Here is a 51925-nt window from a genome sequence, read left to right as displayed (position 1 = left end):
AAGGGTCCGGCCGTTCGCGGCCTTCACCGGGACTCGCGTCTCGCTGTCGCCGGGCGTCCAGGGGACGGGAAAATGTTTGACAGCCTCGAGCACGGACACCTCCGGAAGGGTTGGTGTCCACCCGGGGCCGGCCGGGCTATCGGAGGGGAGGGCGAAAGCCCTTGCGTGGGCGAACGAAGCCAACCCCGGGTGGAACGACCCAGAGGTTCACATCATGTGATCTTTCACGTCAAGCGATAAAGTTCACATGGCGTGGACTGTGTGGCCCAGGCGGTCGCGGCGTTGATTCGTGCGGAGATCTCTGGTGTGAACTTTTACGCTTTTCTCGTGCCGGTCATGGCTCGAGGGCGGGGCGTGGGGCTGGTGGGTAGAAAGCGCTCGGGATCGCCGCTGATCACGGTGGTGCCACTGACGATCGCTGCCGCGCTCTCTCTCAGGCGCCTGATCGCCATTGCCTCTGGTGGGGGCATCAGTAGCTCGTACGGCTGGACTTCCAGCCAGGCTGCAACCTGGTTGAGGATGTCTCGCCGATAAGGCTGCTTGCCGTGCCATATCCGATAGGCGGCGTTTTTCAGCCAGCCGAGCTCGGACGTTAGGTGGGCCTGCTTTTTGCCGCGTAGCCGCACCCAGTCCTGCAGATACCAATCCGGTTCGGGCTTTTCGCTCATGACCACATTATGTGGCCTGGGCTTAATCGTCGTCGTTCCCACTGATGTGGTCGAGGCGGCTTGATTCCGAGTCCACATCATGTGAACTCTCGCGGAATGGACCTCGCCGAATACAGGAAGGAATCGCGGCTGACGCAGGCCCAATTGGCCTGTGCGCTCGGACTCCGTTCGAAGGCCTCCATCAGCATGATCGAGGGCGGAGCGCGCCTTGCCCCACTCCAGCTTGCGCTCAAAATCGAGGAACATTCGAGCGGTCGCGTTCGTGCGCTCAGCCTCGTTGACGACGCTGACGCAAGCCTGCTCAAGAGCTTCGCACGTCGCTTCGCCTCTGCTGACCCCGCCAGGGCCTCTGCAGCGGGTGCCTCATGACGTCGCGCAAAAACATGGGCCGCATCCGTGGATAGCGCCCAGAAGTTTTCCGCCTCTGCCGCCAGTGTGGAAGCTGGCGCGCGGAGCCACCCGGCCGGCGCGTCGCCGTGCGCCGGCCGGGTGGACTCAGCCTTCGGGGGGCAGGCGGCCCAGAGCCTGTTCCATGATGCTGACCTTGTGGCGCAGCATCCGATCCTCGCCGCTGAACGTCGGCTGAGCCTGACCGGCCTCAAGCAGCTGCAGCCGGATCCGCGCTGCGTGCAGGCCTCGATCGAGGGCGCCTGGCGAGAGCCGCTCCATCGCCCTAATGAGATCCTGGACGATGGACCCGTACGACAACAACTCCAGGTCGGCGGGGGACAACTCGTCCTCGTAGACCGGTTCCCTACTCTCAGCACCCAACGCAGAACGCCCTTCAAAACTGAGACCAACGTTTCAGCGAAGCACATTCCTCGCGCGAGGGGCAAGTCGGCACAACTGAGGATTGGGCGATGCTCGCCCAACCGTTTCCGGCGCGAACCGAGCATCCGCGCCGGATCGCGCCTGGTCCGATTGACGCCCGCGGACCAGGCGCAACTCTCTCTTCGGAGGGCCCGATGAGCGGGTTCTCCCCCGAGCAGCTGCGCCAGATCCGACAGGTCGTCGCCGCGGCCATCGCCTTCGACCGCGCCGCCTATGAATCCAAGCTCCGGTGGATCATCCGCGAAGAGATCCTGCGCGAGCTCGCGAGCGGCGAAATGGCGGCCGAGCTGAAGCAAGCCCGGGCTCGCGAGATCCAAGACGGGATCGCCCGGGCCCGCTTCGAGGCCCAGCTCGGCGGCCAAGACCTGCGCGAAACGATTGGCGGTCTCACCGCAGATCAGATGACCGCCCAGCTGCGGCCTCGTGGGCGGAGGCGCTACGGTGGATAGCTCTCGCGCCCGACAATGGCCGGTGGCCAGGTCGTTACTGGTCTCCCTCAATGCGCTTCCGGGTGAAGCTGAGGGTGTCCTGAAGGCCGTCCTCGAACCGACGTCCCACAGGCGCGAAGGCCCCGCCGGCCAGGGCCGTATCGATTCGCTGCTGCACCTCATCCAGGACCTGATGTCCCATTGGGTGGTGCTTGAGCAGAGTGGCGAGCAGCTCCTTGATCGCGCCGATCTCGCCCATCCGGTAGGCCAGGGTGTCTTCCGGAGTTTTGCTCTCTCCCACTTGTGTCTCTCCGTGGTTGGTGTCGCGATCGCCACGGTCGAGCAGTCCGTCGGTCCGCGCAAGCGGGCCGGCGGATTTGCATCCGCGATGGGGGTCTCGTGACCCGGCGCCGCCGGTTCCGAAACCTCGTCGCCGCGCTGTCCGATCTTCCGCGAACTGAGCTGTTCCCGATTCGTGCCGCTTGCCGCGGCCCGACCCCGCGCCGCCCGTCCGACCGGCATGCGCGCCTCCGGCGACGCCTTCTTCGCCGGCTGGCCCTGGACCGCGAGCGCGTCAGGCCCGCCGAGGCTTCGCCTCACTGATCCCACATCCGCGACCAGGCGCACCGGCTCGGCCTCGCTGAGCCGCCTGGTCGCTGCACCCATCCATGTTCCGCCAACGGTCCTTCCGTTCACGCGCCTCTCCTGAAGTGGCGCGCGATAGGTCTTTTGTCGGTCGCATAGGCCCCCGCGTCTCTTCGCTGAGACAGCGGCCGTAGCCATTTGCGCCCTACGCCAGACCCGCCGCGCGAGTCAGGGTGGGAACATGCGCGCAGGGCGGGCGAATCGCAGGCGGACTCTTAAGCGGAGAGTCCGGTCATGCGCGCGTGCGCCATGTCCAACGCCCGCCACGCCGCCCTGGCCAAACAGCTGGTAAGGGCCTGCGACGGCGTGGACGATATCCTGAAGGCCAAGGCCTGCAGGGTGAGCCGTAGCCAGCTCTACGAGTACCAGGATCCGAAAGCCGGCTCGTTCATGCCGGCCGATGTCATCGCCGACCTCGAAGAGTTCTGCGGCGACCCGATCTATTCCCGGGCCCTGCAGGAGAACCGGCCGGCTGCCGCCGAGGCGGCCGACCTCCTGATCGAGACGATGGAAACGACCGAGTCCGCCGTCGCGCTCATGGCCTACGTCCGCGAGGCGGCGGCCGACGGGCGCATCAGCGAAAGCGAGCGCCAGCGGATCGAGCAGCTGCTCCAGAGCGTCGAGGCCCAGGTCCGCGAGACCCGCGCCGCGAACGAGCGGGGGCGGTCATGACGGACGCCGTCGTCGAGATCGATCTCACACCCTTCTCCGGCAAGCCCAAGAAGCGCGAGCCGCTCCACCGCCGCACCGGATCCGCCGTGCGCCGGCGCAGCCGCATCGCCGGCGAGGAGAAGGGCACACCCGTGACCTGGACCCAGCGGCGCCTGCGGCTGGACGCCTTCGATAAGATCGCCCGCGATCAGCGACAGCGCGGGCAGCGCTGGGGCGGCAAGGGCCTCTTCTCGCGGATCGACCGCGAGATCCTCTCCGAGCTGCTCACGATCGCCGCGCGGGCCCGCGGCCAGGTCTACCCGACCCTGGCCAGCATCGCCGACCTGGTTGGCTGCTCGATCAGGTCCGTCGTCGAGGGGCTGCGGCGCCTTAAGGCGGCGGGCTTCATCCGCTGGGATCGTCGCTACGTCGAGACGGGCGAGCAGGGGCTGCGCGGGCCCCAGGTCAAGCAGACCAGTAACTTCTATCACCTCGAGCTGCCGACGGCGGCCGCGGCGCTGATCGACCTCTGGCGGCGCAAGCGCGCGCCCAAGGAAGACGAGGCGGCCGAGGCCGAGCGCCAGGCCCGGGCCGACTTCGCCGAGCGCTGCAGGAAGGCTGACATCGAGGCGACCTGGCGGGCCCGGGGCGGCGACCCTCCCTCGGTCCAGAGGATCCTGGCCAAGACGGTCACGGCGAAGAGCTCGGGCCCCGACCGGTCAGGTCCCTCCTAACGTGATTTCCCTCAGGGACGTGAATCCCTGACTGACGTCTCTACAGAAGGAAGAGGAAAGGCGTCGACCTGCCGGTCGACCAGTTATCCAGGCCCGCCCGAGAACCCAGACCCCGAGCCAAGCACCGCCGGCGCACCACGCCACCGCCGCGGCCGCGCCCCCTTGCGCGACGCGGGGCGCCTACAGCGCGACCGCATCGCGCCGCGGCGGCCCGGCGAACCTCTCCTGACAGGCAGATGAGCCAGATCCGGACGCCGTGGCGGCGGCGGAGCGGCCGCAGAGGCTCTTCGGGGAAGAGCTTGGGTTCGGGCGTAGGCGCGAGGTCGGCAGCGCGGCGGGCGCTGGAAAGGCAGTAAAAAGGGCCGCCGTTCGTCACGGCGGCCCGATCAAATCCTTTTCCTGCGGTCCTAGGAGATGAGCTTCTTCACGAAGTCGAAGACGCCGCCGAGCCGGGAAACCGCGCGGATCACGAAGTGAGCCAGGGACTTGAGGATCTGAATCCAGAACCACCAGTGGGCGGCGGCCAGGCCGCGCTCCGCCGCGTACCTCGGAAAATCCTCCTCGAGGTCGCCGACGACGTAATCGAGGCTATCCTTCGGGCACGTGAGCGCAAGGATCCACCAGCCGACTCTTGGCGCTTTCGGCGGTGAGTTCCGCATGGCTGCCAAAAGAAATTCGATTCCCGTTAGATCGTCGGTGACCTGGACAGTGATCGTCATGGACTTGGCCGTGACAGCCAACCGAGTGAGGAAGTTCGGAGCGGCCTTGACGATCGGGTCGGCGAACCGGGATTCGCCGTTGTCTTCCATCTGCTTCAGGTCCTCGAGGGTAAGTGGACGCGACTCGAGGATGAACGGCTCGGAGCTGCTCGAGCGGCGTTCTTTCATCCATTTCCAATAAAGGCGGGTCAGGGATCTATCGTCCATGATCACGTTCCTTGAGGCGCGAGAGACTGGCTGAAGGCCGAGTACTGGGCTTCTGTTCGCCGAACGGCCGAGACGCCGGCGCCCGTGATGGCGAAGTACTTCTTCGCCCTTCCGCCGCGCTCCGGTGTGGACTCTCCCACCTGCGACCGGATGAACCCTTTTTCTTCGAGGCGTTCGAGCGTGGTGTAGAGGGCGCCAACCGAGGGTTCTCTCCCGGTCCGCTCCTTGATCCGCGCTCGAATAGTGACGCCGTAGGCGTCGCGCGGCTGAAGCTGCAGTGTGGCCAGCACCTGGTACTCGAAATGGCCAAGCGTATCGCGCATGACGAAATGTCCTTCCACTCTACAATGTAGAAGAAATAGCCTGACGTTCAAGGGCGCCGCGTCGGCGTCGTGAAAAAGGCCGCCGCGAAGGACGCGGCGGCCTGCAGTGGTCGTGGGGATATGCGCGGTCCGGCTCTGCACCGCGCAGCAAGACAGTTACCCTCCCGGCCGTCGGAAACTAGGGGGCCGCCCGCTGCGACATGTTCACGCGGCGTTCTTGTCCGACGTGCTGGTGTGGTCTAGGTTGTGGACCAGTGTCGGGGTTGCGTCATGGTTTCGGTGGCCGAGCGGAAACGCCGGAAGAGGGGAGCGCGCCAGGCGCAGGCGCCTATCGGGCGCGCGGCGGCTACGCCCCGGATCAGCGCCGTTGCTTCCAAGTCCTACATGCGCCGCAAGACCGGCCTGGAGTGCCTGGCCGCGCGCGGCAAGATCAACGGTAAGCAACGGGCGAGGGGCGAGGCCTATGGCCGCCTCTACCGCGTGGCGGCGATCGCGGACGGCGTGGCGATCCCGTCCGCTCTCGGAGATCTTGATCGCGTGCGCGGAACCGGCGGCGCCGGTCTCGTCGCCGACTACTCGGCCGAGATCATGGAGGCCCGCCAGCTGCTCACCGCCGCCAGGTCGGCGCTGGGCTTCCACGCCGGCTTGGTACTGGCCTGCGACTTGATCTGCGGGCGGACCGACACGCCCCAGGACATCACCAACGTGCGTCGCGAGGCGGAGGAGCTCGAGACCTCGCTGCGCATCGCGCTCGACCTTCTCGATGACCATTGGGGCAAGACCGAAGGCTGGTGGACTTGATCTCTGGACCAGAATGTGGTTCCAAATTGAACAGATGCCGAGCTGCGCCAGAGCGCGCTCCGCCCAAGTCGCCCCGCGCCGTCCGGCCGGGGCGTTTCTGTTTCCGGACATCGCCATGACGCCCAAGGTGCTGCAGAAGCTGCGCGAACGCGCGGTCGAGCATTCCACGCCCATTCCCGCCGGCGTTGCGCCGTCGCCCAGGCCGGCGCCTGTGGCCACGCCGTTGGTCGCCGGTCGCCTGAGCTAGGCGCTCGAGCTCGTGCTGCTCGCGTCGATCGGTGAGGACCTGGCCACGGAGCCGGGCGCCGTGGCCGTGACGATCTGGAAGACCAGGCCGCGACATCCGCTGGTTCGCGAGATCACCTACGAGTTCCCGACCGAGGCCGGCGGGCTCACCCTCGAGCGCATGGCCGACGTTCGGCGCGCACATCGCCTGGGCGGCTTTCCCGGGTTGACCTGGTGAGCGATGGCCCGGCCGCTGATGGCCTTCCCGAGCGGTCCGCTGCCGATGCGCCATGCGCGATCTGCGAGCTGGTCGGCTGCGCCGAGCTGTTGGATCGCTATGTCAGGGGCGGAGACGAGTTCGAACGTCTGCGGTGCGAAAGCACGGGCAGGACGTTCCGCCGGATCTGCATCGCCGGCTGACCGAGGTGACCCGCCCGGGACGCGCGCCCCTGGCTTGAGCGTGGCGTCGCGTCCGGACGCCCGGTCATAGCGCACAATCCGCACGCGGCCAGCGTCGGGGCCTTCGTCAAATAACCGCGCGGTGAGCGCAACAATAACTAGGCCGTCAAGAGCCCAAATCGTCAAATAACCCGTCCAGCGCCGTACATAATTGCTGTTATGTGGCGCTCGAAAAGACCTGGGAGGCGGAATGGAAACTGTTCCCGCTCAGGTGCTTAGCGTCGCCGTCAACCAGGATGACATGGTCATCCGCATGTGGCTGCACGGACGGCAACCGAACACCGTCGCCGCCTACGAGGCTGATGTACGCCGTTTCCTCGCGGCGTGCGGCAAATCCCTGAGCGAGGTCACGCTGCTCGATCTGCAGACCTGGGGCGGCGGTCCGGAGGACCTGGCCCGGGCGACGCGGGTCCGCCGCCTGGCGGCCGTGAAGTCCCTGCTGAGCTTCGCCACGAAGCTCGGCTACCTGGTGCTCAACGCCGGCGCGGCGCTCCGGACGGAGAAGCCCCAATCCACGGCGGCCGCGCGGATCCTGCGCGAGGAACAGGTCGCCCTTCTCATCCGCGTGGAGAACACGCCGCGTCTACGTGCGCTGCTGAGGCTCCTATACGTTTGCGGTCTCCGAGCGTCGGAGGCGGCCGCGCTGCGCTGGCGCGATTTGACTGGCAGCGAACGCAAGGGTGGCGAGGCGCGCATCCTCGGCAAAGGATCCAAGCTGCGGGCCGTTCGTGTGCCGGCGGACCTATGGCGAGAACTGGCCGCACTGACGACATCGGCGCATCCGGACGCGCCGGTCATACCTGGACGTGACGGCGGTCCGATCGATCGCGCGGCTGTGCACCGGGCCGTGAAGCGCGCCGCGCGCCGCGCCGCGCTGGGCGCCAAGGTGTCGCCGCACTGGCTTCGCCATGCCCATGCCAGCCATGCCTTGAAGAACGGCTGCGCGCCGCACGTGCTCCGCGAGAGCATGGGCCACGCATCCTTGGCCACCACGACCGGCTACCTCCATCTCGACGAAGGCGAGGGGTCTTCCTCGTTCATCAAGGGATGAGCCCGGGTCGCTCTGTCACGCCGAGGGATGAAGCTGACGAAGCCGACGCCCTGGCCGACCTGGCGAACAAGATGGCCATCCACCGGCTCGAGCCAGCCCGGTTTCACGAGATCCGCAACGAGCTTGCGGTCCGCCTGCGCGGCATGGCCAAGCGGCTACGGGCCGCCGATGGCGCCGTGAAGGCGTCGACGACCTGGAGAGCGCCGAATGTCCGAGGGTGAGGGATCGGTTCGCCCGGGCGCCGAGGTTGGCCCGGGCGGCCACGTCTACATGAAGGATCACCGCGGCGCGTTGATCCGGATCGAGACCATCAAGGAGCAGGATCTGCTCCGCGACCAGCTGGTGCGCGATCTTCACGAGAAGGCCGAGGCCCTATCGAAGGCGATCGCCGACTTCAAGGCCATGGCCTTCGGCGATGTCGGAGCCTTCAACGAGCTGCTGGCCAGCAAGTACGGCGCGGCCGCCGGCGGGGTGAAGGGCAACCTGACCCTGAACAGTTTCGACGGCCTGTTCCGCGTCCTCGTCCAGGTCCAGGACCGCGTCGTCTACGGGCCCGAACTGCAGCAGGCTAAGGCTCTGCTCGACGAGTATCTGACCGAGAAGGTCGCCGACAGCGACCCGATCCTTCAGGCCATGGTCATGGACGCATTCGCGGTCGACAAGGCCGGCCAGATCAATCGTGGCGCCCTGCTGCGCCTCCGGAAGTACAACGTCGAGGATCCACGCTGGGTCCGGGCGATGCAGGCCATCGTCGACGCCGAGCAGCCTGACGGCACGGCGGAGTACATCCGCTTCCATAAGCGCTCGGAACCGAAGGGGCGCTGGGAACAGGTCCCCTTGGATCTGGCGACGGCCTAATCCTTCGGCGGCTCGTAATTCCAGGCGTCCTCGAGTTTCTCTTGGACCTCGTCGACGTGTCCCAGGACCGTGACCTGTTTGTTGGTCAGGACGACGATCGTTTGGTCCACCCCATCCTCAAGGCCCGCAACCGGCTCCATGCCTACGACCTGAAGCGGGTTTAGGCGGACAGGCTGACCGTTCTTCTGAGCGAAACCGGCAAACCGGGGCATCTCAACTCCTCTTCGATAGCGCGTCTTTTGTGATCAGGGCCGTTTGCCTGGGATCGGCGATGACGCCGAGGATGGCGTGGCAGCTCGGACACTCGAAGGTGACGGGAGCCACGTTGAGGTCCGAGAAACTATGAGCCTTGTTGGTCTTCACGATCAGACTGATCGCCGTCTTCTCGCAATGCGGGCATTTCGCCGTGGTGACCATGATTTCCCCCGTAGCTAGGCTGACGGGGGCCAGGGCGCTGTAACGCCCTGAGCCGCGGGACTCGCACCCCGCACGTCAGGGGGTGCACACCCCTTATCGCCCCGCCACCGGTCCGACCGGCGGAGCTATCCGAAGTTGAGTCTTTCATGGAGTCGAGCCCCTTGCGACCGGTCCACCCGGTCCGCCCCGTCGCGCCCTACATCGGAGGCAAGCGCAACCTGGCCAAGCGCCTGGTGGCCTTGATCGAGACGTTCCCCCACCTGACCTACGCTGAGCCTTTCGTCGGCATGGGCGGGATCTTCCTTCGTCGGGGATTGAAGCCCCAGGCCGAGGTCATCAACGACTGGAGCCGTGACGTCTCCAACTTCTACCGGATCCTGCAGGTCCACTTCGTGGCCTTCCTGGACATGCTCCGGTTCCAGATCACCACCCGGGCCGAGTTCGAGCGCCTGGTTGCCGTCGACCCGGATACGCTGACCGACCTGCAGCGTGCAGCCCGGTTCCTTTACCTCCAGCGCACGGCTTTCGGCGGCAAGGTCGACGGCCGCAATTTCGGTGTCAGCCGCCACCGACCTGGTCGCATCGATGTCACCCGACTGCAGGGCGAGCTCGAGGCCCTCCACGAACGCATGGCGGCCGTCACGGTCGAGCGCTTGCCTTGGCGGGCGTTCGTCGAGCGCTACGACACGGCCCACACTCTCTTCTACCTCGATCCGCCGTACTACGGCTGCGAGGACGACTATGGTGCCGGGATGTTCGCGCGGTCGGAGTTCGAGGAGATGGCACAGGTCTTGGGCCGCCTGCAGGGCCGGTTCGTCCTATCCATCAACGACCGTCCCGAGGTGCGGGAGATATTCTCGGCCTTCAACTTCGACCAAGCCGACGTCACCTATTCGGTCAGTGGCGGCCCGACTAACGCCAAGGAGTTGATCATCACCGGGCGCTCTAGGTGAAGACGGACCACTCGAATCCGCGTTTTACTACGCGGGCGAGGGGGCAATCATGCGGCGCATTAAGATCGGCCAGCGAGTTCACGAGATCGAGGCCATTGACTACTTCGTCGGCAAGGTCATTCCGACGTTCTTCGAGTTCATGAAGCGGGTCGCGATCGTGGCTGTGCTGAAGGTCGGCTCGGAACATTCGGCCGTCATGACTTGGCTCTACTGGCTCGGTCTGGGTGCTCTCACCTTCCCCGTGTTCGCGTGGATGGAGAAGAGGTCGTTCACACTTCTGGTAGAGGGCGACATCGATCCAAGGGCTTCGAGGGCGATCGAGACTGCCTGGTTTATCGTCGTCTCAATCGCGAGCGTCGGTCTTGTGGTCTTAATCAACACCGTGCTCACGGCAGCGGTTAACCGGATGCCGCACTAGATCTGGCCATTGCCGCCGCACAGTGACGGCCGTGCGAGATGCACCGCTGGACCTCAGCGGCGGCCCAGGGCGCTCCAACGCCCTGAGCCGCGGGAATGGAGCCCGCACATTGGGGCGCTAGCAGCCCCTCAGTTCCCGCCACCGGTCCAACGCGGGAACTCTTCACGTTGAGTCCACCTATGGAGTCCAGGCGCTCAGCCAACCGGGGGTGAACCCCGGGGTGACCTGGGTTGACCCCAGGGAGTCTCGCGACCAGGCCCCCGACCCGGCAGGATGGTGCAGGCGCACGGGTCCTTCCCGGCCGGCCGTGAATACGGTCGGGCGGAGCCGTGTTGTTCCCCCAGCTATAGAGCCCGAAATCCGGTTGACGGTTGACGGAGGTTGCCGTGGCGCTCGTTTCGCCCGCCGAATACGCCGCTCAGCACGGGGTGTCCAAGCAAGCCGTCGCGAAGTGGAAAGCCAAGGGTTACTTGGCTTTGCGCGAAGATAAGGTCGACGTCGAGCGGTCCGATCGGGTGCTCGAGCATGCCGGTTTGGGCCGCTTCAAGACAGGCGCGGGGGTTGTCGATCGACAACCGCCGCCGGTTGTCGAGGTTGACGGCGACGACAACCAGGTTGTCGCGCCGCTGGCGGCGATCACGGTCGATGATGAAGCCGCGATCGTCGATTTCATCGGGAATCTGCTGCGCGGGAAGTTCGCGTCGATCGCCGTCGCCGCGACCGTGAAGGAGAACGCCCTCGCGGCGACGCGCCTCCTGGAGCTGCAGCGCAAGTCGGAGCAGCTGGTCGAGCTCGAGGTCGCTCAGAAGGTCTATTTCGAGCTCGCGCGGATCGCCCGGGACGCGTGGTTGGCGTTCCCGACCCGCATCGGACCGCTTTTGGCCGCTGACCTCGGAATCGAGCCCGATTTGCTCGTGGAGGCTCTCACGGCGCATGTCCACCAGCAGATCGCCAGCCTCGGCGAGCCCGAACCGGACTTCACCAAGCGCGAAGAATGACCGCCTAGCGTTCGCATGGCGTCGCGGCTGGACACCGCCGCCCCGGATCAGCATCCCTGAATGGGCTGACGAGTATCGTGTCCTGCCCAAACAGGCGGGGAACACGTCAGGCAGGTGGTCAACCGGCCGGGTAGAGATCGCGCGCGGCGTTCTTCTGGCTCCGACCGAGCCCGGCGTCCGCACGATGACGGTGCAGGTCGCCACGCAGCTGCTGAAGACCGCGACGATCGAGAACATCGTCGGCTACCACATCCATTTCGACCCGTGTCCGATGCTGCTGGTGCAGCCGAAGGAAGATGCGGCCGAGCAGTTCTCGAAAGAACGGATCGCGCCCTTCATTCGGGCGACTCCGGTGCTCCGAGATCTGGTCGGCACCGGCAAGACCAGATCCTCCGACGAGACGCTGCTCTACAAGGCCTTTCCAGGCGGATTTCTGGCCCTCGTGGGCGCCGGCAGTCCCGACAACCTAGCCCGCCGGCCGATCCGGATCGCCCTCTACGACGAGGTCGACAAATATCCGGTGACCCGTGAGGGCGACGCCATCGCGATCGGCGACGAACGCCTGGCGTCAGCCGCGAACTCGCTCTCGATCCGGGTTTGCTCGCCCACCATCGCCGAAGAAAGCCGGATCGAGGCGAGCTATCTCGAGTCCGACCAGCGCCGGGCCTCGATGGTCTGTCCGCACTGCCAGCACCGCATGTTTCCGACCTTCTTCCCGCACGTCCAATGGGAAAAGGACGAGGAGGGTGTCGATCTTCCGAAGACAGCGCGGATCTACTGCGAGGCCTGCAATCAGCCCTGGCAAGAGGGGCAGCGCCTCCGGGCCCTAGAGACGATCCGCTGGCATCAGACGCGGCCCTTCACCTGCTGCGGGGCGCGACAGGAGCCGCTGGAGCTGTACCGGCAGGCCTGGGCCGTCGACGGCCTGGCCGACCCGGTCGGCGCCGTGTGGGACTGGTGGTCGTCGAACCGTTGGGCCGTCTACCGCGGCAAGTGCTCGATCTGCGGCGTTTGGGCGATCGACAACGAGCACGCCGGCTTCCAGGCTGGAAAGCTCTATTCGCCATGGCCGAACGACAGCCCAAGGCACCAGGTCCGCAAGTTCATCGCCGCCAAGAAGAGCGAAGAGCTCATGATCCCCTGGTGGAACACCCAGCAGGGGATGACCTACAGGTCCTCGGGCGGCAAGACGATCGAGGTCGACGCCCTGGCGGCCCGACGCGAGGTCTGGGCGGGCGAGATCCCAGACGGCGTCGGCATCATCACCGTCGGCATCGACGTCCAGGACTACCGTGTCGAGCTCGAGGTGGTCGGATGGGGCAGGGACGAGGAGTCCTGGTCGATCGACTACCAGATCATACCCGGCGCGTTCGGCGACCTGCACGTCCAGGAAGCCGTCGACAAGCACCTGCTGGCCATCCGCCGCTTTGCGGACGGACGCGGCCTCGAGGTGATGGCGACGTGCATCGACTCGGGCGGCCACCACACCGAAGAGGTCTACAGGTTCTCGAAGGCCCGGCTTGGTCGCCGAGTTTGGGCGATCAAGGGCGCGAGCGAGAAGAACGGCCAGCGCCAGCCGGTCTGGCCCACCAAGATCCCGACCTCGAAGACCAAGAAGTCGTTCCGGCCGACGATCCTTGGGGTGAACGCGGCCAAGGACAACATCCGGGAGCGCCTTCTCAAGCCCGATCCGGGCGCGGGCTACATGCATTTCCCGTCCGACCGGGACCTCGACTACTTCCACCAGCTGCTGGCCGAGAAGATCAAGGTGGAGAAGGTCGCCGGCATCAAGATCCGAAAGTGGGAGCCCATCAAGGGACGGGCCAACGAGGCCCTGGATTGCCGGGTCTACGCCTACGCGGCGCTCTGCGGTCTCCGCCACATGGGCGTCCAGCTGAACAAGCGGGTCGAGACGATCGAAAACGCGCGGGCGCCGCGTAAAGCCCCGCCGCCGCCGCCGCCGGCCGCCGCCGATGACGTCCAGCCCGCTTATGACAAGCCGAAAGCGCCGACGCCGAAGGGCAAGCGGCGCTCCTTCAGCGCCCGTCTGGGCGCGCTCAACAGCCAGGACTGACTATGCGAGCACCCCTCACGCCCGAAAGGCGCGCCGAGCTCGAGGCCAACCTGGCGGACGCCCGCCAGAAGCTGCACTCGGCGTCGACGGTCGGCCAAAAGACGATGTCTCGCTACGGCGAGCAGGAATATCGGCTCAACCCGGTCGAGAAGTCCGAACTCAAGGCCTACATCGTCGACCTTGAGGGGCAACTCGGGATCGGCGGTCGCGTCGGCGCGCGTCGGGTGAGCACCTGATGGCGCTCCCGTTCGGGCAGGGGCGCTCCGGTCCGGTCTACCAGCCGTTGGTGCTCACCGACGCCGAGTTTGCGCGGCCTGGCGCCTCGGCGCGTGACCAGCTTCGGGGGCCCTATGCCGGCGCATCGATGCGCGATCCGGATCTCGCCGGCTGGACGCCCTACAACTGGTCGGGTCACGACGCGATCAGCGCCGATTACGACGCGCTGACGACCCGGGTCCACGACTTCGCGCGAAACAACGGCTGGGCCTCGGCGGCGCTGCAGAAGTACGTCGACACCGTCGTTGGCGCCGGCTGGGTCTTCATCTCGCAGCCGAACGTTCAGCGCCTGGGGATCACGGAAGAAGCCGGCGCCGAGTGGGCGGCCGCCGTCGAGGCCTTCCTGGACGACGTCACCACGGATCCGGACCTCTGGCTGGATCGCGAGCGCACCTCGCCCTTCGGCCTGCAGATCGCGCTCGCCATGCGTCACCGCATGGCCGACGGGAACGCTATCGGTCTTATTGGCTGGCGGGAGCGTGGCGGGCCGCTGGCCACCTGGCTGCAGATCATCGACCCGGACCGGCTGTCCAACCCCTCGGGCATGATCAACAACAGCGTCCTGAAGGACGGAGTCGCCCTGGACCCGATCGACTTCGCGCCGATCGGCTACCATTTCCGCGTCTCCCACCCCTCCGAGGGCTACGACGGCGCGAACATGCGCTGGGAGTACGTCGAGCGCGAGATCGCGCATCCGGCCTTCGGCACCCGCCGCCAGGTGGTCCATGCGTTCGAGCCGGGCCGCGCCGGCGAGCGCCGCGGCATCTCCCAGCTCGCCTCGGTGCTGAAGAAGATGCGGCTCCTGGACCGCTACGACGAGACCGAGGCGCAGGCCGCGCTGATCAACGCCATCATGGCCGCGTTCGTGACCAGCCCCAACGACCACGGCCAGCTGGCCGACGCCATGGACGACGAGGGCGCCGAGGACATCGGAGCCTATCAGGACGGCCGACTGCGCCACCACGAGAACCATCCGCTCCGGATGCGCGGCGCGAACGTCAATTTCCTGTACCCGGGCGAGTCGGTCACGCTGACCAATCCCAACCACCCGAACGCGGTCTACGATCCGTTCGTCCGGGTAGGCCTGCGCAATATCTCGGCCGCCTTCGGCCTCTCGTACGAGCAGCTGACCGGCGACCTGAGCCAAGTCAACTACGCCTCGATCCGAGCGGGCCTCTTGGACGTCAAGCGCGGCTTCGTCGCCCGCAAGAGCCACTTCAGCGTCCAGCTGGTGGCGCCGTTCGGCATGGCCCTGATCCAGGAAGGGATCGCCCGGGGCATGCTGAAGCTCCCCGCCGGCGGCCCGGCGTTCCGCGACGCCAAGGCCGCCTATTGCGCCGGCGAATGGGCTGGCGCGGGGCTGGGGGAAGTCGATCCGCTGAAAGAAGCCAACGCCATGCGCGAGCGCCTGGCGCTGCGGATCACCACGCGCCGCCGGGAGGCCGCCGAGCGCGGCATGCGCTTCCGGCAGGTTCTCTCCGAGGCCGCGCGCGAGGACGCCGAGATGCGAAAGGTCGGGATCGATCCGACCGTGTCCTCGAGCGCCGCGACGAAGCCGCCCGAGGATCCCGCAGCCGATGAGGCTCCAGCCAAGGGGAACAAGAAATGAGCCAGCTCCTTCGCGTCGCCAGTCGGCTGTACAACCGGCCGCTGCTGCTGATGCCGAGCGCGGCCGAGGTCATCGCCACCGTCCTGGCTGAACGCACCGGCGCCGACGCGATGCTGGATCCTGGCGAGTTCGCGGCCGCGGTCGATCGCGAGATGCAGGCGCGAGGTGGATATCCGAACGCCAGCCGCTTTTCCGGCAGGTCGACGGGGCCGGATGGAAGCTACAAGCCGTTTTTCCGGCTCGACGACGGGGTGGCGATCATCACCATCGTCGGCGAGCTCGTGAACCGCGGCGCATGGCTAGGCGCCAGCAGCGGCCTCGTCTCGTACGAGGGGATCAACGCACAGCTCCGGTCGGCCAAGCGTGATGGGGACGTTCGCGGCCTTCTTGTCGACCTGCAGACTCCGGGCGGCGAAGCCGTCGGCGCGATGGAATGCGCCGAAGTGATGCGCGAGGTCGCGGCGGAAAAGCCGGTTGTCGCTGTCACCAACGGCATGGCCGCCAGCGCCGGCTACGCAATCGCGTCCGGTGCGACCGAGGTCGTGACGACCGCCACCGGCCTTTCGGGCTCCATCGGTGTCGTCATGCTGCACGTCGACCAGTCAGGACGGCTGAAGCAGAACGGGTTGAAGCCGACCCTGATCCACGCCGGCGCGCACAAGGTCGACGGGAACTCTTTCGGACCGCTTTCCGAGGAGGTGGCGGCCGACATGCAGGCCGAGGTCGACGCGTTCTACGACCTCTTCGTCGAGACCGTCGCCGCAGGCCGGCAGGGCATGACCGCCGATCAGATCCGCGCCACCGAGGCGCGCACTTTCATCGGCCAGAAGGCGGTCGACGCCGGCCTGGCCGACCGCGTGGGCACCTTCGAAACCGCGCTCGCGGACCTGAAAGCCGGCCGCATCGGCCGGAGCCAATCGACCAAACCCAAGGGAACCACTCTCATGTCGGATCAAACCCAAGCTCCGGCCGCTGCTGCGGCCGCCGCGGCTGCCGCCCCGATCATCGCCGCCGCTTCCGCCGCCGCTCCGGCCGCGGCCGCGCCGGCGGCCACGGTCAACGAGGCCGAAGTTCGCGCCGCGGCCGCCTCGGCGACCAAGGAGCGCATCAAGGCTATCACCACCTGCGACGCCGCCAAGGGCCGCGAGACCCTGGCCAACCACCTGGCGTTCAACACCGAGATGAGCGTCGAGGAGGCAAAGGCCACCCTGGCCGCGTCGCCGCAGAGCGCGGCGGCCGTCGACCCGCTGATCACGGTCATGAACGGCGCTGCTCAGCCCAACCTCGGCCCGGGCGGCGAAGCCAGCCGCCAGACCGAAACGTCGATGTCGTCCGACGACATCTACGCCGCCCGTCGCAAGGCCTCCGGCCTCAAGACCTGATCGCCCACCCCACCATCAAATCCATCTAGAGGGAGCTCTCCATGCTCAAGGAAGGTAATTATGCCGGGGAGTTTTGCCTCTCCGAAGCCAACGGCGGCCGTTCGCGCGGCGTCGTGACCGGCGCCATCAACCAGACCCTGAAGGCTGGCCTGGTGATCGCCCTCGTGGCGCTGGGCGCTCTGTCCGGCGCCGGCGTCGCCCAGGCCGGCAACACCGGCAACGGCGCGATCGGCGCGGTCACCGTCGCCGCTGGCACGCCGGCCGGTAAGTATCAGGTCCGCTTCATCGAGCCGGCCACGAACGCCGGCGCTTACGTCGTCTCGGATCCGGAAGGCGTCGAGATCGGTCACGGCACCGCGGGCGTGGCTTTCACCGGCGGCGGCCTCGGCTTCACGATCGCCGATGGCTCCACCGACTTCGCGGCCGGCGACGGCTTCGACGTGACCGTGACGGCGGCCGCGGCCACCGATGCGGGCCAGGCAAAGCCCTGGGATCCGACGGCGACCAACGGCCTGCAGCATGTGCATGGCATCGCCTGGGACACCACGGTGATTGGCACGGCGACCGTCGAGCTGCTGGACATCGAACGCGACGCCGTCGTGATCGCCAGCATGCTGGAATGGAAGACCGGCCTCACCGACAACCAAAAAGCGGCCGGCATGGCCCAGCTTCTGGATCTGGGCATCGTCGCCCGCGCCTGACGCCTCCGCGTCGGCACACACCCTCCCAAAATCCGGACCCATGACGCCCGTCGCCGGCCCTGCCGGCGGCGCGGCCCCTCGTGCGTCCTAGCCTGAAGGGCTTACGTCATGGAATTCACGCTGCTCGACGTCTTCAAGAGCTCCCTGTTCACCTCGACCTCGCTGGCCGCGAAGGTCGACCGCATCCCCTACGTTCCCCAGGTCCTCGCCCAGCTGGGGATCTTCGAGGAGGACGGCGTCTCGACCACCTCGATGTACATCGAGCGTCGCCACCACCAGCTGGCGCTGGTGCCCGCCAAGCCGCGCGGCGCGCCGGGCACGCCGATCACCGGGCCCAAGCGCGACGGCATCCAGCTGGAGATCCCCCACCTGCCGCTGACGGCCCACATCACGCCGGACGAGCTGCAGAACGTCCGCGGCTTCGGTACGCCGGGAATGCTCGTGGGCGTGCAGGAGAAGCGCGACGAGAAGCTCGAAGCGATGAGCCGCAACCACGACCTGACCCTGGAGTATCACCGCCTGGGCGCGATCGGCGGCGTGATCCTGGACGCCAACGGCGACGTGCTGATCGACCTCTACGACAAGTTCGAGATCGACCAGCCCGACGACATCGAACTCGAGCTGGACGACGCCTACGATCCCAACGACCCGGCCAAAGCCGGTGCGATCCGCAAGCAGATCACCGGCGCTACGCGCAAGATCCGCGACGCCCTGGGCGGCGTGGCGCCGAAGGGCTTCGTCGCTCTCTGCGGCGACGACTACTTCGACAAGCTGACCAACCACCCCGAGGTCAATCGCACCTACCTCAACCAGACCGCCGCCAACGACCTGCGCGAGGGCGACCCGATCGAGAAGGTGAAGTACGGCAACGTCACCCACCTGAACTACCGCGGCTGGGGCAATGTCGCCGTGCCGACGGACGAGTGCCGGTACATCCCGATCGGCGTGCCGGGCCTGTTCCTCACGCGCTTCGCGCCCGGCCCGCTGTTCTCGGCCGTCAACACCAAGGGCAAGCCCAAGTACGTGGTCCCGTCGATCGACAAGACCGGCGAGAAGGAAATCGAGCTCGAGATGCAATCGAACCCGATCAACATCTGCACGCGTCCGGACTGCCTGTTCACCGGCAAGATTGCCGCCTGATCCAGGTTCGCTGGAGAGGGGGCGCCACCGGCGTCCCCGATCCGCAGCGCCGAGCGGCCAGCGGCCGCTCCGCCCTGCAGATCCGGAGTTCCAAATGTCCAAGCCCAAGAGAGTGACCGCCCGTACGGCCATGGCGCCCCAGGAGGCTGTCGAGCAAGAGGATCGCGTGGCGCTGCAGCTGCGGACCTCCAAGATCCGCGACCAGAAGGACAAGCGGATCCCGCGGCGGACTGTTGTCCTGGCCAGTCCCGCGCTCGCGGAGGACCTGGTCGAGCAACGGTTGGCCGTTCGCCTTCCCGCCGACGCGGACCTGTCCAGCGCCCGCCTGCTGGGCTAGCCATGTCCGTTTGGACCGAGACGCTTGACGCGATCTACGACGATCCGGAGCACTCGACGGAGCTGCAGTTCCTCGACGCCGGCGGCGCGATCGTTGCCGCCGTGCGGGCCTTGCCGGACTTGGCCGACAAGGCCGATCTCTACGGTCAGCGCCGCAGCGTCGTCGAGCGGAACGTCTATCGCGTTCGCGTCCACGAGCTCGCCGCCCGGGCCCCGGGCTTCCAGCCCAGCAAGCAGGGCAAGGTTCGCGTCGACGGCCAGGTCCTGGTGATGGTGAACGCTCCCCAGCATCCGGACACCCGCCGCCTGGAGTGGCGCGTGGACTGCTCGGCCTGATGGCTGGCCGCGACGCCTGGTTCGGCACGCGGCTTTCCGTCGACGGCGCGCTCGCGACCGATATCGCCCGGGCCGCCGCCGACCGGGCCGGCGAGCTCAGCGAGCACGAGATGCGGGTCATGGCCCGTGCGCACTCCGTGGCGATGGTGAAAGTCGTCGATCGGTACAAGGGCAAGCTGCAGGCGGATATCGCGGGTTCGGGGATCCGCAACGCGGCGCGCTTCTCGAAGACCTGGCGCGGCAGGAAGCTGCCGGCGAAGGACTCGATGGAACCCGCCGGCTGGTTCTGGAACAAGGCCGGCATCATCATCAACGCCTTGACCTACGGGGTCGAGGTCACGGTCAGGAACAGGAAGTACCTGGCCATCCCCGTCGGGCCCGCGAAGGTGATCCTCGAGCGGTTCCTGCGCCAGGTCGCCAGGAGCGCGCGGAGCTCGGGTCTCGGTCGGGACGCGCAGGGGCGCTACGAGGCGCTGGGCGGTCCGGTCCAGATCGTCTGCCGCGCCCTCGGCGTCGAGAAGCTTGAGATGCGGATCGACAATGGCGAGGGCGGGCAAGGCTACGTCCTGGTCGCGCCTGGCAAGACATTTTCCCGGACGGGCCGCCAGAGCCGCCGCGGAGGCGAGGGGACAGTGCTCTTCGTGCTTCGACGCAAGGCGCGGATCCGCGGCGGGCGCATGCGTGGCGCCCAGCTCTTCGAGGAATTCAGGAAGCGGTTCGAGGGCGACTTCATCGCCGAGTTGGTCAGCGTGCTGGGCCCGGAGAACAAGCCATGACGGTCACCCGCCCGCAGATCATCGAGAAACTGGTCAACCTCTACGGCCAGCTGGTCAGCTGCACGGTCGAGGTCGATGTCGAGGAAATCGAGCGCCACGAGCCGGGGGATGGCTTTCAGCACGGTCTGCTGATCAAGACCCAGCCTTTCGAGGTGACGCTGGACGGCGGGCCCGACAACCAGTGGGAAGGCGAGCGCGCCTTCCTTTCCGACTACGAGGTCCTCGGCGCCGACCAGGATGCTCGGCGCGCGCAGCGCGATCTCTTTCTTCCGGCGCTGAAGCAGGCCCTCGAGGAGGATCCGACCCTCGGCTTGGATCCGCAGGTCTTCGCCCGCATCACCGAGGGCATCGAAGACGACGTCTTCCTGGAAGACGCCGGCGCGATGAGCGTCGCGACCATCACGGTGACCGTCCTCTACGTCGCCCCAACAGCCGCCGGCTAGGAGCCCCCAGCATGCCCAAGACCCCCACGGCGGCCGCCACCGCGGCCGACGCGCAAGACCTTGCGCCCGACGCTTCCCCGGGCCCCGGGCCGCAAATGACCTCCGAACAGCTGGTCGCGGCCGCGCCGGCCGACCAGGCGCGTCATCTCCTCGCCCTTCGGGACCTTCCTGAGCTCGGCGCCCTGCGCGGCCAGGTGATCCGTGGCCCGCACCAGGTGCTGAAGCGCCGCGTGCCGGCCGAGGCCGCGCGCGACGCCACCCCCGACGAGATCTCGCTCTCGTCTCCCCGCCACATCGTCCTGGAGGACTGACCCTTGGCCGTGACGACCAATCTCCCGCGTGGCCGCGCCACGCTCCTGAACCTCAAGGGGCAGGCCGACTTTCCGACGGCCGCCTCGGGCGCCAACGCCGTCCAGCTGAACGTCTACCAGCGCACCTTCAACAAGAAGAAGCCGCTGGAGGACGACGACATCAACGGCGTCGTGGGCTACGCGAACCCGACGGACGCTCGTCCGGCCGAGCCTGGCCTCGAGGACGCCGACGGCTCGCTGCAGGCTCCCCTGGACCTGCATCAGATCGGCTACTGGCTGCTGATGACGCTTGGCGCGCCGGGTTCCGCCGCGGTCGACGACCCCGCGCCCGCCGGCACCTATGCTCACACCTTCACCTCGGGCGCGGCCGGGCTGCCGATCGCCACGATGGAGGCGATGAACGCGCCCGGCCAGTTCGAGAAGCTGATCGGCGGCCTGGTGCAGGATGCCACGTTGCCGATCGGACCCGACCGCGGCTACGCCAAGGTGCCGATCACCTTGATGGGGCGCCAGACTTCGGATCCCTACAACGCCTCGGTGTTCACCGGCCCGACCGTGTCGGCGCTGGCCAAGCGGGTGCCCAACTCGAAGGGCATCATCACGATCGGCGGCGTCCAGGTCGCCCGCATCACGCGTGGCACGCTGAAGATCAGCAACTCGATCGAGATGGACCGCTACGCCGGCGAGAACGTCCAAAGCGACGCCTTCCTGGCCAAGATCTCCACGGATCTGAACCTGACCGCGCGCTACGTGACCGACGCCATTCGCGCCTACGGCGCGACGGGTTCCGACGGCTTCCTGCCCGACGCGCAGGAGGTCGCCCTGACCTGGTCGCTCGGCACCTACATGAAGCTGGTGGTCACGCTGCCGGCGGTCCGGTTCGAGCCGGTGTCAGTGCCCGTCCAGAACGGCGGCACGATGACCGTCGACCTGAAGGGGCGCGGTGAAGTCGGCGCGGCAGCGCCGATGGTCACCGCCGTCCTGACCAACCTGACCACGGCTTACGCCCTGTGACCGGCGCCAGCATCGTCTGCGACTTCGACGAACGGGAAGTCGAGTGCGGCGACGCCGAATGGCATGACCTGCCGTTCGGCGTGCGCCTCCTGATCCGGCCACAGACCGGACTCCTGAGCGCCACGGTCGAAGCCCAGATCGCCCGCGACCTCTATCTGCTGCAGATGGGTGAGGACGTGCTCGAGCGCTACGGCTTCTCGCCGGACGAGGTGGGCCTGCTCGCCGACAAGGACGTCTCGATGGGCTTCGCCATGATGGTCCGCGCCACCGCGCGCGGCCTGGCGCTGATCGAGGACTGGAACCTGGTCGACAAGGACGGCGTCACCATCGAGCTGACGGCCGAGAAAGTGCGCAAGTTCTTCCACCTTGGACCGGTGAAAGGCTCGGGCCCGGTGCTGATGGCGGCCTTCTCGCGCATCATCGACACGCCTGCCCAGATCCGGGCCGCCGAGGGAAACGGCTCAGGCTCCTCGCTGAATGGCGCTACAGCGGCGGGGCCAAACACTGCTCAGACTGCCGGGACGCCGGAGAGGCCTGCGCCTTCGGCGGACGCTGCGGTGGACAGCTCTGCCCGGAAGTCGAGCACGCCCCGCAAACGCCGGAAGGCGTAGTCGCCCTCAGGGCCATCGAGCGTCACGGGGTGTGGCGGCGGGCGGGCATGGCCGGCCAGATCACCGGCCTAGACCTCACCGAGGCCGCCAGGACCGCCGCCGCGTACGGGGTCGCTGAATCCGAAGCCCTGGTGGAGTGCCTGACCGCGCTCGAGGCCGGCGCGCTTGTCGGCATCGACAAGTCCCGGCCGCCGGAATGACGATCTAGAGGAGGGGCGATGGCGGACGGCGGCTCGATCACCTGGCGCATCGGTCTGAGCGGGGCCGATGGCGTACGCTCCGATCTGAAGTCGGTCGGACCGGCCGCCGCCGAAGGCGCCCGGATCGCCCAGGCCGAGCTGCGCCGGATCGGCATCCAGGCCGACGACACCGCTTCGCGCTATGAGCGGATGGCCGCGCAGATCCGGCAGTCGGCCGCCCAGGCCGCCGCCACGCCGGTGCAGCAGCGGATTTCCGGCCTGGTCGACTCCACCGGAGCAGGTTCGGCCAGGGAGTCGGCGGCGTTCTTCGCCGAAGCCGAGGAGCAGGCCAGGGCGCTGCGCGCGGCGATCAATCCGCTGGCTGTTGCCCAGGAGCGATTCAACCTCGAACTCTCCCGGGCCCAGGCGCTGGCCCGCGGCGGCTTAATCACGACGGGTGAGCTGGCGCAGGCCGAGACGCGCCTGCGCCAGAAGCTGGACGAGACCACGGCCGCATACCGGCGGCAGGAAGCTGCCCAGACCCAGGCGAAAAAGGGTGGGCTCAGCGTCAACCAGAAGAACACGCTGATCTACACCGCCTCGGACATCGTCTCGTCCGCCGGAAGTGGCATCGATCCTATGCGCATGCTCCTGCAGCAGGGGCCGCAGGTCCTTCAGGCCTTTGCGGTCGAGGGGATGGCGGTGTCCGGTGCGTTCATCGCCGCGAGCGCGGCCGCGGCCGGGTACCTGGCCGTCATCGGCGGCCTGATCGCGATCCAGATCCGCGCCCAGGACGAGCAGGCCAAGCTGACCGTGCTTCTCGAGGGTGCGGGCAGAGCTTCAGGCGTCACGGCCGCCCAAATCCACCAGGTCGCCGACGCGGCCGCTGCATCGACGACACAATCGATCCGCTTCTCGCGCGACGCGGCCACGACTTTCGCGACCACGGCCAAGGTCACCGAGGAAAACCTCACGAGCGCCACATCGATGGTGGATCGCTTCGCTGACGCTACCGGCAAGTCGTCGAAGGACGCCCTGAACGAACTCGCCCGCGCCTTCGCTAGCCCGGCCGATGGCGCCAAGCTGCTGAACGACCAGCTGACCTTCCTGACGGGCAACGAACTTGACCACATCAAGTCGGTCGAGATCACCCAGGGCAAGACCGAAGCCCTGAAGCTGGTCCTGGAGAAGCTGAACGGCACACTGCCCAAATCAGGCGCCGCGGTGATCGGCGTGAAGGGCGCCTGGGACAGCTTGGCGAAGTCGATCTCCGACGTCATCACCAAGCTCGAAAAGCTGAACCAGACACCGGCATGGTCGCCCGAGAAGCGGCTGCAGGGCCTCTACGAGATGCGCCGCAACGTCCAGGCCGGCGTCGGCGTCGACACGACGGGAGACTATCAGAAAAATATCCGCGACGCCGTCGCAGCGACCGACCGGATGATCGCTGACGTCAAGAAGCAGATCGAAGAAGCCAAGGCGAAGCCGGCCCGCGAGCACCGCATCGAGGACATCAACCGCGTTGATGAGGCGGTCGGGAAGCTCAACCCCAAGGACGATCAGATCCAGACGGTGAAGGATCGCCAGGAAGTGGCCCGAAAGGCGCTGCGCGGCGAGATCGCCACGGAAAAGACGCCCGAGGAGCTGCGTGCCGCGATCGCCGCCGGCGACAAGGAAATCGCCCAGATCAAGAAAAGGGGCGAGCATGTCGATCGGCACGCGGAGTCTCTTGCTCGCGACTCCAAGGCGATGGCGGAGAACACCGCCGGGGCCCTGGCCTCGGCACAGGCCTATCTGGAATCGAGCGAGATTGCGCTGAAGGCGGACGCTCGCCGCAAGGCGTCCACCGACGCGGCCCGGAAGGGCGCGAACGAGGAACAACGCTACCAGGCCCAGCTGAACCTGATGGTCGCCGAGGCCGCCGCCAACGGCGCCAAATCTGTCGACCAGCTGCGCACCCAGACGGACGTTCGGCGGGACGCCAACGACGCCGTCGCCAGCGGGCTCCTGACCTCGAAACAGGCAGACCAGCAGATGCAGGACGAGCTCGCGCTGCGTCCGCTGCTGACCGCGCAGAAGGTCGCCGACGGCGAGGCCCTGCGGATCCTCACCCGGGTGATCGCCGAATATCGCAAGGCGCTGCACGACGCCCATGAGGAAGAGGCACGCGGCGCGGCGATCGATATCTCGCGCGATCAGAACGAGACGTACCAGGCGCTGGCTCGTCGCCGCGCCTTGGCCGATCGCGCCAAGCCAGATCGGTTCGACGAGGAGGGCATCCGGATCCAGGCGCGCAAGCGGCTGGAGAGCCAGGGGATCGACCCGTCCAGCGATCAGGGCAGGAACCTCGTCGCCCGCGACGTCTACAACGCCCGTCTCGATCGGGATGTCTCCAAGGCCGAATCCGCCAGCGACCGCCTCCAGGATCTGCAGCGTGAGCACCAGCTGCTGGCCGACGAGCTGACGGCGATCGGCAAGAACGCCGACGCCATGGAGATCGTGCGCGCGGTCAAGGCCGCGGAGCTGGATCTCATCAAGGAAGGGATCGGCCTCGAGACCGAGAAGGGGCGGGCGATCGTCCAGCAGGCCCGGGACAACGCCCTCCTGCAGGCGGAAATCCGGCGCGTCCAGGACTCGTACAACGACCTGAAGGGCATGGGCGATAAGTTCCTCGACGACGTGCTGAACCCGCAGGCCTGGAAGAACTGGGGCGACACGGGCACGCGGATCATCGAGCAGGTCATGTCGGACTTCATCCGGCTGGCGGCCCTGAACCCGCTGAAGAACATGCTTTTCGGCGAGAGCAACCCGACGCTGTCGAGCGTCGGCGGCATCGCGGGCTCGTTGCTGGGCAGCCTGTTTGGCGGGGCGAACCTGTCGGCCTCGGCCAACGCCCTGAGCGCCGCCTCGAGCGCCGGCGGCGCCGGCTGGGACGCGGCGTTCTCCGCCGCCAACGCCAAGCTGGTCCCAGGTTACGCCTCTGGCACCGACGGTCACCCGGGCGGCTGGGCGGATGTGGGGGAGCATGGCCGCGAGCGGATCTGGCTTCCGCCAGGCACGAAGGTCTTCACCAGCGCCGAAACCCGGGCCATGGACGCCCGCGTCGCGGCGCCGGCGGTCATCCAGGCTCCCGCGACGGCGCCCGCCGGCATGAAGGTCGAGGTCAACGACTATCGTAGCTCCGGTGCCCGGCCGAAGGTGAGCCAGACGGCCGACGGCATCCGGATGGACCTCTACGACGACATCGGGCGGGACATGATCAGTCGAGCCGGCTCCAGCGGCGACCTGGCCCGGGCCATGGGGCAAACGCCGCGCGTCAAGAGGTATGGCGGCTGATGGCGGGCAACCTCCTGAAGAACGCCGGCCTCCTGGACCTGACCAACGACTGGGTCTCGGGTGGGGGAGCGCTGCAGGTTGACGAGAGCACGGTCGGTGCGCCTGGTCGTGTCGTGATGGTGGCCGGTGGCGCCGGCGTCGCGACGTCCTCGGTCAACGTCTCGGTCGGTGACGAACTCGAGGTGCTGGCGCTGGTCGGGGCGGATGTGAATCGGCCCCGGGTCGAGTTCGTGATCCTGAACGGCGGCGGTGCGACGATCTCCGCCACCGTCGTGCCCTTCCGCAGGCTAGGTTCGGGCGCCTGCAGGCGCGGCCTTACCGCCTCGTTCAGCGAGGCCTATGCCAGGATCACCGTGGCGGCCGCCGGCGCGGCCAGGCTGTCGATCGCGCCGAACGGCGGCGGCATGTCGCACATCTATGCGTTCCGTCCTTACATCGGCAGGCCTGGCCTGGCGGTGATGCGCTGGGATCCCGGCACCCACTCCAATCCGGATCTCAACCTGCCGGTCTGGCCCGCCGATCTCCCCGGGTTCCGGGGGCAGCCCGCCGTCGAGCCCTTTGCGAACCTCAAGGCCTTCGCCGGCGACGCCGGCCTTCCGGCCAACGGCAGCCTGTATTCGGGCCTGCACCATCAGGTGAAGGGCCAGATGCGTCTCAGCGCCGAGCAGGACGACATCCTCGACCAGTTCTACGCGAGGCGCCCGCCAGCCTTCTATTTCGTCCGCCCTGACACCGGGGACCTCTGCATCGCCGAGTGGCTGGCCGATGGCGCGCCTCGCCTGGTTGAGACGCGTGGTCAGTACGTCTTCCGAGAAGTCGGCCTCCACACCCGCCCTGCCTAAAGGATCGCGATGTCCGCTGACGTCTCCGAGGCGTTCGTCCGCGCGTCGTTCGCGCGGATGACGCCCGACATCGCCATGCTGGTCACCGTCTCGGCCGATGGCCTGGACGAGCCGCTGCGTGCCGGTAGCTGGCCTGACGGCATCGAGAGTCGCGGCATGCATTTCCCGTTCATGCCGTTCAACTTCACCTGGCAGGGGGCGGGAACCGGCGAGGTCACACGCGCTGCCAAGCTCGAGATCGCCAACGTCGACGGTCGGATCAGCCTGGCGGTCCGGACGGCGATCGGCAGGCCCTCGGTCGACGTCGAGACGGTGCGTGTCGAGGATCCGGACACTGTGGAGCTCGGGTTGATCGGCGCTGGCCTGGCCCAAGTCGAGATTGATCAGACTCACGCCACGGGCACGCTCTCGCCACGCGACTTCGCCACCGAGCCGGCCTGCGCGCCGTCATACACCCCCTCCAAGACGCCGGCGGGCTTCTAGGTGTCACTGGTCACGCGCGCGGCCGGCTTTGTCGGCACGCCGTACCGCCTGATGGGGCGCACGCCGGAGGGCTGGGACTGCTGGGGCTGCGTCAGCTGGTTGCGGCAGCAGCTGCTCGAGGTCGCCTCGCCCAGCGCCGGCGACGGCTACTTGCCCGAAGACGCCGTGGGCGGCCGACTCATCGATACGTCGGCCGGCCTCATCGCCGCCAGCCTGGGACGCTGGCGCCTGCTGGACGGACCTCGCCCCGGCGCCGTGGCGCTCATCGAGGTCTTCGGCCGGCCGGCGCACGTTGGGCTCGTCCTCGATCGACGAGCCTTCATCCACGCATGGGAGGGGACGGACACCGTGATCGAACGTCTCTCCGACGAACGCTGGGCCCGCCGCGCGCGGGGCTTCTATGACGCGTAGGCCGCGCGCCGCGCCGGCGCGGCAGGTGGCCGTCTTCGCGCCGGAGCCGATGACCCCGCGTGTCGTTGAGGTGGCCTATCCCGCCGGCGCGACCCTGGCCGAGCTGCTGACCGCTGCCGTGCGACACGGCGCACTGGATGCGCGCGACCTTGGCCGGACCGAAATCTGGATCGACGGCGAGCCGATCGTCGATCGTGAGGCCGGGCTCGATATAGTTCCGCAGACTGGCCAGATCGTGAACGTCGCGGTGATGGCGCGCGGTGGCGGTCGCGGCGGCAACAAGGCCCTGCAGGCCGTGCTGCAGATCGCCATCATGGCGGCCGCCTTCTACATCGGCGGGCCGGCCGCCGCCGGTGCGACCGGCGCCAAGGCGGTGGCCTTCAAGGTGGCAGCGGCCGCCGTGGCCGTCGGTGGCCAGATGGCGGTCGCGGCCGCCTTCGCGCCGCACGTCGACAAGCTGGACGATCGTCCGGCCTATTCCCTGAGCTCGCAGAGCAATTCGCCGCGGCCCTATCAGCAAATGCCGCTGGCGTTCGGGCAGGGCCGGGTGGTCTTCGACCTGGCCTCGAGCGCGTTCACCAGCACGATCGGCGACGACGTCTACATCACGGGCATCTACGGTCTGCACTATGGGCCTTGCACCCTGGCCGACCCGAAACTGGGCGGGACCCTGTTCTCTGCGCTCAGCGACGGCGACGTCACGTTCGAGACCTTCCTGACGCCGGGCCCGCGCAATTCGACGCTCTACCCGATGCGGACCGTCCAGGAGGGCTACACCGACGAGCTCGAGATGGGCGGGGACTGGGTGGTCCACACCTCGGCCGAGGATGCCGAGATTATCGAGCTGGACATCACCTTCCCGGCTGGCCTGCTGTTCAGCAAGGACAACGGCAAGATCCTGCCGCAGGAAGTGCAGGGCCGGGTCGAGTACTCGCCCGCCGGCGAGGACGCCTGGGTCGCCGCCCCGATCGGCGCCTACTACACGCGCACCGGCGCGCTGGTGCCCGCGGGCGACTGGTACGTCCAGGACCGCTCCAAGCGCACGGTTCGCCGCACTCTGACGTTCAAACCCGCCGAGAAGGGTCAGTACGACGTCCGTATCAAAGCCTGGGATCCCGACGGGGACGACGTCGACGCCTCCACGAACACCACGACGTGGACGGCGATGCGCTCGATCGAGAACAAGGCGCCGATCGCCGACGAGAACCTCTCAATTCTGGTGGCGCGCTTCAAGGCTACGAACACCGTGAACGGCGCGCTCCCGGCGCTGTCGGGTGTCGTTACGCCGATCTGCCCGGTGGTCGAGGACGACAGCTGGACGGGCGACGCGACCGTCTATTCCGAGGCGTGGCAGCCGACCAACAACGCCGCGGCCCACGCCCGCTACATGGTCACCGGCTATCCGGCCGCCCGGCCATTGTCGGCGGCGCAGATCGATGTCTCGTTCGTCGACGCCTACAACATGATCGAGGAGCGGGATTGGCGAGGCCAAGTCCTCGTCCAGGAGAACGCCAGCCAGCAGGACGTGCTGATTAAGCTGGGCTTCATGGGTCGCTTCTCGACCTACTGGAACGGCCGCAAGCTCTGCGCCGTCACCGACTGGGAGAAGCCGGCCCCCCGACAGCTCTTCTCGGGGCTCAACGCCCAGGGCTACAGCTATTCCAGGGCGTTTCCCGAAGAGATTCATGGGGTCACGGTCAGGTTCGGCAACCTCGACCAGGACGGGCTTTCCGACGAACTGACCGTCTATGCCGACGGCTACGACAAGACCACGGCCAACCTCATCGAGGTCTATGACCTGCCGTTCAAGACGACCGCCGTGCGGGCCTACAAGGAAGGGCGCGTCTGGCTCGCCAAGCGGCTCTACCAGTCTGAGACCCATAGCTGGTCGGCCGGCTTCGACGGCCTGGTCTCGACCTATGGCGATCGTGTCCTGGTCCGGCACGCCTCGACGCTGTTCGGCCAGGCGGAAAGCCGGGTGCAGAACCGTCGTTGGAGCGGCGCGCTGGTTTCCGGGGTGCGGCTGGACGATCCGGTGGAGATGGTCGCGGGCAAGACCTATGCCCTCGATGTGCGTCGGCCGGACGGTGATGCGCTGCGCAACCTCCTGGTGGTCACGACGCCGGGACGGGTGCGCGACCTGGTGTTCGCCACGCCGTTGGCCGAGATCGACGCGCCTGGCCGCGACGACCTGGTCGTCTTCGGCGAGGTGGACATCATCACCGAGGACGTCGAGATCATCGACGTCGCGCCGAGCTCGAGCCGATCGGTCGCCCTGCGGGCCCAGCCGTACCGGTTCGAGGACATCCTAGCGGCCGAGACGGGTCCGATCCCGCCGCTGCAGACGCGCCTGACCGCGCGATCGCCTGCGCCCCAGCCTCGGATCCTCGCCTCGCAGGGCTCGCCCGACGGCGTCCTAGTCGCTTTCGACGTGGCCACCAGCCGCACCTCGCCGATCGCAAGCTTCTCGGCGCGTTGGCGGGTTACGCCGTCTGAACTGGATCCGGCACCGGCCTGGCAGACGCTGGATCCGCTGCGCGCCGAGGCGCGCGAAGTTCGGACGCCGGCGCTGCCGGACTCAGTGTTCGACATCGACGACGAGGGTCGCTCCGAGGCCGAGATCCGCGTCGACGTCGAGATCCGTTCAGTGCTGGCCAACGGCGACATCTCTCGCCCGGGCGTGGCGTCGGGCGTGCTTGTTCAACGCGGGATTGGAGCACCGAAATCCTTCACCGCCTACGGGATCAAACGCACGGCCATCGACGGCTCCTCGCACCCGGCCCTGGTTGTCGGTTGTGAGCCGGTCACCGCCGGCCAGGTGCAGGACCTGGTCGTCGAGATCCGGCCCGCCGGCGGATCAGCTGACAGCTGGGTCGGCGCCGGCAAGACGTTCCCCGCCGCTAACCCAACCGGCGATATCGAGGGCGTGAAGGCCGGCGACTTCCTGGACGTGCGGGCCAGGTGGCGCGCGTCGGACAACTGGGTTTCGACGTGGGTCTACGAATACGCGGTCGCCATTCCGCTGAACGCCCTGGTCAGCGCCGGCGTCGCATTGATCGGCGGCATGACGCCCGGCCAGCTCGTCGATGAGCTGCGCGCCGCATCTGAGCAGGGCGCGAACCTGACGAAGTCGACGCTCGAGCTGGCGATGGCGGCGATCGACGAGCGGGGGCAGCTGATCAGCGAGACCTTCCACAACGGCGTGCGCGTGAAGCGGATCCTGATCGACGACGATCAGCAGTGGGAGGAAGGCGACAAGACCTTCTGGGCCCGGATGGGCCTGATGGCGCTCCTCGCGCCCTCTGGCAACGCCATGATCATGCGGCACGACACGCTGATGTGGTCGACGACCGAAACCGTTGCCGACCATGTCGAGGCGATCAGGACCCAGATCGGCACGGATATCGCGTCGTTCAACACCCAGATCCGCACCTGGGTGAACACCAGCAGCGCTGGCGTGTTGTGGATCAACCAGCTCGAGGCGAACTTCGGCAACAACTTCCGGGGTTCGATCACCCAGACGGCCAGCGTCGTCTCCGGCATGGGCGCGACCTATACGGTCGCGACGAACGTCAATGGCCTTGTCGCGGGCCTGCGCTTGGTGAACACCGGCGCGACCTCGGCGTTTCTGGTGTCAGCCGCCGAGATCGGATTCTCCAACGGCACCACCACCCTCTATCCGCTGGCCATTGTCGGCGGGATCGTGAAGGCGACGAACTTCGAGGTCGACCGGGTCAAGGCCAATTCTATCACGGCCGCCAGCATCGTGGTCGACAGCATCCTCTACTACCACATCGCCGACGGGAACGTTCAGACCGGCCACATCGTCGATCGAGACGTCACCGACAGTTCGATATCCGCATCGGGCGTTGGGATCACGCTTTCCGTCGGGTCTTGGACCACCCTTCGGACTGTCTACCGGACTACCGGGGCTGGCCGCCTGGAAGTCCGCTCGCAGGCGACCATCGGAAGCGCGTCGACGGACAGCTACGTGAGCTTTCGCGTTCTCGTCGATAACGTCGAGTTCGACAGCTGGCCGAAATACGTCAAGGGCGGGGCCTACGACCGCAGCGTCTCGGATCTCGACGTCACGCCAGGCGCGGGGCCCCACACGATCGAGCTGCAGGCGATGCTTGAGCCGGGCTCCGGCGCGGCCAGCTCAGTCAATCACCGTCTTGCTGTCACTGAACATAAAACGGAGCGCTGACCATGGGGCGTGTGAACGCGGTCTATTACCTGGGCGACCAGCCTGTCGCGGCCTTCTCTGGGCCGGCCGAGGATTTCGAGGCGAACAGAGAGCCCGAAACGCTGCCCTTCCGCCTTATGAACGGCACGCCCTGGGAAAAGGTAGAGGGCTATCGCGCCGCGCCATCGCTGGCCGAGTTCGACGCATGGCGCGATGCCAATCCGCTGCCGGAAGAGCCTGAGGCACCCGGCGAGCCCGAAGTCCAAGGATAGCAGTTCCCGCCATGGCGAATCCAAACAGCGGCGACGCCCGGGAAGCGGCGTCGCGCGAATACCTGCAGCTGCTCGAGGCCTACTACCGCCAACGCGAGCAGGAGGACGCCCTGCGCGAGGCGCGTTTCCAGGTCGCCTCGCGCCTCAAGGAAATCGACGGCGAGCTCCGCGGCCGCGCCGCCGCCCAGACGGAGGCGGCCGCGGCCGCCAAGAGAGAGGCTGACTGATGCCGTTCGGCACGATCACGACCGACGCCATGGCCGCGCAGTTCGTCGAGCTGCTCGGCGATCATGGCGTGACCCTGACCGATCCCAGCGGTTTCGCGACGGATTTCTCGGCCATGTTCACGGCCTGGATGGGTGGCGAGGGTGCGATCCCTGCGGATCTATCTCAGCGCGTGGCGACGGCGGCCTCGGCCTGGAACACCGATGCGATGCAACGCATCGAATGGTGGACCGGAACCGTCAACGGTGGCCCAAACGGCGACGGCCTGTACCCCATGACCAACGCGGCGGGCGTCACGACGCTGTTCCCGTGCATGGCGAAAATTCTGGCTTCGACCGCGAAAGGCGACAGCGCCTACGACGTGGCCGTTTCCCTAGGCTATGCCGGCACCGAGGAGGAGTATGCCGAGGGGCCGATCGTCGCCGCCGATTACGCACAGGATAAGGGCGACTACGCCTTGGCCAAGGGCAACGCCGCCGCCGCCGCCACAGCCGATGCACAGACGGTCGTAACGGCTGGCGCTTTGGTTCTGAACGCCGCAGCCGATGTGCACGTGGATCGCGTCGCGATCGAAAACCTGTTCGCGACGGTCTTTAGTTCAGACGACTTCCCCGACATCGCCTTGGCGATCGTCGACGGGTTCATGCGCTTGGCCATCGGCGTGAAGTCGGACGGCACGACCACGATCGCCAAGACGATCGTCGGCGCGATGCAAGCCAGCAGCGCCACGATCGCTTCGTTGATCGCCACGGCAATGACGTCAGACGCCCTCACGACGGCGAAGATGACCTTGGGCGGTTCGGTCACCAAGGCCGAGGGCGATTTGGCGAACGGCTACGTCGCGTCGATCGCGGACATGTATGACCGGATTGCGGCCGCGTTGAAGCCGGACGGCACGGTTAGAATTGAGAAGCTGGATGTCCGGTCCCTGACGGTAGCGGCCTTCAGCCTAGCCGTCGCTACGATCGGCAATCTCAATGCGCCGGCGGCGACTATCGACAGCCTGACCCTAGGGCCGGCGACGACAAAGGTCGAAAACCTGTTCTCGACTAGCGGCGGCGGGGCATACCTCACCGCTTTCATGGACAGTTTGAATAGGGTGGCCGCTGGTCTCAGGTCTGACGGAACGATCCGGATCGACAAGTTGGACGTCCGTTCCCTGACGGCGGGTTCGCTCAACGCGCCGCTCGGTGTGCAGGCGGTATTCCAGGTCCTGAAACTCCTGATCGGCGCCGGTCAGATCGAGATTTACGAAGAGCCGGCCTTTGTGAACGGCCCCTTCGTCGTCGTCGACATGAACTATCGGATCGGCCTGGGCCTGCGGGCGAATGGCGATCCGATCGGCAAGTTCCTGACCAGTTCGGGTATTCCGGCGAACGCGGTCGGGACGACGCAGATCCAGGATCAGGCCGTTACGCCAGCCAAACTGGCGAGCGGCGCTGTTGCCGAAACGAAGATCGACCCGCCCTTGGCGCGCGTCATGGTGCCCAAAGCGACCGACGTCGTGCCGATGTATCCGGACGATCTGCGCGGGAGGCAAGGCCGATGCGCGAACCGCACCGAGGCCAGCGGTTACGGCTGGTCGCCATTCCCGCGCGTGCTCACCCGCGCCCTCCAAGGCGCGAACGACACAGGGCAGGCCCTTCAATTTCGTCGGCGCAGTCCCCTTGTCATCCGTGGGCGCCGCTATCGCAACGCCTTCGATCCGGCGGCGTCTGGGCCGGACAGCAAGGTTTCGCGAGGCACGTTCACTTCCACCACGACCTGGCCACCTTCCGGCACCTTCGCGACCGGCGACTACTACGAGTATGGCGACGGCGCCATTACCCGGACCATCGGGTCGGACACCTACGCCCAAGGGGACGTGGCCGTCTACACGGGCTCGGCTTGGGCCCGTCAGGCCCGTCCGCCTGGCGCGTCTCCAGTTATGGGCGACTGGTGGAACGTCACCTCGGCCGGCTGGTGGAAGGGCAAGCAGCTGGCGATCGGCGACTTCCTGTTCGTCCATGGGACCAAAGCCCAGGGCGGCCCCTCCTTCTACGAGTGGGGCAAGGGCGCGCCCGAGCAGGGCGAGTTCTTCTTGAGGGGCGAATGGGCGCCGTCGTCGGGGCTTCCGTCGTCGCCGGTCAACGGCGAGGTCTACCAGGTGACGGCAGCCGGTTCGACCGGCGGCTTCACCTTCGCCGTCGACGACTATTTGCTGCGTGACGACGGAGTCTGGGGCCAGGTTCCGTCTGACCCAATCACAGCAGTGGCGGCCGGTGGCTACGTCTTTCTGACCTGCCGGTCGGACAGCAGCGAATGGGAGTTCCGCCAGACCTCGAAGTCGGCGAGCCGGGTGGGCATTGCCCTAAAATGCCAGACCCAGACCGGCCCGCGCCGAAGCGTGGATGGAATCTACACCGTGGGCGACAGCATGGTCGCGCTTATCGGCCCCGCACTTTCCACGGCCTTCAGCCCACGGGTTGTCACGTCCGAAAGCTACGGAGGCGCATCTTTCACCGATGTCCTGGCCATGGTCCATCGGAACATCCGCGAGCTTGGCGACCCGCACAGGGGCAAGCCCCATATCGTCTACGCGGGCCAGAACGCCCAATCCGACTATCAGCAAACAGAGGAGCAGGCCCTTCGCCTCATGGGGCTGATCGGGTCGGCAACGCCTCGGATGCTGTATCTCACTGTCCTAGGGCAGCGCATCGCCAGCTATAGCGGCGGTCGGCTGGTGTTCGGGCAATTCGAAGACCAGTTCAACGATGTCGCCACCAACCCGATCGTTCGGGGCCGCGAGTTCTTCAAGCGGAATATCCCGGACCAGTGGTTCGACACCCGTCTGGCGGTGCTGGCGAACGCGGGGTCGACGCCGGATCTCCAGTTCCCCGGCAAGACCGAGGCGCAGGTGGCCTCCATGTACGGCATTCCGCCCTTGTCGGCTTGGCTCGATTACACCTCGGTCGGCATCACCCCTGCGAGCATGACCTTCCAGGGCTACTGGACCGCCGACGGACTGCCTACCGGCGGGTCGGCGAACGACTACTACCTGCGCCAATCGGGCGTGCCGGCCATCACCGACAACAACTCGGTCGGGAACATCCTCGCGAATATCGCCGGGGCCTGGATCGAGGTCTCCTTCGACAAGACCCATTTTTCCTCCGCAACCGTGAAGACGAGCGTCGGCAGCGCCATCAAGACCGTCTTCGATACGAAAGGCTGGTAGCTATGACCCTCGTTATTCGGTTCCCGGCCGTCGACTTTGGCGACAACGCCATGGAACTCGCCGCCTACGACACTATGGCGTCCACCGGGACGATGTTCCTCTATGACTTCGCCAACACGAAGTGCTGGGACGGCACGGCCTTCGACCTGAACGACGTGCCCGTGAACCTGAAGCCGGGTGGTGGTCTGAACGGCAAGGTGGTTACGGCTGCCTCCTATTCCTCCTCACCGACGGGGGCGATGGGGCCGCTGGGAGTGATCCAGCTCAGCCCCACCAATGTCAGCACCGACTACGACCCCGGAACCTTGGGCCTGACGAACTGGGCATGGATCTGCTGGTGCACGGTGCCGGCAACCGTCACGGCATTGTCTGGCACGGGAAAGGTCCACCAGAACGGCGTGGAAGCTATTTATGGCCTCCAGGTCAACACGAGCCGCTCGGTCACTGCGATGGTCAAAGGCCAGGAGGCGGCGGCGAACTTCACGCCTACGGCGGACGTCATGTATCAGTACGCGGTGGCCATGGAGGGCAGCGTCAAGACGGTCTACCGCAACGGCGCGTTGGTTCTTACGATCAACGGAGCGACAGCGCCCGCCGCCTCGCCCAATTCCAAGGCCTATATCGGCTACGCTTCCGGCGGCTATGCAAACTGGCCCGGGAAGACCTCACGAGTGCTGATGGAGAACCTGACGCTGGCGGGCAGGACCGCGGCGGCGTTCGTCGCGAAGGACTGGGCCGACAACCACACTCGCCACGGCGTCTGACGGGAATTCGGTTGGGGAACAGATCCACGCCTACTCGCTGGTGGTCGACTGGGACGGTGAAGACAGCTCCTCGAGTGAAAGGATTTGCGCACGACCGATCGGCGCCGGTCCAGGGTCCTCGAACATAGCGTCGGCCTTTCCCAGACGGACAAAGATTTGGGCGGCGAGCCTCGAAGCGAAACGCGAGTTCTCAAGGACCATGCCGAGTTCAGACGCGAGGATGTATCGGCTGTGGTCGTGGACCGTGCCGCCTCGTAGGCTGAAAGAGGTCATGCCGTGAGCCAGGATGTTCCGCTCTATGACAACTGCTTGGTGGAAGCTGTGAAGCTTTGTCGTCAGGGCTCTAGTTTCGTCATCTGCGACTAGATCGCGGAGCAGTTCGATTTTTTGCGCGAGTCCCCACTTCAACATCGCCTTCCTGATGGGCGGGCGTTGCCCGCCGGCCAGCGCCTCCAGGCTCCGCCACGTCATCGATTCGCAGATGCCCCAGTTGATGATGGCCTCGCCGACCAAGGCCACCTCTGCGGGGGAAATCGCGACGTTGAGCTGCATGCCGGCGAGCTTTCACCGTGAAATGAGGTTGAGCCGGCTTCAGTACACGCCTGAGTCGTCATCTCGCGTCGAGTAATTCATCAATCAAGGAGGGGCGGCCGATGGCTGACAACACGGGGGACCCGCACCTGGTCGCGGTCCTGAGCAAGCTTGCGCCTATGACGCCTGGGGTGGCTGGCGCGGTCCTGTCCCTGGCGTTCGGCGAGAAGCTGACCATCAAGGGCAAAGCGTTCAGCGTCGTCGGCGGATTTTTGTCCGCTCTTTGGATCGCGCCGGCGCTTGTCGCTGGCGTCGCGTCGGTATGGCCATGGGGGAAACTGCCGGGCGAGTTCGGCAGCGCCTTCTCGTTCCTGACCGGCCTGTTCGGCATGATCGCCCTGGCAGGCCTCGCGCAAGCCGTCGCCAAGTACGCAGGCGATCCACTGAAGCTCATCAAGTTCGAGGTCGGCGGTCTTCGGATCGGCGGCGAGGAGGGAGCGTAAGTCATGTTCACATTCATGTCCCTGATCCTCACGGCGCTGGCCGTGCTTGCGATCATCCTCGTCGTCGGTCTCGGCTGGACCGATCATCTGAGCCGTCGTCAACGGCTCGCGCTCACGTTCGTCGCCGCCGGCCTGCTTTGGGCCGGGCCGGCGCGAGCTCTGCGCCTCGACGCTGGACCGGGTGACGTCATGTTCTTGGTGGGCGTGCTGGGCATGATCCTGGACGCGCACGGTTCGGCCATGTGGCGACGCGCCGACCTGAAAGATGGGCGCGCCGACAACGTGGTGCGCGTCGGGAGCATCGAGATCCGCGGCGATCTGCTCGTTCGGCGAAAACCCACCATGCCCACCGCATAGCGGACGGGCCAATCATCCACCGACATCGCAGGAGATGCCTATGCCCTTGGCCAACCCCAAGGCGTTCTTCGATCGTGTGCGCGAAGTCGATCTGCTCGGCCCCGGGCTCTCGGTCGATGAGGTGGCAGGCTGCAACGCGATCCTGGCCGCGTGCGCGGCCTGGCCGCTGGCCCATGTCGCTTACGGACTAGCGACGGGCTATCACGAGACAGCCGGGACGATGCAACCGGTCAAGGAGTTCGGCGGCGACGAGTATCTGCGTCGCAACTACGACGTGACCGGCCGCGATCCAGACCGGGCGATCAGGCACGGCAACCGACGGCCAGGTGATGGCATCCGTTATGCGGGTCGCGGTCTAGTGCAGCTGACCTGGCAGGTGAACTACGCCAGGGCCGCCAAGCTGACCGGCGTCGATCTCCTGTCCGACCCCAATAAGGCGATGCAGCTCGACTTGGCCGCCAGGATCCTGGAGGGCGGCATGCGCGAGGGCTGGTTCACCGGCCGCAAGCTGGCCGACCACCTTCCGAAGACCGGGCACGCCAGCCGTGACCAGTTCACCAAGGCCCGCGCCATCATCAACGGCTCCGACAAGGCCGAGAAGATCGCCGAGGAGGCCATGGACTTCCAGGAAGCGCTAGCCGCCGGCGGCTGGGCCTGACCCGATCCGCGCCCTGGCGGTTCCAGGGCAATCCTGAAATGGAGGCGTCAATGACCCGATACGAACGGAGCGCCGTGAATGTCCTCATCGGCCTGGCGGCCGTCGTGGCTGTCATCTTCGTGCTGACGGTCGGGCCGTTTCTGTGAAAGCGCCTCTTTGGCTCTACGCCCTCGCCGGGGTTCTCGCCGCCGCGATCATCGCCTGGGGGCTGTGGTCCTTCGATCCCTTCGGCCGGCGCAAACACGCCGAGGCCAAGGCCGACGTCGCCACCGAGCAAACCCACGTCGAAGCCGCCAAGACGGAGGCCGTTGAGAAGGTCATCCGCTCGGAGGTCATAATCCGCCAGGAAGCCCAAGAGGCCCAACATGTCGTTGTCCAAGCCCGCGGTGCTGACGAGCCGCTTTCCCCCGCCGTGGCTGCTGCTGTGCGGGCTGGCGTTGACCGGTTGCGGGACCCTTCCGCGCCAAGCAGCGCTGACCGTCCCGGCGACGCTACGGGCCCCCTGCGATAGGGCAGAGGTTGGCCCGCTGGCCACGGTCGGCGACATGGGCGCTCTGGTCATTCGGCAAGAGGCCGCCGTGTCGTCGTGCGAGACCAAGCGTGCGGCCGTGGTGGGCTTGATCGACGCCTACGCGGAGATCACGCGAGCCAAGCGCCTTCGCCTTCCATGGTCGAAATGACCGCCCTGTAGCTGGGTCCGATTTTCACCTACCGCTCGCCGCCTCGGCTTGAGCGCACAACAAGGCCCCGCCGGCTCGCGCTGGCGGGGCCTTTTTCGTTTCAGGTCGCGGTGCGTTGGAGGTGCGCGCGTACCGCGTCGGCGCTGTTGCCGACGGCTTCGACGGCCCGCTTAAGTTCGTCTTCGCTGACGCCCAGCGCCTCGGTCCAGTATCGCACTTCATGCTCTTCGCCGACCGAGATCCGGCTGCGGTCCTGGGCGCCACGGTTGTTCAGATCGTCGCTCATGTGGTCCTCCATGTTGGAAGGGACCAATCCGCTCCGACGTCGTCAGGTTCCCACGTCCGGGTTGATGTCGGCCGCCGTCTTGTCCAGCCGCAGGCGCTGGAAGCTGGCCTGACGCATCTTCCCCGACGCGGTGAACTCGGCGATGTCAATGTCGGCGACCAATTCAGGCCGCGCCCAGTGAACCTCGCTGGACTTCTTTGGAGCGGGGCCCGCCGTGAACGGCGAGGCGGCTTCCTCAATGGCCCTGAGCCTTCGTGCCAGGTCTGGCGCCTGGTTCGGCGCGACGCTGCCGACGTAGCGCAGGCCGCCCCCGGGTTCAGGCAGTCCGCATAGGATCCGGTCAAATCTTGACCCATCCGCCGTCCAGCCGCCGATGATGACCTCGATCCCCGGCCGGCACTTTGCCTTGCGCCAGGTGTCCACCTTGTCGCCGACGTAGGGGGCATCGAGACGCTTCGAGACGATTCCTTCCCACTTCAGCTCGCACGCCGCGCGCAGCAGAGCCTTGGGTGGGCCAGCAAGCGGCTCGACGAAGCGGATGGCGTTTTCGATGTGCTCTCCGCCTTCGGAGAGCACATGCCGAAGTCGCGCCTTACGCGTCGACAGGGGGTATGGGCGCAAATCGTTGTTCCGACCCTCGAACAGGATGTCGAAGGCGTAGAAGACCAGATCGTCTGTGGCGCGCCGCGCCAGTGCCGAGCGCAGCGCCGAAAAGCTCGGTTCCCCCTTCGGGCCCAGGGCCACCAATTCGCCGTCGAGGATGCAGTCCGGCAGCTCGCCGGCCATCGCCTCGAGCGCGCGTAGCTGATCGGTGAAGTCGTTCCCGTTCCGAGACCAGATCGTCGCCCGGCCGTGCTCGACGCGGATCTGCTGGCGATAGCCATCGAACTTGATCTCATGGATCCAGTTGTCGCCCGCCGGCGGCTCGCTCACGAGCTTAGGATGTTGGAACGGCACGAAGTCGGGCATCGGCACCGCCGAGCCCTGGATCCGCTTTTTCGCAGCCATTTCTTGGCCTCGGGGTTGAGTCCTGGACTCAATGGCGAGGTGACCAGGAGGTTGCGATGAGCGGCGAAGGCGACAACAGCAAGGCGCAGGTGGCGGGAGCCGCAAACCACCTAGTCGACCGCCTGCAGGATGAAGTGGGCGAGTACATCAGCCCGGCCAGCACGCCGCAAGAACAGCGGGACGCGGTCGAACAGATGATCGGAGACCTCGAAGCCTCGCCCGAGGTTCGGACCATCCGAGAAGCCGGCGGCGAGGACCCCGGAAAGTTCGGCTCGGCCGGCAATCCGGAGGGCAAGGCCCTACGCCGGGACTACGACCAGGCCGAGCGCGACGTCGCCGCGGAGCAAGCCTTGGAAGCCGACCGCGAGCGTAAGACCGGCGAAGCCGACTTCAGCAAGGAAGCGCCGGATCGAGTGACGGGCCCGCTGCTGGGCGACGTGGAATCGTCCTAGTTCGGCGGAATGAACTTAGATGACATCGATCAACTGCTCGACATCAACGCCAAGGAGGCGGCGGAAAAGGGCGACGAAGGTCTGTTGCCCGGGCTCATTCAGCTCAGCGCCGACACTTACTGCCGGGTCAGCACGCTGGCCAGCGGCATGGCGTGCACCAAGATCCTGGATGGGATCCGCTATCGAGGCGTCAAGGTGAGCGTCGCCCGTGCCTTTGAAGACAAGGTGCTGAACCGCTCCGAGGCGGGCGAGAGGGGCGAGCCGTTCTTCGATCTAGAGGCGAAAACCTAGGCCGTCGGCAGGCCCCGGGCGACGACGACTTCGCCTTCCTCAAGCAGCCGGCCGAAGAGCCTCACGCCCAGGTCCTCCAGGGCGCCGTAGGGACCGATCTTCGCCAAGCCGTCCTTCCTGCGAACCATGACGACTTGGTCCGCCGCCGTGATCATGAAGCGATACCCGCCGCCGACGTCGAACACGGCCGGCGCTTCGGGAGGGAGTTTCGCCATTTGCGCGGCCAGGTCGACCGTGCGCCCGACCTCGCGGAACAGCTTCTCGGACACCGGCGCCCAGGTGATCTCGGCTGGCTTCAGCTTGTTGAGAAGATAGGCGGCGAGCTTGGCCTTCATAGGCCTGGTCGGGATCGACAGGATCCAGCTGTCAGGCCAACCCGCTGTTCCGTGCCGGTTCCAATTGCTCGCCCATTTGCGGACGTCGTCGATCGGCTGAGGATCTTCCTCGCCGAGGTCCGACATCTCGTTCAGCTCACCAGTTGTACGGCTGCGAAAACGAAGCCAGCCAAGATCTCCAACGACGACGACCTCCGCCTGCTCGTCGGGATTGCTGTAGCTGACGTTGATGGGTTGGTCGTTCATCGCGTCATCCGAATAGGTCAGGCGGCGGAAAGTCGCGCTGGACGGCGAGGCTCCCGGCGGGAAGGTGGGTAAGGATTTCGGCTTGAGGGCGGGTGAGGTCAAGCCAGTCGCGGCCCTGGTCGCCGGCAAGCACCACGATTTGCCGATCGTGGTACGGCGCGATGTCGGGGCCAGGCTCCGTCGTCAGCATCGTCCAACAGCCCTTCTGAACGATCCCCGCCACCCAGAACAGCGGGCTCTCGGGCATGGTGAACTTCCAGCGGGTCTTGCGCTTCTGACCGGGCAAGGCATCGGTGAACTCATAGAAGGCGTCGGCCGGGATCAAGACGCGGTCGCTCTTGCTGAAGTCGCGCCCCTCGCTCACGAAGTTGAACACCGGCTTGCCCGACGGCGCGCGCCAGGCCCACTGGGTCATCGAGACCACGGCCTGGTCGCCGACGTGGCGGACGATCGGCGCTTCCTCTGTCATTTTGATCTCTGGGCGAGGCTCGAAGTTCGAGGCCTTGCCCTCCCAGACGATCGGCAGCCGCAGCACGCGCTCCCAGGTCTTGAAAAGGTCGCCCGTCTCTAGGCTGTAGAGGTTGCACATTCGCCGGCTCCTTGAGTCTCAAACGCTAGGCGACCTGAAACGCGCCAGCTAGTCTCTCGTCATGCGACCACCCCACAACGACGACGCTCCAAAGCTTCACACCGACGTCGAATTCGACGTCGCCGAGATCCTGGAAGAGTACAACCCCACGGCGCCGAGCGATCTTGAGCGCCTCGCGGACGAGGCCGAGCGCGGTGCCGAGACCTATCAGGGCGGCCCTGTCGTGGCCGCCGCTGTCGCTGCGGAGCTTCGCCGACGTGCGAAGGCCTGGCGGGACTCGGAGGCTGGCTGAAATCAGTATCGCGACGCGTTGATGGTGACCTTCGGCGGGCCCTTGGCTCCGCAAGCCGAACACCTCAGGCTCGTGCGGAGTTGAGCCGGGCGCATCCAAGGCCCGACCTTGGCGAGAATGGCTTGGCGCGGCCACGTGACGCTGTAGCCGCAGCTGCACCGGATCGTCAGCGACGACAGCTTGCCCGTACGCGGGTCCATGTCGGCCATGGATCACCGCCGGCCAGTCGGCGGCCGCCAGCCATAACCATAGTCCAGCGGATCGAGCCCCGCGCTGCGCAGCGCTTCGATCGCATCCCATTTGAACTGCTCCGCAAGATCCTGCGGGTCCCAAACGCCGCTTTGCGCCATCGCCGGCATCCTCGCGCCGCACCGAGGGCAGGGCGTCCGGCGTTGGATCTCGGCCATGGTGAGCTTCAGGAGACCTTTCGCCCTGCCGAGCATGGTGTCGTGCCGCCACGTCTTGGTCGCCCGACACGCCACGCACTGAAAATAGATCTCCCATTTCAGCTCCAGCGCCCTCACCAGGGTTGTCGCGGCGAACCGCGGATCTAGCGCGACCAGCTTGCGCCGCTGATTGTCGCTGAGTTCAGGCATCCGCGGGCGGCTCCACCTGGCGCAGGACGATCCAATAATTCCAGGGTCGCCCGCGGACCTGCTCGATCTCCGCCCACGCCACTTCACCCTCGATCATGGTGGCATGCTCACCGTGGATAAACTCGACGGCAGAGCGGCGTCCATTGCCAGTCCCGCGCGGGAAGGTGAAGTGCAGCGTGCGACGGCCGCCCTGGCCGTCAGGCGCGGTCACGCGGGTCAGCTTCACGATGTGGCGCGAGCCCCGGATTGGAATAGGGGCGTGAGTTGTCGCGCTCTGGTCTGAGCGTTGGGCCGTCATGGCGATGTCTCCGATGTTCCGGAAATGTTCTCATTCCGGGCGGCGATTGAGTCAAGCCGTCAAACCCGTTAAGGGGATCAGAGCATCGGCGTTGCCCGTTAGACCAGCCTGAAAAACCCTGGAAAAGCTGGGCGTGAACGGAAACGGAATCGTTCACCCAAGTGCTGTGAAATCAGAAGCTTGAACTACACTTTTAATCGAATGGTCGTGGGTTCGAACCCCACCCGGCCTACCAAACTTTCCAGATGGTTCTGGTCGAGAGATCGCTCGGATCGAAGTTTACGATCGATTGCGATATTCGCGTGGCGATTCGCTTGTTCTATCGGCTGAGTTGAGGGCATCTTCCGACGAAGATGCTTGGGGAGGCGAACTTGAAGCGGGCTGTATTGTTGGCGTGTCTGTGCCTGACCGGGTGCGGGCCTCAATTTACGGACAAGGGCATCGAGGGCGTCAAGACGCAGATGACCGATGAACTTTCGGCGAAAGGGCTCGACGTCCACGAAGTTCAAATGATCAAGGTTGAACGCCGAAAGCTGACAGGCTTTGCCAGGGTTTCGAAGATCGGCGGCGAACAGGATGTCACGCTCAGCTGTGAGGCGACGATGGATGAAAAGACCAGCAATTTCATCTGGGGATGCAAGCGCTAAGAGGCGCTACGCTCGAGAGGGCTCCGCTCCCACGCCAGTTTTTCTCCCACCCCCACCATCCCTTCTCGTTTGCCCTATTACAGCGGTAGAGATTTAACCGGTCCAGTTTCCACGACGCCCCCGGGACCCTTCTCCGTCTCGGCGCGTTCAATCTTTGCCTTGAGCTATGTGGCGAGCCCGGACCCTGGACGACGATCAGACGATGACCGCCGACACCGCCGTGCGCCGGTCGTCCGCGCCGCTGCCTTCGGGCAAGCGTCCCTTTTTCCGTAGGCGTTCGGCTATTCCGGGTTTCGGCCTGACAATGGGCGTGACGCTGACGGTGCTGTCGCTGCTCGTCCTGATCCCGCTGTCGGCTGTGGTCTTGAAGGCCGCGCACCAGTCGCCCGCCGACTTCTGGGCCGTGGCGACCTCCCAGCGTTCGCTGGCCGCCTATCGCCTGAGCTTCGGCGCGGCGTTCGTGGCGGCGGTGATCAACGGTGTGTTCGGCGTGCTGACCGCCTGGGCCTTGGTCCGCTACGACTTTCCGGGCAAGACCGTGGTCAACGCCCTGGTCGACCTGCCGTTCGCCCTGCCGACCGCCGTGGCCGGCATCGCCCTGGCGACGCTTTACGCGCCCACCGGCTGGCTCGGTCAGTTCCTGACCCCACTGGGGATCAAGGCCGCCTACAACCCGATCGGCGTGACCATCGCCCTGATCTTTATCGGCCTGCCGTTCGTGGTCCGCACCATCGAGCCGGTCTTGCGCGACGCCGCTCAGGACGTCGAAGAGGCCGCCGCCAGCCTGGGGGCCAATCGTATCGACACGATCCTGCGTATCGTCTTACCAGCGCTGGCGCCAGCGTGGCTGACGGGCTTTGCCATGGCGTTCGCCCGCGGCGTAGGCGAGTACGGCTCGGTGATCTTCATCGCCGGCAACATGCCCTACAAGTCCGAGATCGCGCCGCTGCTGATCATCATCCAGCTGGAGCAGTTCGAATACGCGCGCGCCGCCACGATCGCGGTGGTCATGCTGACGGTCTCGTTCACGATGCTGTTCCTCATCAACGCCATCCAGGCCTGGGCGCGGAGGTTCGACTGATGGCCGCCATCTCGCATCGCCGCGCCACCGACGACCCTGCCTGGGCCAAGGTCCTGATCGTCGGCGTGGTCATGGCCTTCCTCGCCCTGGTCCTCATCCTGCCGCTGGTCGCCGTGTTCGCCGAGGCCTTGCGCAAGGGCCTGGGCGCGGCTCTGGCCGCGATCAACAATCACGACGCCCTGGCGGCCGTGAAGCTGACCCTGATCACCGCCGCTATCGCCGTGCCATTCAACGCCGTCTTCGGCCTCTGCGCCGCCTGGGCGATCGCCAAGCACGAGTTTCCTGGCAAGCCGCTGCTGATCACCCTGATCGACCTGCCGTTCTCGGTCTCGCCCGTCGTGGCGGGCCTGATCTATGTGCTGATCTTCGGCCTGCAGGGCTGGTTCGGCGACCTGCTGGTCGACAACGACATCAAGATCATCTTCGCCGTGCCCGGCATCGTGCTGGCGACCGTGTTCGTGACCTTCCCGTTCGTGGCCCGCGAGCTGATCCCGCTGATGCAGGAGCAGGGGACCAGCGAAGAAGAAGCCGCCGTCTCGATGGGGGCGGGCGGCCTGACGACCTTCTGGCGAGTGACCGCCCCCAATGTGCGCTGGGGATTGATGTACGGCGTCCTGCTGTGCAACGCCCGGGCCATGGGCGAGTTCGGCGCGGTGTCGGTGGTCAGCGGCCACATCCGCGGCCTGACCAACACCATGCCGCTACATGTCGAGATCCTCTATAACGAGTACGACTTCGTCGGCGCCTTCGCCGTCGCGGCCCTGCTGTGCTTTCTGGCGGTGGTGACCCTGGTGCTGAAGACGGCGCTCGAGGTCCAGCCGGGCGTGCGCGGACGCGGCGGACACTGAACGGACTTACGATCCCATGACCATCACCATCCGCTCCGTCGAGAAGAAGTTCGGTCGCTATCCGGCGCTGAACAAGGTCGATCTGGAGATCGCCGACGGCGAATTGCTGGCGCTGCTGGGCCCGTCAGGTTCGGGCAAGACGACGCTGCTGCGCACGATCGCGGGCCTGGAATTTCCTGACGCCGGCCAGGTGCTGTTCGGCGACGAGGACGTCACTTTCGCGTCGGCCGCCGCGCGTCGCGTGGGCTTCGTGTTCCAGCAATATGCGTTGTTCAAGCACATGACCGTGGCCAAGAACATCGCGTTCGGCCTGGATGTGCGGAAGGGCAAGGACAAGCCGGCCAAGGCCGAGATCGCCAAACGGGTCGAGGACCTGCTGAAGCTGGTCGAGCTGGACGGCCTGGGCAAGCGCTATCCCTCGCAGCTCTCGGGTGGACAGCGCCAGCGGGTGGCGTTGTCGCGCGCCCTGGCCGTGCAGCCCAGCGTGCTGCTGCTGGACGAGCCGTTCGGCGCTTTGGACGCCACGGTCCGCAAATCGCTGCGCCGCGAACTGCGCCGCGTCCACGATGCCACGGGCGTCACCACCATCTTCGTGACCCACGACCAGGAAGAGGCCCTGGAGCTGGCTGACCGCGTAGCGATCCTCAACAAGGGCGAGATCGAGCAAATCGGCACCCCGGACCAGGTCCATGACCAGCCCCAGACGGCCTTCGTCTGCGGCTTCGTGGGTGAGGCCAACTGCTTCGAGGGCCAAGTGGGCGGCGGCCAGTTCAACGCCGGCGCGTTGCGCCTGCCGGCCGGCGGTGTCCGCGAGGGTTCGGCGACGGCCTATGTGCGTCCGCACGATTTCGTGCTGGACGACGACGGCTTCGAGGTCAGGGTCGAGCGCGCCCACGTGCAGGGCGCGCTGACCACGGTCAACGCCACCGCCGTCGATGGCCGCCACATCGAGATCAGCGCCTCGCGCGCCGAGGCCGCCCGTTTCCAGGGCACGGTGAAGATCGCCGCCCGCAAGGCCCACGTTTACGCGGCCTAAGGAACTTAAGCGGTTAAGCTGTCGTCGGACGAACGCGGTTCCACATGGAAGCGCGTCGCACGCTCGGTTGCGCTAAAATCGTCGTCGCGAGTCGGCGGGAGTTCTAAGGTCGCATGGTCATGGTCGAGCCCTCCGGCGCTGAGCGCCGCGCGCATCCTCGGATGCCGGCGGCGCGCAAGATCTACATCGTGGACGATCCGCGTTCGTGGAAATGTTCGCTGCTGGACGTCGCCGAGCGCGGCGCGCGGCTCTCGACGGCCGGCATCGCCGAGCCGCCGGACAAGTTCATCTTTGTCGACGCCGGCGGCCGACGGGTGCACCTGGCCCACGTGGTCTGGCGCTCGGGCAGCGAGGCCGGGGTGCAGTTCCTGGAAACCCAGCGCATCGGCCCGCGAGCCGGCGGCGCGGCGGGAGCTTTGGACATCGCGCGGCGGTTCGCCGCCACGCTGTCTCCCGAGATCCTCCAGTAGGGCTATTGCTGCTGCTGTTGTTGCTGCTGATGCAATTCCTGCTTCAGGGCCGCGTCGGGCCGGCGGCGGCCGCCAGCGAAGCTGGGGCGGGCCATGCGTAGGAATTCCGGCTCGGCCAGGGCGGCGCGGGCGCGGCGGACGGTGACGCCCACGGCCAGCTGGCTTTCGGCGTCGCCCTTGTAGACCCCGCGTGACGGGGTGACATCGGCATAGTCGCGACCGACCGCCACGGCCACATGCCGCTCGCAGGTCATCATGTTGTTGGTCGGGTCCAGGCCAACCCAGCGCAGACTGGGCAGGAAGACCTCGACCCAGGCGTGGGTGGCGTCGGGGTCGGACCGATCGCCAGCGTCGCGATCGGTGAACAGATATCCGGAGACATAGCGCGCGGGGATGCCCCACGCGCGGCAAACGGCCAACATGATGTGGGCGAAGTCCTGGCAAACGCCGCGCCCCGCGCTCAGCGCCAGATCGATCGGACTGTCAGCGTCGGTCACGCCGGGTTGGTACTCGAACGCGCGATAGATCGTCTCCGACAGCGCGCGGACGGCGGTCAGCGGATCCTTACGCTTGAGAGTGTCCAGGTCATGCTCGTTGATGAAGGTCTGCAACGCGTCGGTTGTTTGGACGAATCCATGCGGCCGCAGGAAGTCGAAGCATTCCCCACGGACGAACTCGCTGCGCAGGCGGTCCCATTCGCCCAGGTCCAGCTGCTCGGGTCGCTCTCCGGTCGGCTCGGTCTCGACCGCCGAGCGCGCAATGATGGTCAGCTTGTCGTGCGGCTGGGGGACGTCGAAATGGTAGACGGCGTTGCCGAAACTGTCGGCGTAGGAGAACACCTGGGCGGCCGGCTCCAGATCGAGCTCGAAGCTGACCAGGCGTTGGCGGGCGTTCTTCTGGGGCTGCATCCACAGCTCCATCAAGCTTTCCCGGACCGGGCGCTCATAGTGGTACTGGGTGACGTGACGAATTTCGAGCAACACGGGTTCGGTCCTATGCGGGCAGGCGCATTTCGAGCGGATAGGCCACGAAGGTGTCGTAGATCGCTTCGTGGATACGCGCGCATTCGTTGACGACGGTGGTCAGCAGCGGACCGGCTCCGACGGCTTCCAGCTCGTCGACGTCGGCGAATTGCAGTCGGGCCTTCAGGCGGCCGGCCAGGCGTTCGGGGCCGGCCCGGTCGCTGGTCGTTACGCGGCGGGCCAAGGCGGTCAGGTGCTGTTCGATCTGGGCGGTGGCGAAGCGGATCGAGCGCGGGAAGTCCTCGTCGAAGACCAGGAACTCCAGGATGTGCCTAGGCTCGATCTCGGCGGTGTAGACCCGCAGATAGGGCTCCAGCGCGCAGGCCATGCGCAGCACGCCGACCAGGGCCACGTGGTCGTCGATCCGGCCATGGACCGGCGAGTCCGCGAAACAGACCTCCAGCAGGCGCGACAGCAGCTGAGCCCGCTCCATGTAGATGCCCAGCATCATGAACCGCCAGCTCTCGCCATGGCTCATGGTGGTGTCGGCCGCGCCCTTGAACAGGTGGAGGTCGGCGATGACGTCGTGCAGGAAGTTGTCCGAACCGTTCGAGAACGCCTTGGCGGCGTCCCTGTCGGTGACCTTCAGATAGAGCAGGTTCAGCCGCTCCCAGGTCTCGGTGGTGATCTGGTCGCGCACCTGACGCGCGTTCTCGCGAGCTCGAGCCAGGGAGGAAACCACCGAGTTAGGGTCGCCACGATTCAGCACCAGCGCCTCGGCGGCCTCGAACGATCCGATGGTCTCGCCGTCGCCCGGCTCGCCGACGGCGGCGAGCGCGATCTGCACGGCCTGGGTCCCGGAGTCGGTCTGGTCCAAGGTGGCGTTCAGCATGACGCTGGACAGGCGCGAGAGGTGCTCAGCCCGTTCGATATATCGGCCCAGCCAGTAGAGGCTGTCGGCAACCCGAGCGAGCATCATGGGAGGGACCTCTTCGCCTCAGGGAGCGCGCGCATCATGGGCGGACGCTCCCGTTTGTGTGGCCGTTTGAGTGGCCGTTCTCGTCAGCCAGCACCCAGGTGTCCTTCGAGCCGCCGCCCTGGCTGGAATTGACGACCAGCGAACCGCGCTTCAGGGCCACGCGGGTCAGGGCGCCGGGGGTGACGATCGTCTTTTCGCCCGAAAGGATGAACGGGCGCAGATCGACGTGGCGCGGTTCGATACGGCCATCGACCAGGCATGGCGCGGTCGAAAGCTGGATGGTCGGCTGAGCGATGTAGTTGTCGGGATCGGCCTTGATCGCCTCGGCGAAGTCGTCGCGCTCCTTCTGGCTGGCATGCGGTCCGACCAACATGCCGTAGCCGCCGGAGGCGCCGACCGCCTTGACCACGAACTTATCGAGATTGTCGAGCACGTGACCCAACTGCCGGGACTCACGGCACAGGAAGGTCTCGATATTGGGCAGGATCGCGTCCTCGCCTAAATAGTAGCGGATAATGTCGGGAACGTAGGCGTAGACGGCCTTGTCGTCCGCGACCCCGGTGCCGGGCGCGTTGCAGATCACCACGTTGCCGGCGCGATAGGCGTTGAACAGTCCCGCCGCGCCCAATGACGAGTCCCGCCGGAAGGTGAGGGGATCGATGAAGTCGTCGTCGACCCGGCGATAGATCACGTCGACACGGCGGATGCCGGTCGTGGTTCGCATGTAGACCATGTTCTCGTGCACCACGAGATCGCGGCCCTCGACGAGCGGCACGCCCATCAGGCGCGCCAGGTAGGCGTGCTCGTAATAGGCGCTGTTGTAGACCCCGGGGGTTAGCACCACGACCTGCGGGTCGCCGCGCCAGTCGGCCGCCATGCTTTTCAATGTGGCCAGCAGCAGGTCGGGATAGCGCTCGACCGGACGGACGCCGGCGGCGCGGTAGGTGCCAGGGAAGGTCCTCTTGGCGGCGTCGCGGTTAGCCAGCATGTACGAGACGCCGGACGGGACGCGCAGATTGTCCTCCAGCACCGCGAACTGACCGTCCTGGCAGCGGATCAGGTCGCTGCCGCAGACATTGGCGTAGGCTTTGTGCGGCACGTAGATGTGCTGCATCTCGCGACGGTACGAGGGCGCGCCCAAGACGAGCTCGCGTGGCACCACCCCGTCCATCAGGATCTGCTGGTCGCCATAGATGTCGGCTAGGAACAGGTTCAGCGCCTGCAGGCGCTGGGTGAGGCCGGTCTCGATCCGCTTCCATTCGTCGGCGGGGATGATGCGGGGGAACAGATCGGTCGGGATGATCCGCTCGGTGGTGTTCTCCGCGCCGTAGACGGTGAAGGTGATGCCTTGCAGCAGGAAGGACCGCTCGAGGGTCCGCTGGCGGCCCGCCAGTTCCTCGGCGCCCAGGGTCGACATGCGGGCGTGCAGGGGATCGTAGTGCGGGCGCACCTCGCCCTCAGGCGTGAACATCTCGTCGTAGGCGACCCCCGGCAGGTAGGCCGCCTCCGTCATTGGCAGGGTCGGGGCATCCATCAGGGTCTGGGTCTTCGCCGCCACGCTTTTTTCCACGCCCTATTTCCTAAGGGTTGTCTTCGCTTTGGACGCGACGCCGAAGAGGCCGCGTCGTCCCGACTCTAGAACGTCGCGGAGGGCCCGCGCGCCGAATTCGACATCCGCCACGTAGATGCGCACGGCTGCTTATCATTTGGGCGCCTTTCGCTTGCTTTGAGAAGCGCCGGTTGCTCCTAGTCCGTTGCAATTCCGGTCGTGACAGAGGGCGAACCCCAGACTACAGCAGGGGCGGGGGCGCTTCGCGCGGGGAACGTGATTTGGTGCTTGGGCGGACTTCCCTGGCGTTGACGGCGGCGACCTTCCTGACGGCCTCGGCTGCCTGGGCCGACGAACCGATGGCCCAGATCCAAGGCGTCGAAGACAAGGCCCTGCGCGACGCCATCCAACGCGCCATGACCCAGTCCAAGCATCCCGCGCAAAGCCGCGCCGAGGCTCGTCGCCGCGCCCGTCAGGCCGGCGAGGATTCCATCGCCGTGCTGCGCGCCGAGGGCTATTACGCCTATACCGTCGAGCCTGACGTCCTGGATGGCGAGCCGCCGCGCGCGGTGGTCAAGATCACGCCGGGGCCCGTCTTCGTCATCGCCGATCCGCGGATCGACTGGTCCGGCGCGCCCCCCGACGAAGGCGTTCGCCAGCGCGCCGCCGCGGCCATGCGCCTGACCGGGGGCGAGCCGGGCCGCTCCGCCGACGTGGTCGGAGCCGAAGGGCGCATCGTCGCGCAGGTCGCCAAGCTGGGCTATGCCGACGCAGAGGCCGAGCCGCGCGAAGTCATCGTCGACCACGCCGACCATACGGTCCGCCCGGCCTTCAAGATCGCCGCCGGTGAACTGGTCCATCTGGACGGGATCGAAGTGGTGACCAAGGGGCGGACCAACCCCGCCTGGGTAAATCACTTGGCGA

65 protein-coding genes (2 of these 65 running past the window's edge) are annotated in these 51925 nt (G+C 66.7%); 48 read left to right on the top strand and 17 right to left on the bottom strand.

The features are described 5' to 3' along the window. The 3 genes from ABIC66_RS12910 to ABIC66_RS12900 all read right to left on the bottom strand — a co-directional run. Positions 1 to 93 carry the 5' portion of a hypothetical protein gene (locus ABIC66_RS12910; protein WP_354070686.1) on the bottom strand. 240 nt of this gene lie to the left of the window's left edge, so only the first 93 of its 333 coding nucleotides appear in the window; the start codon lies at positions 91 to 93; its stop codon lies beyond the left edge, outside the window. Positions 94 to 314: 221 nt separating this feature from the next. Further along, positions 315 to 914, bottom strand: coding sequence for a hypothetical protein (locus ABIC66_RS12905; protein ID WP_354070685.1), 600 nt, complete (start codon positions 912 to 914; stop codon positions 315 to 317). A gap of 249 nt (positions 915 to 1163) precedes the next feature. Beyond that, positions 1164 to 1400, bottom strand: a complete 237-nt coding sequence (locus tag ABIC66_RS12900; protein WP_354070684.1) for a hypothetical protein — start codon at positions 1398 to 1400, stop codon at positions 1164 to 1166. 233 nt (positions 1401 to 1633) lie between these two features. Here ABIC66_RS12900 and ABIC66_RS12895 point away from each other — a divergent pair, with 233 nt between their 5' ends. Then, positions 1634 to 1948 carry a hypothetical protein gene (locus tag ABIC66_RS12895; protein WP_354070683.1) on the top strand — a complete coding sequence of 105 codons (315 nt, stop codon included), beginning with the start codon at positions 1634 to 1636 and terminating at the stop codon, positions 1946 to 1948. Between the two features lie 34 nt (positions 1949 to 1982). Here the strand turns inward: ABIC66_RS12895 and ABIC66_RS12890 are convergent, their stop codons facing one another. Beyond that, complete coding sequence (locus tag ABIC66_RS12890; RefSeq protein WP_354070682.1) at positions 1983 to 2228, bottom strand: hypothetical protein; 246 nt, start codon at positions 2226 to 2228, stop codon at positions 1983 to 1985. Between the two features lie 578 nt (positions 2229 to 2806). On the opposite strand from ABIC66_RS12890, the gene ABIC66_RS12885 reads away from it, so the two are divergent. Together ABIC66_RS12885 and ABIC66_RS12880 are read left to right on the top strand one after the other, a co-directional pair. Continuing rightward, positions 2807 to 3244, top strand: a complete 438-nt coding sequence (locus tag ABIC66_RS12885; RefSeq protein WP_354070681.1) for a hypothetical protein — start codon at positions 2807 to 2809, stop codon at positions 3242 to 3244. Further along, a complete protein-coding gene (locus tag ABIC66_RS12880) occupies positions 3241 to 3957 on the top strand; it encodes a helix-turn-helix domain-containing protein (RefSeq protein WP_354070680.1) in 717 nt (238 codons plus the stop codon). Before ABIC66_RS12885 ends, ABIC66_RS12880 begins: the two co-directional genes overlap by 4 nt. Positions 3958 to 4364: 407 nt before the next feature. Here the strand turns inward: ABIC66_RS12880 and ABIC66_RS12875 are convergent, their stop codons facing one another. Both ABIC66_RS12875 and ABIC66_RS12870 read right to left on the bottom strand, forming a co-directional pair. Further along, the gene (locus ABIC66_RS12875; RefSeq protein ID WP_354070679.1) at positions 4365 to 4883 is read right to left on the bottom strand and encodes a permease prefix domain 2-containing transporter; all 519 of its coding nucleotides are present in this window, start codon (positions 4881 to 4883) and stop codon (positions 4365 to 4367) included. Between the two features lie 2 nt (positions 4884 to 4885). Continuing rightward, entirely contained in the window at positions 4886 to 5206 is a 321-nt protein-coding gene (locus ABIC66_RS12870) for a PadR family transcriptional regulator (RefSeq protein ID WP_354070678.1), read from the bottom strand. A 384-nt stretch (positions 5207 to 5590) separates the two neighbouring features. Between ABIC66_RS12870 and ABIC66_RS12865 the strand changes: the two genes are divergently transcribed. From ABIC66_RS12865 to ABIC66_RS12840, 6 genes are all read left to right on the top strand, one after another. Continuing rightward, complete coding sequence (locus tag ABIC66_RS12865; protein WP_354070677.1) at positions 5591 to 6007, top strand: hypothetical protein; 417 nt, start codon at positions 5591 to 5593, stop codon at positions 6005 to 6007. Between the two features lie 34 nt (positions 6008 to 6041). After that, positions 6042 to 6254 carry a hypothetical protein gene (locus ABIC66_RS12860; RefSeq protein ID WP_354070676.1) on the top strand — a complete coding sequence of 71 codons (213 nt, stop codon included), beginning with the start codon at positions 6042 to 6044 and terminating at the stop codon, positions 6252 to 6254. Positions 6255 to 6266: 12 nt separating this feature from the next. After that, a complete protein-coding gene (locus ABIC66_RS12855) occupies positions 6267 to 6470 on the top strand; it encodes a hypothetical protein (RefSeq protein WP_354070675.1) in 204 nt (67 codons plus the stop codon). A 411-nt stretch (positions 6471 to 6881) separates the two neighbouring features. Continuing rightward, complete coding sequence (locus ABIC66_RS12850; RefSeq protein ID WP_354070674.1) at positions 6882 to 7742, top strand: tyrosine-type recombinase/integrase; 861 nt, start codon at positions 6882 to 6884, stop codon at positions 7740 to 7742. Positions 7743 to 7813: 71 nt separating this feature from the next. Beyond that, on the top strand, positions 7814 to 7963 hold the full coding sequence (locus ABIC66_RS12845; RefSeq protein WP_354070673.1) for a hypothetical protein: 150 nt from the start codon (positions 7814 to 7816) through the stop codon (positions 7961 to 7963). Continuing rightward, positions 7950 to 8600: a DUF3164 family protein gene (locus ABIC66_RS12840; RefSeq protein WP_354070672.1), complete on the top strand. Its 651-nt coding sequence runs from the start codon at positions 7950 to 7952 to the stop codon at positions 8598 to 8600. Before ABIC66_RS12845 ends, ABIC66_RS12840 begins: the two co-directional genes overlap by 14 nt. Before the next feature lie 213 nt (positions 8601 to 8813). On the opposite strand, the gene ABIC66_RS12835 is transcribed toward ABIC66_RS12840, so the two are convergent. Continuing rightward, positions 8814 to 9017 carry a hypothetical protein gene (locus tag ABIC66_RS12835; RefSeq protein WP_354070671.1) on the bottom strand — a complete coding sequence of 68 codons (204 nt, stop codon included), beginning with the start codon at positions 9015 to 9017 and terminating at the stop codon, positions 8814 to 8816. Between the two features lie 146 nt (positions 9018 to 9163). Here ABIC66_RS12835 and ABIC66_RS12830 point away from each other — a divergent pair, with 146 nt between their 5' ends. The 26 genes from ABIC66_RS12830 (at position 9164) to ABIC66_RS12705 (ending at position 36307) form a co-directional block, all read left to right on the top strand. Continuing rightward, on the top strand, positions 9164 to 9970 hold the full coding sequence (locus ABIC66_RS12830; protein WP_354070670.1) for a DNA adenine methylase: 807 nt from the start codon (positions 9164 to 9166) through the stop codon (positions 9968 to 9970). A gap of 49 nt (positions 9971 to 10019) precedes the next feature. Then, the gene (locus ABIC66_RS12825) at positions 10020 to 10388 is read left to right on the top strand and encodes a hypothetical protein (protein ID WP_354070669.1); all 369 of its coding nucleotides are present in this window, start codon (positions 10020 to 10022) and stop codon (positions 10386 to 10388) included. A 386-nt stretch (positions 10389 to 10774) separates the two neighbouring features. Continuing rightward, on the top strand, positions 10775 to 11386 hold the full coding sequence (locus tag ABIC66_RS12820; protein WP_354070668.1) for a hypothetical protein: 612 nt from the start codon (positions 10775 to 10777) through the stop codon (positions 11384 to 11386). Further along, positions 11322 to 13460, top strand: a complete 2139-nt coding sequence (locus tag ABIC66_RS12815) for a phage terminase large subunit family protein (RefSeq protein WP_354070667.1) — start codon at positions 11322 to 11324, stop codon at positions 13458 to 13460. Before ABIC66_RS12820 ends, ABIC66_RS12815 begins: the two co-directional genes overlap by 65 nt. A 2-nt stretch (positions 13461 to 13462) precedes the next feature. Next, the gene (locus ABIC66_RS12810; RefSeq protein WP_354070666.1) at positions 13463 to 13696 is read left to right on the top strand and encodes a gpW family head-tail joining protein; all 234 of its coding nucleotides are present in this window, start codon (positions 13463 to 13465) and stop codon (positions 13694 to 13696) included. Then, positions 13696 to 15345 carry a phage portal protein gene (locus ABIC66_RS12805; RefSeq protein WP_354070665.1) on the top strand — a complete coding sequence of 550 codons (1650 nt, stop codon included), beginning with the start codon at positions 13696 to 13698 and terminating at the stop codon, positions 15343 to 15345. Before ABIC66_RS12810 ends, ABIC66_RS12805 begins: the two co-directional genes overlap by 1 nt. Positions 15346 to 15395: 50 nt before the next feature. Continuing rightward, a complete protein-coding gene (locus tag ABIC66_RS12800) occupies positions 15396 to 16727 on the top strand; it encodes a S49 family peptidase (RefSeq protein WP_354070664.1) in 1332 nt (443 codons plus the stop codon). A gap of 41 nt (positions 16728 to 16768) precedes the next feature. Then, positions 16769 to 17428, top strand: coding sequence for a head decoration protein (locus ABIC66_RS12795; protein ID WP_354070663.1), 660 nt, complete (start codon positions 16769 to 16771; stop codon positions 17426 to 17428). A 108-nt stretch (positions 17429 to 17536) separates the two neighbouring features. After that, positions 17537 to 18568 carry a major capsid protein gene (locus tag ABIC66_RS12790; protein ID WP_354070662.1) on the top strand — a complete coding sequence of 344 codons (1032 nt, stop codon included), beginning with the start codon at positions 17537 to 17539 and terminating at the stop codon, positions 18566 to 18568. Between the two features lie 94 nt (positions 18569 to 18662). Beyond that, a complete protein-coding gene (locus tag ABIC66_RS12785) occupies positions 18663 to 18905 on the top strand; it encodes a hypothetical protein (RefSeq protein WP_354070661.1) in 243 nt (80 codons plus the stop codon). Positions 18906 to 18907: 2 nt separating this feature from the next. Next, positions 18908 to 19240 (top strand): head-tail joining protein, encoded by a 333-nt coding sequence (locus ABIC66_RS12780; RefSeq protein ID WP_354070660.1) that lies wholly within the window; start codon positions 18908 to 18910, stop codon positions 19238 to 19240. Beyond that, a complete protein-coding gene (locus ABIC66_RS12775) occupies positions 19240 to 20016 on the top strand; it encodes a hypothetical protein (protein WP_354070659.1) in 777 nt (258 codons plus the stop codon). Before ABIC66_RS12780 ends, ABIC66_RS12775 begins: the two co-directional genes overlap by 1 nt. Further along, complete coding sequence (locus ABIC66_RS12770) at positions 20013 to 20459, top strand: hypothetical protein (RefSeq protein ID WP_354070658.1); 447 nt, start codon at positions 20013 to 20015, stop codon at positions 20457 to 20459. The genes ABIC66_RS12775 and ABIC66_RS12770 overlap by 4 nt, the downstream gene beginning before the upstream one ends. Positions 20460 to 20470: 11 nt before the next feature. Continuing rightward, complete coding sequence (locus tag ABIC66_RS12765; RefSeq protein WP_354070657.1) at positions 20471 to 20770, top strand: hypothetical protein; 300 nt, start codon at positions 20471 to 20473, stop codon at positions 20768 to 20770. Between the two features lie 9 nt (positions 20771 to 20779). Beyond that, positions 20780 to 21784: a phage tail tube protein gene (locus tag ABIC66_RS12760; RefSeq protein ID WP_354070656.1), complete on the top strand. Its 1005-nt coding sequence runs from the start codon at positions 20780 to 20782 to the stop codon at positions 21782 to 21784. Then, on the top strand, positions 21781 to 22395 hold the full coding sequence (locus ABIC66_RS12755) for a hypothetical protein (protein WP_354070655.1): 615 nt from the start codon (positions 21781 to 21783) through the stop codon (positions 22393 to 22395). The genes ABIC66_RS12760 and ABIC66_RS12755 overlap by 4 nt, the downstream gene beginning before the upstream one ends. A gap of 47 nt (positions 22396 to 22442) precedes the next feature. Then, positions 22443 to 22595 carry a hypothetical protein gene (locus ABIC66_RS12750; RefSeq protein WP_354070654.1) on the top strand — a complete coding sequence of 51 codons (153 nt, stop codon included), beginning with the start codon at positions 22443 to 22445 and terminating at the stop codon, positions 22593 to 22595. 18 nt (positions 22596 to 22613) lie between these two features. Continuing rightward, entirely contained in the window at positions 22614 to 25910 is a 3297-nt protein-coding gene (locus ABIC66_RS12745) for a phage tail length tape measure family protein (RefSeq protein WP_354070653.1), read from the top strand. Further along, on the top strand, positions 25910 to 26752 hold the full coding sequence (locus ABIC66_RS12740) for a hypothetical protein (protein ID WP_354070652.1): 843 nt from the start codon (positions 25910 to 25912) through the stop codon (positions 26750 to 26752). Before ABIC66_RS12745 ends, ABIC66_RS12740 begins: the two co-directional genes overlap by 1 nt. Before the next feature lie 9 nt (positions 26753 to 26761). Next, on the top strand, positions 26762 to 27235 hold the full coding sequence (locus ABIC66_RS12735) for a hypothetical protein (protein ID WP_354070651.1): 474 nt from the start codon (positions 26762 to 26764) through the stop codon (positions 27233 to 27235). Next, positions 27236 to 27646, top strand: coding sequence for an NlpC/P60 family protein (locus tag ABIC66_RS12730; RefSeq protein WP_354070650.1), 411 nt, complete (start codon positions 27236 to 27238; stop codon positions 27644 to 27646). Then, complete coding sequence (gene gpJ, locus ABIC66_RS12725; protein WP_354070649.1) at positions 27636 to 31853, top strand: TipJ family phage tail tip protein; 4218 nt, start codon at positions 27636 to 27638, stop codon at positions 31851 to 31853. Before ABIC66_RS12730 ends, gpJ begins: the two co-directional genes overlap by 11 nt. 2 nt (positions 31854 to 31855) lie before the next feature. Then, a complete protein-coding gene (locus ABIC66_RS12720) occupies positions 31856 to 32104 on the top strand; it encodes a hypothetical protein (RefSeq protein WP_354070648.1) in 249 nt (82 codons plus the stop codon). 11 nt (positions 32105 to 32115) lie between these two features. Beyond that, entirely contained in the window at positions 32116 to 32331 is a 216-nt protein-coding gene (locus ABIC66_RS12715; RefSeq protein ID WP_354070647.1) for a hypothetical protein, read from the top strand. After that, positions 32331 to 35543 (top strand): hypothetical protein, encoded by a 3213-nt coding sequence (locus tag ABIC66_RS12710; protein ID WP_354070646.1) that lies wholly within the window; start codon positions 32331 to 32333, stop codon positions 35541 to 35543. The genes ABIC66_RS12715 and ABIC66_RS12710 overlap by 1 nt, the downstream gene beginning before the upstream one ends. 2 nt (positions 35544 to 35545) lie before the next feature. Next, the gene (locus ABIC66_RS12705) at positions 35546 to 36307 is read left to right on the top strand and encodes a LamG-like jellyroll fold domain-containing protein (RefSeq protein ID WP_354070645.1); all 762 of its coding nucleotides are present in this window, start codon (positions 35546 to 35548) and stop codon (positions 36305 to 36307) included. A gap of 30 nt (positions 36308 to 36337) precedes the next feature. Here ABIC66_RS12705 and ABIC66_RS12700 read toward each other — a convergent pair whose 3' ends face one another. Beyond that, positions 36338 to 36859: a hypothetical protein gene (locus ABIC66_RS12700; protein WP_354070644.1), complete on the bottom strand. Its 522-nt coding sequence runs from the start codon at positions 36857 to 36859 to the stop codon at positions 36338 to 36340. Between the two features lie 101 nt (positions 36860 to 36960). Between ABIC66_RS12700 and ABIC66_RS12695 the strand changes: the two genes are divergently transcribed. The 4 genes from ABIC66_RS12695 to lysC all read left to right on the top strand — a co-directional run bounded on the left by ABIC66_RS12695 (position 36961) and on the right by lysC (position 39036). Further along, entirely contained in the window at positions 36961 to 37341 is a 381-nt protein-coding gene (locus ABIC66_RS12695) for a hypothetical protein (RefSeq protein WP_354070643.1), read from the top strand. A gap of 3 nt (positions 37342 to 37344) precedes the next feature. Beyond that, a complete protein-coding gene (locus ABIC66_RS12690; RefSeq protein WP_354070642.1) occupies positions 37345 to 37698 on the top strand; it encodes a hypothetical protein in 354 nt (117 codons plus the stop codon). 40 nt (positions 37699 to 37738) lie between these two features. Next, a complete protein-coding gene (locus ABIC66_RS12685; RefSeq protein ID WP_354070641.1) occupies positions 37739 to 38356 on the top strand; it encodes a glycoside hydrolase family 19 protein in 618 nt (205 codons plus the stop codon). A 365-nt stretch (positions 38357 to 38721) separates the two neighbouring features. After that, positions 38722 to 39036 (top strand): Rz1-like lysis system protein LysC, encoded by a 315-nt coding sequence (lysC, locus tag ABIC66_RS12680; protein WP_354070640.1) that lies wholly within the window; start codon positions 38722 to 38724, stop codon positions 39034 to 39036. Between the two features lie 100 nt (positions 39037 to 39136). Here lysC and ABIC66_RS12675 read toward each other — a convergent pair whose 3' ends face one another. Both ABIC66_RS12675 and ligD read right to left on the bottom strand, forming a co-directional pair. Next, a complete protein-coding gene (locus tag ABIC66_RS12675) occupies positions 39137 to 39322 on the bottom strand; it encodes a DUF3606 domain-containing protein (RefSeq protein ID WP_354070639.1) in 186 nt (61 codons plus the stop codon). A gap of 42 nt (positions 39323 to 39364) precedes the next feature. Then, a complete protein-coding gene (ligD, locus tag ABIC66_RS12670; protein ID WP_354070638.1) occupies positions 39365 to 40330 on the bottom strand; it encodes a non-homologous end-joining DNA ligase in 966 nt (321 codons plus the stop codon). 56 nt (positions 40331 to 40386) lie between these two features. Here ligD and ABIC66_RS12665 point away from each other — a divergent pair, with 56 nt between their 5' ends. Continuing rightward, positions 40387 to 40782 (top strand): hypothetical protein, encoded by a 396-nt coding sequence (locus tag ABIC66_RS12665; protein WP_354070637.1) that lies wholly within the window; start codon positions 40387 to 40389, stop codon positions 40780 to 40782. 9 nt (positions 40783 to 40791) lie between these two features. Further along, the gene (locus ABIC66_RS12660; RefSeq protein ID WP_354070636.1) at positions 40792 to 41073 is read left to right on the top strand and encodes a hypothetical protein; all 282 of its coding nucleotides are present in this window, start codon (positions 40792 to 40794) and stop codon (positions 41071 to 41073) included. Here the strand turns inward: ABIC66_RS12660 and ABIC66_RS12655 are convergent. Continuing rightward, complete coding sequence (locus ABIC66_RS12655) at positions 41070 to 41654, bottom strand: hypothetical protein (protein ID WP_354070635.1); 585 nt, start codon at positions 41652 to 41654, stop codon at positions 41070 to 41072. The two genes, ABIC66_RS12660 and ABIC66_RS12655, sit on opposite strands and share 4 nt — an antisense overlap. A 4-nt stretch (positions 41655 to 41658) precedes the next feature. Further along, positions 41659 to 42243: an SOS response-associated peptidase family protein gene (locus tag ABIC66_RS12650; protein WP_354070634.1), complete on the bottom strand. Its 585-nt coding sequence runs from the start codon at positions 42241 to 42243 to the stop codon at positions 41659 to 41661. A gap of 61 nt (positions 42244 to 42304) precedes the next feature. On the opposite strand from ABIC66_RS12650, the gene ABIC66_RS12645 reads away from it, so the two are divergent. Next, positions 42305 to 42535, top strand: coding sequence for a hypothetical protein (locus ABIC66_RS12645; protein ID WP_354070633.1), 231 nt, complete (start codon positions 42305 to 42307; stop codon positions 42533 to 42535). Between the two features lie 212 nt (positions 42536 to 42747). Here ABIC66_RS12645 and ABIC66_RS12640 read toward each other — a convergent pair whose 3' ends face one another. Continuing rightward, a complete protein-coding gene (locus ABIC66_RS12640; RefSeq protein ID WP_354070632.1) occupies positions 42748 to 43131 on the bottom strand; it encodes a hypothetical protein in 384 nt (127 codons plus the stop codon). Then, on the bottom strand, positions 43124 to 43429 hold the full coding sequence (locus ABIC66_RS12635) for a hypothetical protein (protein WP_354070631.1): 306 nt from the start codon (positions 43427 to 43429) through the stop codon (positions 43124 to 43126). Before ABIC66_RS12635 ends, ABIC66_RS12640 begins: the two co-directional genes overlap by 8 nt. A gap of 371 nt (positions 43430 to 43800) precedes the next feature. On the opposite strand from ABIC66_RS12635, the gene ABIC66_RS12630 reads away from it, so the two are divergent. The 5 genes from ABIC66_RS12630 (at position 43801) to ABIC66_RS12610 (ending at position 47511) form a co-directional block, all read left to right on the top strand. Continuing rightward, entirely contained in the window at positions 43801 to 44076 is a 276-nt protein-coding gene (locus tag ABIC66_RS12630; protein ID WP_354070630.1) for a hypothetical protein, read from the top strand. Positions 44077 to 44278: 202 nt separating this feature from the next. Continuing rightward, the gene (gene cysT / locus ABIC66_RS12625) at positions 44279 to 45157 is read left to right on the top strand and encodes a sulfate ABC transporter permease subunit CysT (protein WP_354070629.1); all 879 of its coding nucleotides are present in this window, start codon (positions 44279 to 44281) and stop codon (positions 45155 to 45157) included. Then, a complete protein-coding gene (gene cysW, locus ABIC66_RS12620) occupies positions 45157 to 46005 on the top strand; it encodes a sulfate ABC transporter permease subunit CysW (protein WP_354070628.1) in 849 nt (282 codons plus the stop codon). Before cysT ends, cysW begins: the two co-directional genes overlap by 1 nt. A gap of 16 nt (positions 46006 to 46021) precedes the next feature. Next, positions 46022 to 47041, top strand: a complete 1020-nt coding sequence (locus ABIC66_RS12615; RefSeq protein WP_354070627.1) for a sulfate/molybdate ABC transporter ATP-binding protein — start codon at positions 46022 to 46024, stop codon at positions 47039 to 47041. A 113-nt stretch (positions 47042 to 47154) separates the two neighbouring features. Beyond that, a complete protein-coding gene (locus ABIC66_RS12610; RefSeq protein ID WP_354070626.1) occupies positions 47155 to 47511 on the top strand; it encodes a PilZ domain-containing protein in 357 nt (118 codons plus the stop codon). Between the two features lie 2 nt (positions 47512 to 47513). Here the strand turns inward: ABIC66_RS12610 and ABIC66_RS12605 are convergent, their stop codons facing one another. Genes ABIC66_RS12605 through ABIC66_RS12595 form a run of 3 tightly spaced genes read right to left on the bottom strand, consistent with a single transcriptional unit; the run spans position 47514 to position 51010 of the window. Beyond that, positions 47514 to 48494 (bottom strand): transglutaminase family protein, encoded by a 981-nt coding sequence (locus ABIC66_RS12605; protein ID WP_354070625.1) that lies wholly within the window; start codon positions 48492 to 48494, stop codon positions 47514 to 47516. Between the two features lie 10 nt (positions 48495 to 48504). Further along, positions 48505 to 49452 (bottom strand): alpha-E domain-containing protein, encoded by a 948-nt coding sequence (locus tag ABIC66_RS12600; protein ID WP_354070624.1) that lies wholly within the window; start codon positions 49450 to 49452, stop codon positions 48505 to 48507. A gap of 34 nt (positions 49453 to 49486) precedes the next feature. Next, the gene (locus ABIC66_RS12595) at positions 49487 to 51010 is read right to left on the bottom strand and encodes a circularly permuted type 2 ATP-grasp protein (RefSeq protein ID WP_354070623.1); all 1524 of its coding nucleotides are present in this window, start codon (positions 51008 to 51010) and stop codon (positions 49487 to 49489) included. A gap of 272 nt (positions 51011 to 51282) precedes the next feature. On the opposite strand from ABIC66_RS12595, the gene ABIC66_RS12590 reads away from it, so the two are divergent. Continuing rightward, a protein-coding gene (locus tag ABIC66_RS12590) for an autotransporter assembly complex protein TamA (RefSeq protein WP_354070622.1) crosses the window boundary here: on the top strand, positions 51283 to 51925 show its 5' end (the start). 1142 nt of this gene lie beyond the right edge of the window; 643 of the gene's 1785 nt are visible here — the first part of the coding sequence; it begins with the start codon at positions 51283 to 51285; the stop codon falls past the right edge of the window.

This window comes from Caulobacter sp. 1776, assembly GCF_040545685.1.
In the GTDB taxonomy this organism is placed as follows: domain Bacteria; phylum Pseudomonadota; class Alphaproteobacteria; order Caulobacterales; family Caulobacteraceae; genus Caulobacter.
The sequence above is the reverse complement of the archived record's forward strand: the minus strand, read 5'-3'. Positions and strand labels throughout refer to the sequence as shown.

Coding starts and splice junctions, on each gene's coding strand:
- ABIC66_RS12905 (WP_354070685.1), bottom strand. CDS start 914: ATGTTCCTCGATTTTGAGCGCAAGCTGGAGTGGGGCAAGGCGCGCTCC.
- ABIC66_RS12895 (WP_354070683.1), top strand. CDS start 1,634: ATGAGCGGGTTCTCCCCCGAGCAGCTGCGCCAGATCCGACAGGTCGTC.
- ABIC66_RS12885 (WP_354070681.1), top strand. CDS start 2,807: ATGCGCGCGTGCGCCATGTCCAACGCCCGCCACGCCGCCCTGGCCAAA.
- ABIC66_RS12880 (WP_354070680.1), top strand. CDS start 3,241: ATGACGGACGCCGTCGTCGAGATCGATCTCACACCCTTCTCCGGCAAG.
- ABIC66_RS12875 (WP_354070679.1), bottom strand. CDS start 4,883: ATGGACGATAGATCCCTGACCCGCCTTTATTGGAAATGGATGAAAGAA.
- ABIC66_RS12870 (WP_354070678.1), bottom strand. CDS start 5,206: ATGCGCGATACGCTTGGCCATTTCGAGTACCAGGTGCTGGCCACACTG.
- ABIC66_RS12865 (WP_354070677.1), top strand. CDS start 5,591: ATGCGCCGCAAGACCGGCCTGGAGTGCCTGGCCGCGCGCGGCAAGATC.
- ABIC66_RS12860 (WP_354070676.1), top strand. CDS start 6,042: ATGCCGAGCTGCGCCAGAGCGCGCTCCGCCCAAGTCGCCCCGCGCCGT.
- ABIC66_RS12850 (WP_354070674.1), top strand. CDS start 6,882: ATGGAAACTGTTCCCGCTCAGGTGCTTAGCGTCGCCGTCAACCAGGAT.
- ABIC66_RS12845 (WP_354070673.1), top strand. CDS start 7,814: ATGGCCATCCACCGGCTCGAGCCAGCCCGGTTTCACGAGATCCGCAAC.
- ABIC66_RS12840 (WP_354070672.1), top strand. CDS start 7,950: ATGTCCGAGGGTGAGGGATCGGTTCGCCCGGGCGCCGAGGTTGGCCCG.
- ABIC66_RS12835 (WP_354070671.1), bottom strand. CDS start 9,017: ATGGTCACCACGGCGAAATGCCCGCATTGCGAGAAGACGGCGATCAGT.
- ABIC66_RS12830 (WP_354070670.1), top strand. CDS start 9,164: ATGGAGTCGAGCCCCTTGCGACCGGTCCACCCGGTCCGCCCCGTCGCG.
- ABIC66_RS12825 (WP_354070669.1), top strand. CDS start 10,020: ATGCGGCGCATTAAGATCGGCCAGCGAGTTCACGAGATCGAGGCCATT.
- ABIC66_RS12815 (WP_354070667.1), top strand. CDS start 11,322: ATGTCCACCAGCAGATCGCCAGCCTCGGCGAGCCCGAACCGGACTTCA.
- ABIC66_RS12810 (WP_354070666.1), top strand. CDS start 13,463: ATGCGAGCACCCCTCACGCCCGAAAGGCGCGCCGAGCTCGAGGCCAAC.
- ABIC66_RS12805 (WP_354070665.1), top strand. CDS start 13,696: ATGGCGCTCCCGTTCGGGCAGGGGCGCTCCGGTCCGGTCTACCAGCCG.
- ABIC66_RS12800 (WP_354070664.1), top strand. CDS start 15,396: ATGCCGAGCGCGGCCGAGGTCATCGCCACCGTCCTGGCTGAACGCACC.
- ABIC66_RS12795 (WP_354070663.1), top strand. CDS start 16,769: ATGCTCAAGGAAGGTAATTATGCCGGGGAGTTTTGCCTCTCCGAAGCC.
- ABIC66_RS12790 (WP_354070662.1), top strand. CDS start 17,537: ATGGAATTCACGCTGCTCGACGTCTTCAAGAGCTCCCTGTTCACCTCG.
- ABIC66_RS12785 (WP_354070661.1), top strand. CDS start 18,663: ATGTCCAAGCCCAAGAGAGTGACCGCCCGTACGGCCATGGCGCCCCAG.
- ABIC66_RS12780 (WP_354070660.1), top strand. CDS start 18,908: ATGTCCGTTTGGACCGAGACGCTTGACGCGATCTACGACGATCCGGAG.
- ABIC66_RS12775 (WP_354070659.1), top strand. CDS start 19,240: ATGGCTGGCCGCGACGCCTGGTTCGGCACGCGGCTTTCCGTCGACGGC.
- ABIC66_RS12770 (WP_354070658.1), top strand. CDS start 20,013: ATGACGGTCACCCGCCCGCAGATCATCGAGAAACTGGTCAACCTCTAC.
- ABIC66_RS12765 (WP_354070657.1), top strand. CDS start 20,471: ATGCCCAAGACCCCCACGGCGGCCGCCACCGCGGCCGACGCGCAAGAC.
- ABIC66_RS12750 (WP_354070654.1), top strand. CDS start 22,443: ATGGCCGGCCAGATCACCGGCCTAGACCTCACCGAGGCCGCCAGGACC.
- ABIC66_RS12745 (WP_354070653.1), top strand. CDS start 22,614: ATGGCGGACGGCGGCTCGATCACCTGGCGCATCGGTCTGAGCGGGGCC.
- ABIC66_RS12740 (WP_354070652.1), top strand. CDS start 25,910: ATGGCGGGCAACCTCCTGAAGAACGCCGGCCTCCTGGACCTGACCAAC.
- ABIC66_RS12735 (WP_354070651.1), top strand. CDS start 26,762: ATGTCCGCTGACGTCTCCGAGGCGTTCGTCCGCGCGTCGTTCGCGCGG.
- gpJ (WP_354070649.1), top strand. CDS start 27,636: ATGACGCGTAGGCCGCGCGCCGCGCCGGCGCGGCAGGTGGCCGTCTTC.
- ABIC66_RS12720 (WP_354070648.1), top strand. CDS start 31,856: ATGGGGCGTGTGAACGCGGTCTATTACCTGGGCGACCAGCCTGTCGCG.
- ABIC66_RS12715 (WP_354070647.1), top strand. CDS start 32,116: ATGGCGAATCCAAACAGCGGCGACGCCCGGGAAGCGGCGTCGCGCGAA.
- ABIC66_RS12710 (WP_354070646.1), top strand. CDS start 32,331: ATGCCGTTCGGCACGATCACGACCGACGCCATGGCCGCGCAGTTCGTC.
- ABIC66_RS12705 (WP_354070645.1), top strand. CDS start 35,546: ATGACCCTCGTTATTCGGTTCCCGGCCGTCGACTTTGGCGACAACGCC.
- ABIC66_RS12700 (WP_354070644.1), bottom strand. CDS start 36,859: ATGCAGCTCAACGTCGCGATTTCCCCCGCAGAGGTGGCCTTGGTCGGC.
- ABIC66_RS12695 (WP_354070643.1), top strand. CDS start 36,961: ATGGCTGACAACACGGGGGACCCGCACCTGGTCGCGGTCCTGAGCAAG.
- ABIC66_RS12690 (WP_354070642.1), top strand. CDS start 37,345: ATGTTCACATTCATGTCCCTGATCCTCACGGCGCTGGCCGTGCTTGCG.
- ABIC66_RS12685 (WP_354070641.1), top strand. CDS start 37,739: ATGCCCTTGGCCAACCCCAAGGCGTTCTTCGATCGTGTGCGCGAAGTC.
- lysC (WP_354070640.1), top strand. CDS start 38,722: ATGTCGTTGTCCAAGCCCGCGGTGCTGACGAGCCGCTTTCCCCCGCCG.
- ABIC66_RS12675 (WP_354070639.1), bottom strand. CDS start 39,322: ATGAGCGACGATCTGAACAACCGTGGCGCCCAGGACCGCAGCCGGATC.
- ligD (WP_354070638.1), bottom strand. CDS start 40,330: ATGGCTGCGAAAAAGCGGATCCAGGGCTCGGCGGTGCCGATGCCCGAC.
- ABIC66_RS12665 (WP_354070637.1), top strand. CDS start 40,387: ATGAGCGGCGAAGGCGACAACAGCAAGGCGCAGGTGGCGGGAGCCGCA.
- ABIC66_RS12660 (WP_354070636.1), top strand. CDS start 40,792: ATGAACTTAGATGACATCGATCAACTGCTCGACATCAACGCCAAGGAG.
- ABIC66_RS12655 (WP_354070635.1), bottom strand. CDS start 41,654: ATGAACGACCAACCCATCAACGTCAGCTACAGCAATCCCGACGAGCAG.
- ABIC66_RS12650 (WP_354070634.1), bottom strand. CDS start 42,243: ATGTGCAACCTCTACAGCCTAGAGACGGGCGACCTTTTCAAGACCTGG.
- ABIC66_RS12645 (WP_354070633.1), top strand. CDS start 42,305: ATGCGACCACCCCACAACGACGACGCTCCAAAGCTTCACACCGACGTC.
- ABIC66_RS12640 (WP_354070632.1), bottom strand. CDS start 43,131: ATGCCTGAACTCAGCGACAATCAGCGGCGCAAGCTGGTCGCGCTAGAT.
- ABIC66_RS12635 (WP_354070631.1), bottom strand. CDS start 43,429: ATGACGGCCCAACGCTCAGACCAGAGCGCGACAACTCACGCCCCTATT.
- cysT (WP_354070629.1), top strand. CDS start 44,279: ATGACCGCCGACACCGCCGTGCGCCGGTCGTCCGCGCCGCTGCCTTCG.
- cysW (WP_354070628.1), top strand. CDS start 45,157: ATGGCCGCCATCTCGCATCGCCGCGCCACCGACGACCCTGCCTGGGCC.
- ABIC66_RS12615 (WP_354070627.1), top strand. CDS start 46,022: ATGACCATCACCATCCGCTCCGTCGAGAAGAAGTTCGGTCGCTATCCG.
- ABIC66_RS12610 (WP_354070626.1), top strand. CDS start 47,155: ATGGTCATGGTCGAGCCCTCCGGCGCTGAGCGCCGCGCGCATCCTCGG.
- ABIC66_RS12600 (WP_354070624.1), bottom strand. CDS start 49,452: ATGATGCTCGCTCGGGTTGCCGACAGCCTCTACTGGCTGGGCCGATAT.